This window comes from Pseudomonas monachiensis, from assembly GCF_047345015.1.
Taxonomy (GTDB): domain Bacteria; phylum Pseudomonadota; class Gammaproteobacteria; order Pseudomonadales; family Pseudomonadaceae; genus Aquipseudomonas; species Aquipseudomonas monachiensis.
Genome location: NZ_CP178857.1, coordinates 3,539,943 through 3,596,460, shown reverse-complemented (window position 1 = coordinate 3,596,460; position 56,518 = coordinate 3,539,943). Strand labels below are relative to the sequence as shown.

Genomic DNA, 56,518 nt, shown 5'->3' with positions numbered 1-56,518 from the left:
GCGTGATCCGCCGTCCAGATGATCCACCAGCTGATGCACCATCACATCGACCGAGGCCAGCGTTTCGACCAGATAAACCACCAGGGTTTCGGTCGTGGCTTCGGGGTCAACGGTAAACAGGTGGCTGGGTCTGCGCGGCGTGGCTTTGATGTCGGCAGTCGACGGGAAGTGGAAGGCGAGTGCGCGTTCGGCGGCCTCGTTGAGCGTTTTTGAATCGGGTTCGTATGGGGATGTCGGATCGGTGTCCGGCGGGTTGGGGGTGACCTTGAACATGGCTGTCTCCGCTTCATGGTTGAAGCTGCCACGTTCGTTTCCAGGCGAAGAGGTGGCAGCTGTACGCAGGCTGGAAACCCGGGGAAACGGCAACCCGGTAGACCCGAAGGTCTCCCGCGCACAGCCGCCATAACGGAGTGCACACTTAAAAGCGCGCAAGCATAGGTTATGAAGGGCGCAGTTGCGCCATTTTCATTTCGGGGTTTCCAGACCCGACCACTGATGGGCAGTGGCGCGGAAACGATAGAGACCAGGGGCAGGGCGCACAAGCCGGCGGATTCTGGCGTAACCGTAGGCAACGACGCAAGGTCTTGTAGCTCTCAGGAAATAACCTACAGCCTCTTTAAACAAGTGCTATTGCTCAGATGCAGACGCTCTGCGCGCACCCCGTGATCAAGGCATGCTGAGGGTAACCAGATAGTCTCCGGAACGGATCGGTAAGCCTGCGTCATCCATCAACACAAACCGTTGATCGTAATATCGGCTCTCCCGACCACTGTCAGCGAGCAGTTTTACGTTGACGCTGGATTGACCGACAGCGCTCACACTGGCGGTTGGTGCGATGCTGTTTGCCTCAATCCCCATCGCACGACTCTGGGCAGGGCATTGGTAAAGTCCGAATGTGCCATCCGTCCCCACGCGTGACTGACAGCCCGGCTCGACAATGCTGCCTTGAAACCTGATGGTGCCCGGCGCCGCCAGGCACGCACCACTGAGGGCGAACAAAAGACTCAATCCCGCTGCCATACGTTTGCCGTTCATGCCTGACGCTCCTTGAGTTGTAAGGTCTAGGTCGTCAATGAAGGGTAGTCGCTTGAGGCTTTTGTTGTATCGCCGTGTATCAAGGCACCACATCTTCGTACAGCCATACAAAACCAGCGCTTCACGGATACAGCCGGGATACACCACCGAGGCCAAATAGACCTGGCAAAGCGAGGTGCACAACGCACCCCGCAACCAGGTTTATCAACCCTTGTGGTACGACCAATAACGGTCCCGCCGCGCAAATGATCCGGAGTATCAACATGACTCGTATCCAGTCGAACAAAACCCGTATTGGCCTGATCGCTGTTGCACTGGTCGGCGGTATCAACTTCACGTCCTCCGCGTTTTCCGCCGAAGCCTTGCCTCAGGGCTACCAACTGGCTTCCGCGGAAAAGACCAGCGAAGGCAAGTGTGGCGAAGGCAAGTGCGGTGCCGAAGCCAGCGCGCAAAAGACCCAGGCCGAGGGCAAGTGCGGTGAGGGCAAGTGCGGCGATGCATCTTTTGCGCGTACCGACGCCGATCATGACGGCCGCGTGTCGCTCAAGGAACTGCTGGCGGTGGCGCCCAAGGGCACTGAGGAATTCAAGGCGATGGACACCAACGGCGACGGCTTCCTTTCCGAAGGTGAGGTGTACAAGTTCCGCACCAACCAGTTCACCTCCAATGGCAAGAAAGTGCCGACCGAGTTGTTTACCAAGTTGAGCCAGGCTAAAGACTGATTAGCCGCAAACAAAAAACCCTTCCTGCGGTGATACGCAGGAAGGGTTTTTTGCGTGGGCAGTACTGGTTTGGTTGTCAGGCGCGAAATTGCATTCCGCTTGACCACCGATTGCATCGGATTTGACCCGCAGGCTTTGTAATCATGACCGGCAGAGAACGGCCAATAGCGGCCGTTGGCGAGTGCCTGTTTCCGCCCCAAAGCCGACGCTTGACACCGCTCCAAATCCCCCCATCCTTCCAGTCGCGACACCAGAAAGCGTTCGCCCCCTATCTGCCTTCGACGCCGAAGGCACCTTCGAATCCAGTCAAAGGCGATATGCGCCAACGCCGCCGCCGAAGAGTCCTTGATGACTTAAGGCCCCGTCAGGGGCATTTTTTGATAGTGGTAAATGTACTGAAAGCCAGCGATGATGGCGTGTCGCCAACATCACAAGAACACTGCAATGTCGGACCGTTTCCTACTGTATATCGATATCCTCGGCTTTACCGAAATGGTGGCCAAAGACCCGCGCAAGGTGGCTCGTGTCTACTCGATCCTTGACACGTTGAACGTCCACAAGCACAACAGTTTCACAACGATTGTCTTTTCCGACACCATCCTGGTCTATAACAACGACGCACCCACCAACGATTACGACCGGAAGTATCTGGTCATGTATCTGACGGAGTTCGCGGAGGACCTTCATGACCGCTTGATCGGACAAGACATCTATTTCCGGGCAACGTTGGTCGCGGGGGAGTTCTTCCACTACGAACTGGACCATGTCGACTGCTTTTACGGAAGCGCGTTGATCAAGGCTCACAAGGCTGAGAAGGACATCCCCTCGCTTGGTCTATTCATGGACAACGAGTGTGCCAAGTTCAATCAGACCTTCCACCTGACCCGGTTCAACGATGAGTTTTCCTTTGTCTATCTGAATCAGCATCTGGAATACCTCAACAAACACGCTTTCGGCGTATTTCCAACAGTGTTTAACCCTCCCGTTGGCGATGTGGCTCCGGACGTATTCGGCCAGATCAGGTTTCTCCAGCACATCCATGACCAGATGCGCTCGCACCCCCTACCCCACGTCAGAAGTAAGTTTCTGACGGCTTGGGACTTTCATAAAAAACGCTACCCGCAAATGCTGCGAGTCCTTGAGGACAATCAGTTCAAGGCTGACTCCCTTGGTGCCAGCAGCGACTGGTTGGATCTGGAAAGAGTGCACAACCAAAATGTTGCCTACTTTAAGCGAATCGGCAGTGGTACTCAGCTTTCCATGACCATTACTGGCACTGCCAAAAAAGCCGCCAAGCGATCGGCCAAGATTGTCGTATCGAAGCCTACTAGTGCAGCTAAGCCACGAGTAGCCAGATCCTCAGTGGTCAAAAGCCAGCAAAAAAAATTAGCTCCAGTGACAGTAACGTCAAAGCCAAAACCGAAATCCGTACCAAAGAAACTTTCACCATCCAAGCCCTAATGACTGCGGTGGTTTGATTTCCCGCCAGCATCCATTGGTCTGCACCGCATCTCGTGGAGGGGTCCATTGCCGGACGCTGGGAGGACGGAAGATTTATGTGCGGAAGTGAAACCATGAGCGCGCTGAACCAGATGCGTAATTTAAGCAGGCGAAAAAAGATCTTTCCCCTATTTTGCACAGGAAGAAATATGAAGTTCATTGGTAAATTTGGCGAGTACCTTGTTCTAACGCGCCTGCTTGAGAACGAAATTGAAGCATACCCTGCGATTAAAGTTAATCAAGATAGCTACGATATAACCGCGATCTCGGCGTCGGGACGAATCGTAAGAATTCAGGTCAAAGCTACCGAATTGCACAACAAGAGCACGAATAACACCATCGGATCGCTCGCGCGTGAGTTCGATTTTTTGGTTGTTGTTGTAGTCCACGGTGAACGAACAGCCAATTGCTACATCCTCACGCATGCCGAAGCCCAAACGCTTCGCGGCACATCCAAGCAACTTGGAATCAGTCGCCTGGAAAAGCAGGCTTCGGTTGTAAAAAGCGAAATGGCTCAACACATAGAGCAATGGAATCGAATCCGAGACGCTTGAATAGGCCCTATACCCAATAGCCGCTTCTGGCCGTATGCATACCCTGGTGAGGGTCTGCTTTGGGTCGTTTTCTGCCGGTCATACCCATAAAACGCGCTAGTCAACTCCATCCAAATGCTCGCTCAGCTCGAATGCAATCAGCTGACCAAATCCATCCAATCCCTCATCACGCCTTAACCCAACGCTGCCGACTCCAACTACTCAACCCATCAACAGCAAACACCAACACCAACATCGCCAAAATCACCGTACTGGCCTGAGCCTCCTGAAACAGACTAAGGCTCACATAAAGCATCTGCCCCAACCCCCCAGCCCCAACAAAACCGAGCACACTGGCCATGCGGATGTTGTTTTCCCAGCGGTACAGGATGTACGCCAACAGCTGCGGAAACAGGTTGGGCAGGGTGCCGTAGCAGAAGGCCCAGACCACATTACCGCCTTGCAAGCGGATCGCTTCGGCCGGTTGCGGCGGGGTGTTTTCCAGTGCTTCGGCGAACAATCGGCCCAGCACCCCGGTGGTGTGCATGGCCAGTGCCAGGGTGCCGGCGTTGGGGCCGAGTCCGGCGGCGAGCACCATCAGCGCGGCCCAAACCAGTTCGGGAATGGCGCGCAGGGCGTTCAGCACCAGGCGCGACGCACTCTGCAACGGCCAGCCGAAACGCCCGGCCGCCGGCAGAGCCAGTACCAGGCCAAATACCGCTGCGAGCAGGGTGCCAAGGGCCGACATGGCCATGGTTTCCACGGCGCCACGGCCGATGGCTTGCAGATGGCCGGCGCTCAGGTCGGGGCTGAGAAAACGCAGCACGTAGGCGCCCATCTGCTTCAGGTTACCGCTGCCACCCAGTTCGCCGAGGTCGATGCCCAGATAGCGGAATGAAGCGACGACCGCTGCGCCAATGCACAGGATCAGCAGCAGGTTGATCAGGCGATTCATGCGAACCTCCAGCGCAGCAGGCGGCTGATCTGATCGGCGAACAGCACCAGGACGAAAAAGGTCAGCAACATGCTCGCCACTTCACCGCCGGCGAACATGCGCAACGACAGGTCGATCTGCTGGCCCAGCCCGCCGGCACCGACGAAGCCCATCACCACCGACGCGCGGATCGCGCACTCCCAGCGATATACGGTGTATGACAGCAACTCCGCCGCGACATTGGGCAGGATGCCGTAGCAGAACGCCGCCAACCGGCCGCTGCCGGCTTGCAGCAGCGAGTGGGCGGGACGCTGGTCGACGGACTCGAAGATTTCCGCGTAGACCTTGCCCAGCATGCCGCTGTAGGTGATGGCGATGGCCAGCACCCCGGCGGTCGGGCCAAGGCCGACGGCGCGCACGAACAGCAGGGCCCAGACGATTTCCGGCACGCTGCGCAGGAAGATCAGCAGCCCGCGCACCGGCCAGCGCAACAGTCGGCCCAAGGCGCTCGGGCGACCGCTGCGAGAGGCGGCGGACAACGACAGCGCCCGGCTGGCCAACAAGCTGGCGGGCACGGCCAACATCAAGGCCAGGGCCATGCCGGCGGTGGCGATGGCCAGGGTTTGCAGCGTGGCTTGCCACAGTAGCTGGAGGAACTCTTCGTCATGGGCCGGTGGCCAGAAGGCTGAGACAAACCGGCCCATCTCACTCTGGCTGTCGGCCTGGAGCAGCACACCCAGATCCAGTTCGCTGAAATGAATACCGGGCCACAGCAGGGCAAGCGCCAACAGACTGAGCAGCAGGCGGGGCAGGGTGGCCGGGTCTCGTGTATCGCGCGTCAGCATCGGGGAATCTGCAGGCTCAAGGGCGCCACCGGAACGGGCGGCGATAGCAATTGTTCGTTGGCGTAGAGCTTGTCGAGCAAATCGTGGTCGACGTCGCTGGCGGGAAGGTCGAACAGGACCTGGCCTTCGCGCAAACCGATGATGCGTGAAAAGTGCGCCAGGGCCAGGTCCACCGCATGCAGGCTGGCGACCAGGGTCACCTTGTGTTCCCGGGCGTGGCGGCAGAGGATCGACAAGGTGTGCCCGGCCAGCACCGGGTCCATCGCCGACACCGGCTCATCGGCCAGCAGCACTTCGGGCGCCTGGTACAGCACCCGGGCAATGCCCACGCGCTGCAGTTGGCCGCCGGACAATTGCTGGCACTGGGCGAACAGCTTGTCACCCAGGTCCAGCTTGGCCAGTGCCGCCCGCGCTCCGGGAACATCCACCGGATGCAGCAGGCTCAGCAGGCTTTTGGCAAAACCCCACTGGCCCAGCTTTCCGGCCAGCACCGCCGTGACCACCCGTTGCCGCGGTGGCAGGGGTGGCGCCTGGTGCACCAGGCCGATGCGCGCCCGCAGCTGCTGACGCCGATGGGCGCCAAGCTGCCAGGCGTGCTCGCCGAGTACCTCGACCGCGCCGTTGTCCGGGCGCAGGGCGGTGGCCAGCACGTTGAGCAGGCTCGACTTGCCAGCGCCGGACGGACCGATGATCGCGACCTGCTCACCGGCAGCGATGTGCAGGTCGACCTCATGCAGCGCACGTACGCCGTTGCCGTGAGTCAGGCTGACCCGGTTCAGGTGCAAGGTCATTTCAGCAGGTCGGCAGCGCGCGCGGCTTCCTCGATGCCCTTGTAGTTCTCAGGCTTGGTCTCAATGAAACGGCTGGCGGCTTGCAGGTCCAGAATGGCCTTGTCTTCAGGTTTTGCCGGGTCGAGCGCGAGGAAGGCCACCTTGATCTTCTCGGCGAGGGCCGGGTCGAGGGTGCCGCGCACGGTCCAGTTGTAGTCGAAGTAGGCCGGCGTGGTGGCGAAGACCTTGACCTTGTCGGTGTCGACCTTGCCGGCCTTGACCAGTTTTTCCCAGACGCTGGCATTGAGCACGCCGGCGTCCACTTTGCCAGCCTGAACCCAGGCGACGGTGGCGTCGTGGGCGCCGGAGTAACCGACACGGCTGAAGTAAGTTTCAGGCTTGATGCCGTCCTGCAGCATGAAATAGCGCGGCATCAAACTGCCCGACGTCGACGAGACCGAACCGAAGGCGAACGACTTGCCCTTGAGGTCGGCCAGCGACTTGACGGCCGGGTCGGCGGTGATGAATTTGCTGGTGAACTGGGCGTCCTGCTCACGCTGTACCAATGGAATGGCATTGCCGGTTTTCAGCCGCGCCTGCACGAAGGTGAAGCCGCCCAGCCAGGCCATGTCGATACGGTCTGTGGCCAGGGCCTCGACCACCGCCGGGTAGTCGGACACCGGTACGAACTCGACCTTCATGCCCAGTTGCTTCTCCAGGTACTCGCCCAGGGGCTTGAACTTGCGCTGCAATTCGGTGGGGGCTTCGTCGGGGATGGCGCTGACCTTGAGGGTGTCGGCGGCCTGTGCCAGCAGGGTGGAAAAGGACAGGGTCAGGCCGACGGCCAATGCCAGGGTACGTTTGAGCATGGAAGTTCTCCGGTTCAATAGCGGAAAAATGTCGATGCGCCCCGCACAAGCTGATTGCTGCACGACGCTTCGTGAGGGTAGACGAAAACGCCGCGATTATAGGGACTCTTGCGTGCCAGACCAGCAAAACCTGTAGGAGCGAGCTTGCTCGCGAATGTACGCAAACGATTATGTGTGCTGCTGGAAAAATACGGTTTCTTTCACGCGTATCGCCGGAAGACCACAGCAGAAAGCCATTGATCCTCCATTTCCTACACGTCTCTCAGAAACATCCCATTTACGTTTATTTCCCCTGCGTTAACGCTGTGCGCCGCGCTTTGCCCTGCCCTGACAGGTTCGGATTAGAGCAACTTAATCAGTAGCGGCGCGCTTCTCCGTTGGGACGCCAGTAGAAAGGGAGATCAAGACATGGCTTTGGGGTATTACATCGGGCCAGGCGACAAAACCACCTGTGGTGGCGAGGTTCTGGAGGGGGACCACAGCTTCAGCTTGTTCGGCCTCATCCATGCTCGCGAAGGTGATTTGGTCAGTTGTGGAAAAGATAAAAAGAGCTACCGGATCCTGGGTGGGGTTTCTCATGTCATCACTGATGGCAGGCGCGTGGCCGGTACACTCGACAGCCTCAGTGGCTGTCCCTGTGAGGCCCGACTGCTTCCCTCGAACTTCGAGGGCAGTTATGTGAACGAACCTTCCGCGCCGCCGGCTGCCAGGAAAACCGCTCAGCCGGCCACACCAACTTCCCCCCGTCCTCCGGCCGCGCCTCGCCCATCCGGGTTTACTTCAGCAGCGAAGACTGCCACGCCTTCCTTTGGCGAACGACCGGGAGTGGTCTGCGAGAACCTCTGGCGCGGCTACCAGCAACGGGTCGAAAACGTCGTGGCGCCGGGCGGCAAGCTGATTACCGACCCGAAAGCGCGCAACAAGGCGATCAACGCCGCCTACGCCCAGCTGTGGCGCCACGACCCGCGTTTCCAGTGGGCCGGCCTTGCGGCCTTTGCCTCCAAGCAGGTGGGCTGCGGCCTGCTGCACGCGGCGGAGTCGATCGACAAGATGCAGACTGAAGAAGAGACGATGCAGCAGTTGAGGGACAGCGCCAGGCAAGGGCTGGTGGGTTTGCTCAGCCCCAGCGAGCGGGAAAAGCGCGCGACAATACGGGAATTTGAACAGCGCCAGCGCGACTACGAACAGGCCAACCGCGACAACCCGGTGTGGGGCTTCACCCATTGGGGAGTCGACAGTGCGTTGCCCCTCGCGCAACGGATGTACCGGTTCGTGCACGAGATGCTGGCGATGGGCAATACCACGCTGTTCCTGGATGTGTATCCGTTGCATGTGTTTTATGCGGAGCGGGGGTTGCAGGCGCTGAAGGCTTGTCTGGATTCACGGAAGAACATCTATGGCACTGGTGAGCATCCGGTGCTGTGGCCGATCGGGCAGGAAGCGCTGAAGTTCGGGACTGACCACAAGGAAGTCCTCCTGGCCTTCGAGGCGATTGATACTGGCAATATCGCGGAAAGTGTCGCGCTTCTTGCCGAACACGAACAGGTCAATATCCTGCAACCGGCGATGTACAACGACACTGGACTGAAATGGTTGCTGCGCGGTAACCATTTCTCCTACGTCACCAACCTTCCTTCCGGGGCTGCTCAGGCCATAGAACTGACCCTGGCCAGTCAGTGCCGTCCCGTCGAGGACGGGCGCACCGTTGGTTTTAGCAACTTTCCCTTCGCCGACCTGGCTGACGTCGAGCGGCGCATGGCCTTCGTGCTTAAAGCCGCGGCGCAGTTTGACGAACTGCTGCAAAGCGACCAGCGCGACCAGATTGAGCAGTCGATTCGGGAGATCGCCGTGGGTGGGGGTGTGCGATGAGCCTGCTGCATCGTGTGGGCTGGTGCCGCTGCTTATTGATGCTGGCAGTCGCGGCCCTCCTGACTGCAGCGGCGATTCAAGCCCTGTCGGATGAACCAGAAATCGCCTTAGTGATTGGTGAGCCATACGAGACCATGCGCCAGCGCTCCAGCGCGAGCATTGGCCCCGCCATACCGGGCCACTCATGGTTCAACGTTCCCAAGTCTGATGCCCGCCTGCGTTTCGTAGATCCTCAATACGGATTTGTAACCCCTTTGGCCCGCTTCTTTACCGTGAGTTTTACTGACGAGAAGGTGAGGAGCGTCCGCATGTCTCCACAAATCGAGCCACTACTGCTCGACGACACCCTCAAGGTCGTACTGGATTTGCAAGACCAGCTGCGCAACACAGGCTGGACAGCCATTCGGCTCAAGGACTACCCATCGTTCGCCGACACGCCGCAATGGCGAGCCCAATTGCGCGATGTGAACAAGGGCGGCACCTCCTATTGGCATGCGCAAGACAAGTATCAAGTGATGCTGGTGGTTCATCGTTTCAAGGACAAAAAGCGTCCCACGGAAGAGCGCTACCTCATCACGCTGGCACTGGCTACACCATGGACGAATCCTTGACCCTGTAGGCGATCTTGCTCCGGGCGGCGTTCCGACGATGGCGGAGCGTCAGTCTGCATCATTGCCGACTGATCCACCGCCATCGCGAGCAAGCTCGCTCCCACAGGTTTTGTGTGTCCCACAATTCAGGTGAATTACATCCTTGCCAACGCCTGTGCCAGATCCGCCCGCAAATCCTCCACATCCTCGACCCCCACCGACAACCGCACCAACCCATCACCAATCCCCAGTTCTGCGCGGGTATCGGGTGGGATGGTGGCGTGGGTCATGATCGCCGGGTGTTCGATCAGGCTTTCCACGCCGCCCAGGCTTTCGGCCAGGGCGAAGATCTGCACGCTTTCAAGGAAGCGTTTGGCGCCGGCCAGGTCGCTGTTGAGGTCGAGGGAGATCATCCCGCCGAAACCGCGCATTTGCCGTTGGGCCAGTTCGTGCTGCGGGTGCGACGGCAGGCCGGGGTAGTAGACCCGTGAGACTTGCGGTTGGCGCTCCAGCCACTGCGCCAGGTCCAGTGCGTTGCTGCAATGCCGTTCCATGCGCAGGGCCAGGGTCTTCACGCCGCGCAGGGTGAGGAAGGCATCGAACGGGCCGGCGATGGCGCCGACGGCGTTTTGCAGGAAGCCCAGGCGCTCGGCCAGTTCGGCGTTCTGCCCGACCACGGCGATGCCGCCGATCACGTCGGAGTGGCCGTTGAGGTACTTGGTGGTCGAGTGCAGCACGATGTCGAAACCCAGCTCCAGCGGGCGCTGGATCCACGGGCTGGCGAAGGTGTTGTCGGCCACGCAGATGATGCCGCGGGCGCGGCAGGTGCGGGCGATGGCGGCGAGGTCGGTGAGGCGCAGCAGCGGATTGCTCGGTGTCTCGACCATGACCATGCGGGTGTCGTCTTGCAGGGAGGCCTCGAACGCCGCCAGGTCGGTCAGGTCGACGAAGCTGAAGCGGTGCCCGGCGCTGCGCTGGCGCACCTTGTCGAACAGGCGGAAGGTGCCGCCGTACAGGTCGTTGCCCGAGACGATGTGCGAGCCGGCGTCGAGCAGTTCGAGCACCGTGGAAATGGTCGCCAGCCCCGAGGCGAAGGCAAAGCCCCGGGTGCCGCCTTCAAGGTCGGCCACGCAGCGCTCCAGCGCCCAGCGCGTCGGGTTGTGCGAACGCCCGTAGTCCAGGCCTTTGTGCACCCCGGGGCTCTGTTGCAGGTAGGTGGAGTTGGCGTAGATCGGCGGCATCAACGCCCCGGTGGATGGGTCTGGCGCTTGCCCGGCGTGGATCACCCGGGTGGCGAAGCCCTGTGGCGGGGTGTTTTTGTCCTGTTGACTCATGGCAGGGATCTCCGCAAATGGTTGAGCATGTCGGTTCGGGTAATCAGGCCGTGGAAGCCCGAGGCATCCTGGATGATCGCCACCAGCCCACGGCCCAGCTCGGCTTCCAGCTCGGCCAGGGTGGCATCGGGGGACAGGGTTTGCAGTTTGTCGGTCATGGCGCTGGAGACGGCCTTGCGAAAGTGCGCAACGTCTTCGTGCACGCCCAGCAGGATGTCGGATTCATCGATGACGCCGACCAGTTGTTTGCCGTTCACCAGCACTGGTAGCTGCGAGACATCCGCCAGGCGCATGCGTTGAAAAGCCGTCAGTAGCGTGTCATCCGGGCCGACGCTGATCACCCGGCCATCCTCGAAGCGCCGCGCGATCAGGTCGCGCAGGTCGCCGTAGTGCTTGCGTTGCAGCAGGCCCTGATCGTTCATCCACTGGTCGTTGTAGACCTTCGACAGGTAACGCGTCCCGGTGTCGCAGACGAAGCTCACCACCCGTTTCGGCTGGGTCTGTTCGCGGCAGTAACGCAACGCCGCCGCCAGCAAGGTGCCGGTCGACGAGCCACCGAGAATACCTTCGGCACGCAGCAGTTGGCGGGCATGGTCGAAGCTTTCTTCGTCGCTGATCGAATAGGCATGGCGCACGCTCGACAGATCGGCAATTGACGGAATGAAGTCTTCGCCAATGCCTTCCACCGCCCAGGAACCGGGGGGGGGGAGGGTGCCACCGCGGCTGTATTCGGCCATCACCGAGCCCACCGGGTCGGCCAGGACCATTTCCAGGTCCGGCTGCACCCGTTTGAAGAAGCGGGTCAGGCCGGTGAGGGTGCCGGCCGAACCGACGCCGACGACGATGGCGTCCACATCATGCTGGGTTTGCGCCCAGATCTCCGGCGCGGTGCTGCATTCGTGGGCCAGCGGGTTGGCCGGGTTGTTGAACTGGTCGGCGAAGAACGCATCGGGAATTTCCGCCGCCAGCCGCGCAGCGACGTCCTGGTAGTACTCGGGATGGCCCTTGCCGACGTCGGAGCGGGTGATGTGCACCTCGGCGCCCATGGCCTTGAGGTGCAAGACCTTCTCGGTGGACATCTTGTCCGGCACCACCAGCACCACGCGGTAGCCCTTGGCGCGACCGACCAGGGCCAGGCCCAGGCCGGTGTTGCCGGCGGTGGCTTCGACGATGGTGCCGCCGGGCTTGAGGCGACCATCGCGTTCGGCGGTATCGATCATGGCCAGACCGATGCGGTCCTTGATCGAGCCGCCGGGGTTCTGGGATTCGAGTTTGAGAAACAGGGTGCAGGGGCCGGTATCGAAACGGCTGACGCGCACCAGAGGTGTATTGCCGATCAGTTCGAGCACGGCAGGACGGGAATTGTCGGGCATGTCATCACTCCTTGCGTAAATCCGCACTGGATGGACAGCAATCCGCGCCGGGTCTTCGCGCCGGTCGCGGGCAATGCATCGCTTGGACCATAGGCCGGGATCGGGTCGACCGCAACCTTGCACGGCCAGTCGGTCACCTCGACGCTTTTTCCTCGCCAGCGACCACAAAAAACATAATTTCGCTATTTCCCGGCTCCGAACAGAATGCGGCCAACACCCTGACACCGATAGCCGAAGCAGAAGAACAACAGTGATCAGAATCGAGGCGGCAGCCATGACCGACCTGAATCAAACCACCTTTCAGAAGTGCACAGCCATGACAGTTGATAAAACCGCAATTGATACGCTTGTTGTTGGCGCCGGCCAGGCCGGTGTGGCCATGAGCGAACACCTGAGCAAGCTCGGTGTGCCTCACCTCGTAGTGGAGCGCAATCGTATCGCCGAAGCCTGGCGCACCGGTCGCTGGGATTCGCTGGTAGCCAACGGCCCTGCCTGGCACGACCGTTTCCCGGGGCTGGAATTCGACGGTCTGGACCCGGATGCCTTCGCCGGTAAAGAGCAAGTGGCTGCGTACTTCGAAGCCTATGCCAAGAAGTTCAACGCGCCGATCCGCACCGGCGTGGATGTGAAAAAAGTCGAACGTAACATCGACCGTCCCGGTTTCACCGTTGAAACTTCCGACGGCGTGATCGAAGCCCGGCATGTGGTGGTCGCCACCGGTCCGTTCCAGCGTCCGGCAATCCCGCCGATTGCCCCCGAAATCGCCGGCATCACCCAGATTCACTCCGCCCAGTACTACAACCCGCAGCAACTGGCCGAAGGCGCGGTGCTGGTGGTGGGCGCCGGTTCCTCGGGGGTGCAGATCGCCGATGAACTGCAACGTTCCGGCAAGCAGGTCTACCTGTCGGTGGGCGCCCACGATCGTCCGCCCCGTGCCTATCGCAACCGTGATTTCTGCTGGTGGCTGGGGGTGTTGGGCGAGTGGGATGCCGAAGCCATGCAGCCCGGTAAAGAGCACGTGACCATCGCCGTGAGCGGTGCCCGTGGCGGCCACACCGTGGACTTCCGCCGCCTGGCTCACCAGGGCATGACCCTGGTCGGCCTGACCCAGGCGTTCAACGGCGCTGTGGTGAGTTTCGAGAATAACCTCGCCGACAACATCCAGCGTGGCGATGAAAACTACCTGGCGCTGCTCGACAAGGCCGACGCCTACATCGAACGCAACGGCCTGGACCTGCCGCTGGAACCCGAAGCCCGGGCCATGCTGGCGGACCCGGATTGCGTGACGAATCCAATCCTGGAGCTGGACCTGCTCAAGGCCGGCGTCACCACCATCATCTGGGCCACCGGCTACTCCACCGACTACAGCTGGCTGAAGGTCGATGCCTTCAAGGAAAACGGCAAGCCTCGGCACCAGCGCGGCGTGTCGGCCGAGCCCGGGGTGTATTTCGTCGGGTTGCCTTGGCAGTCCCGTCGCGGCTCCGCGTTTATCTGGGGCGTCTGGCACGACGCCAAGCACATCGCCGATCACATCGTTAAACAGCACACCTATCTCAACTACCGGGATGCGACCCAGCGTCAAGCCGAAGCCGCCCGTGCACCTCTTCAGAAAGCCAGCCTCATGGGAGTTCGTTAATGCCTACTCATACCCGCATCCGCATGTTCAACACCAAAGACACCTACCCGAACCAGACGCTGGACAACGATTTGTGCCAGGCCGTGCGTGCCGGCAACACCGTGTATGTGCGTGGTCAGGTCGGCACCGATTTCAACGGTCAATTGGTAGGCCTCGGCGATCCGCGTGCCCAGGCCGAGCAGGCCATGCGCAACGTCAAGCAACTGCTCGAAGAGGCGGGCAGCGACCTGAGCCACATCGTCAAGACCACCACCTACCTGATCGACCCGCGCTACCGCGAGCCGGTGTACCAGGAGGTCGGCAAGTGGCTCAAGGGCGTGTTCCCGATTTCCACTGGCCTGGTGGTCAGTGCCCTCGGCCAGCCGCAGTGGCTGATGGAAATCGACGTGATCGCTGTCATCCCTGAATAAGGAGTTCGTCATGACTTTTTCCATCGTGGGTCGCTGCGCCGAGACCGGCCAGCTGGGCATTGCCATCAGCTCTTCGAGCATTGCCGTCGGCGCGCGCTGCCCGTGGCTGCGTGCCGGTGTCGGTGCGGTGTCGAGCCAGAACATCACGCTGCCGGCCCTCGGTCCGCAGATCCTCGATGAACTGGCAGGCGGCTCGGCGCCGCCCCAGGCGCTGGACCACTCATTGACCCGCAACGGCTACAGCCAGTATCGGCAGGTGGCGGTGGTCGATGCCCATGGGCGCACGGCGGTGTTCAGCGGCAACCATGCCCTGGGCATCAATAATGCGGTGGCCGGTGACCAATGCGTGGCGGCCGGTAACCTGCTGGCCAACAGTGGGGTGATCGAGGCCATGGTCGCGGCGTTCGAAAACAGCGAAGGCTGCCTCGCCACCCGGCTGATGAACGCGTTGCAGGCCGGGCAGGATGCCGGTGGCGAAGCCGGCGCGGTGCACTCGGCGGCGCTGTCGGTGGTCGGTGACCTGACCTGGCCGATGGTCGACCTGCGGGTGGATTGGGCGGATGAAAACCCGATCGGCGAGCTGGGCAAGCTGTGGGCGGCCTACGAGCCGCAACTTCAGGATTATCTGACCCGTGCCCTCAATCCGACCCTGGCCCCCGCCTATGGAGTGCCCGGCGATGAGTGAGTTGCGCAGCCGCGCCATGCTCGCGCGATTGATCGGGTTCGCCACGGTCAGCCGCGATTCGAACCTGGAGCTGATCGAGTTCGTGCGTGACTATCTGCACGAACTGGGCGTGGATTGCGAACTGATCTACAACGCCGAGCGGACCAAGGCCAATCTGTTGGCCACGGTCGGCCCGCGTGTGGCCGGCGGCATCGTGCTGTCCGGGCACACCGACGTGGTGCCGGTGGACGGCCAGGCCTGGACGGTCGAACCATTCAGCCTGAGCGAGGCGAATGGCAAGCTTTACGGCCGTGGCACCGCGGACATGAAGGGCTATCTGGCTTCGGTGCTGGCGGCAGTGCCGATGTTTCTCTCCAGCCCTTTGAAGCGCCCGGTGCATTTGGCGTTTTCCTATGACGAAGAGGTCGGCTGCCTTGGTGTGCGCGGTTTGCTGGAAGTGCTGCCCCAGCGCATCCCGGCTCCGGCCTTGTGCCTGATTGGCGAGCCGACCGAACTCAAGCCGGTGCTCGGCCACAAAGGCAAACTCGCGATGCGTTGCCACGTGCGCGGTGCCGCTTGCCATTCGGCCTACGCGCCTTACGGGGTCAATGCCATCGAGCAGGCCGCGCGCCTGATCGGTCGGCTGGGCGACATCGGTGCCACCCTGGCCCGGCCAACTTTGCACGACAAGCGCTTCGATCCGGCGTTCTCGACCGTGCAGGTCGGAGTGATCCAGGGCGGTACGGCGCTGAACATCGTGCCAGCGGACTGCCGTTTCGATTTCGAGATCCGCGCCTTGCCCGACTTCGCCCCGCAAGTGGTCGTCGACGAACTGCAGGACTACGCCGAGCAGACGCTGCTGCCGGCCATGCAGGCCGTGGACACCGATACCGCTATCCGCTTTGAAAAAATTTCCGCCTACCCCGGCCTTGCGACACCCGTCGACAGCGCGGCGGCCCGGCTGATTGCCCAACTGTGCGGCAGCGACGCGTTCAGCACCGTGGCCTTTGGCACCGAAGGCGGGCTGTTCGATCAGGCCGGCATTCCTTCGGTGGTCTGCGGTCCCGGCAGCATGGACCAGGGGCACAAGCCCGATGAATTTGTCAGCGTTGTCCAGATGGCGGCCTGTGACCGCTTGATGGATCGCCTGGCGGCTTACTTGAGTGAATCCGAACACCCATAACAACAACGGGCCGACAAGCCCCGAGGAAGCGATCCATGTCCAGATCCTTGCGTTGCAGTGTTCCGTTTGCCCTGGCGTTGCTCAGTGCCAGTGTGTGGGCGGCCCCCCAGGACCTCACCGTGATTTCCTTCGGCGGTGCTACCAAACAGGCCCAGGATAAGGCCTATTTCCAGCCCTTCAACGCCAGTGGCGCGGGCAACATCATCGCCGGTGAGTACAACGGCGAGCTGTCGAAGATCAAGGCCATGGTCTCCGCCGGTCACACCAGTTGGGACGTGGTAGAAGTCGAAAGCCCCGAGCTGCTGCGCGGCTGCGAGGAGGGCCTGTTCGAGAAGCTCGATCAAGGACGCTTCGGTGACTCGGCGAACTTTGTGCCCGGTGCGCTGACCGAGTGCGGGGTGGCCACTTACGTCTGGTCGATGGTCATGGCCTACGACCAGAGCAAGCAGGCCAAGGCGCCGCAGTCCTGGGCAGACTTCTGGAACATCGCCGACTTCCCGGGCAAGCGTGGCCTGCGCAAGAGCGCCAAGTACACCCTGGAAATCGCCTTGCTGGCCGACGGGGTCAAGGCGGACGATGTGTACAAGGTCTTGAACACCCCGCAAGGCGTGACGCGGGCCTTTGCCAAGCTCGACCAGATCAAGCCGAACATCCAGTGGTGGGAGGCGGGCGCCCAGCCAGCGCAATGGCTGGTGGCCGGGGACGTGGTGATGAGCGCGGCCTACAACGGCCGGATCGCCTCGGCGCAGAAGGAAGGCATGAAGCTGAGCATCGTCTGGCCGCAGAGCCTGTACGACCCGGAATACTGGGCGGTGGTCAAAGGCACGCCGAACAAGGCATTGGCGGAAAATTTCATTGCATTTGCCAGCCAGCCGCAGACGCAAAAAGTCTTCTCCGAAACCATCCCCTACGGGCCGGTGCATCGCCAGACCCTGCCATTGCTGCCCAAGGCCGTGCAGGAGCAACTGCCGACCGCCGAGGCCAACCTGGCCGGTGCGCGGGCCGTGGACGCGGAGTTCTGGGTCGACCATGGCGAAGAGCTTGAACAGCGCTTCAATGCCTGGGCTGCGCGCTGACACAGGCACCGCATAACCCCTGTAGGAGCGAGCTTGCTCGCGATGAGGCCATCAGCTTCAACATCTTCGTTGACTGATGCACCGCCATCGCGAGCAAGCTCGCTCCCACAAAAAAGCCTGGTGCAAAACCTCGGGTTCAAACTTTGCCGCCTTCGCGCAGTGGTGATGGCAGTCAGTTAAAACACAGGACCCTGTGGGAGCGAGCTTGCTCGCGATGAGGCCATCAGATCCAACATCTTCGTTGACTGATGCACCGCCATCGCGAGCAAGCTCGCTCCCACAAAAAAGCCTGGTGCAATACCTCGGGTGCAAGCTTTGCCGCCCTCGCGCAGTGGTGATGGTGATCAGTTAAAACGCAGAGCCCCTGTGGGAGCGAGCTTGCTCGCGATGAGGCCATCAAATCCAACATCGTCGTTGGTTGATACACCGCCATCGTCGGAACGCCGCCCGGAGCAGGCTCGCTCCCACAAAAAAGCCGGGTGCAATACCTCGGGCACACCGGGTTGAAATGATTGTGTAAATCGGGATGGTCGTTTGCCGGGCGTATCGCTATGCTCAGCGAGTTTGCCAAACGCCAATGATAACAATCACAGTGAAACCATGAGCCAATCAGACACGCGAGCGACTGTTCTAGCGCTGTATCCGGAAGACTCCCGCGAGGCCGCGGCATTGCTCAAGCAGGCAGTGCCGCTGATGGTTCGTCACAACATTCCGCCCAACCCGGTGCATTACGCGCTCTGGTACACCTACAGCAAGGGCCAGGAGCCGGAGCTCAACCGGCAACTGGACCGGGTGGTCAACGACTTTGACTATTTTCCGCCGGAGTCCGCCACCAAGCTGTTTCGCGAGTACATCATCCGCGATGAACTGGCGGATGCCCGCTCCGGGCAGCAGGATGCGATCAACCTGGTCGACGACATGGAGCGCGATGTTTCGCGCAGCGTGCAAGGCAACCAGAACTTCCAGGCCAGCCTTGGCCAATACCTGCAGATGCTCGAAGAACCCGCCGACGAGCGCTTGCCGAGCATCCTGATCCAGCTGCAACAAAGCACTCGGCTGATGCAGGGGCAGCAGGAGCATTTCCTCGCCCAGTTGCAGTCGGCGCAGCATGAAATCAAAAGCCTGCGGGACAAACTCGAACGCGCCCAACTGGCGGCGACCCTCGATGGCCTGACCGAATTGCTCAACCGCTCCACCTTCAACCGCCAGCTTGAACAGGCCATGGGCAACGTGGCGAGGGGTGTGGCGCTGGTGATGCTGGATATCGATCACTTCAAGCAGTTCAACGACCAGTACGGCCATCCCTTGGGTGACCGCGTGCTGCAGCATGTCGCCCGGGTGTTGCGCGATTCGCTGCCCGAAGAAGCGTTCGCGGCGCGTTATGGCGGCGAGGAGTTCTGCGTGGTGCTCAAGGATTGCCCGGATATGGCGGCCGCGGGCGCTTTTGCCGAGCGCCTGCGCCTGAAAATCCAGTCGCTGCGGGTCAAGGCCCGGGGCACCGACACGGTGCTGGACACCATCACCGCATCGTTTGGCGTGGCCCATGCGCAAACTGGCGACACACCGGAAAGCCTGCTGACCCGCGCCGACGATGCGCTGTACCAGGCCAAGCGCAACGGGCGCAATCAGGTACGTCAGCAGCCTGACGTAGCGGTCGGGGCCGTTTAGCCGAGGATGAAGTAGACCTTGCGCACCGTCGTGAGGTTTTCCCAGGTGCCGTTGAATCCGCTGGCGACCACGAAGGAATCACCGGGGCCGAACGTGCGCGCGACGCCCTCGGCATCGGTCAGGCGCACGCTGCCTTCAAGGATGTGACACAGCTCGTCGTAATCGCACTGACAGCGCTCGCGGTGCGGTCCCGCCTCCCAGATGCCGGCCACGGCGTTTTTTCCGGGCTGCACAAAGTGCCGCCAACTCTTGCTGCGGTAAGGCGCGTCAACCACGGCCGGGTCGTTGATTTCAGTTTCACGGGGAGCAAGGTCGCTGGCGAAGTCGATGACGTGCCGGGGCAGGGCTGTGGACATGGTGGTCTCCGGATCAGGAATCGAAACCGATGCCAAAGGCATCGAAGGTCTTGAGCAGCAGGTCGCGGTGACCGTCGCGGTCTTCGCGCGCCAGTGAACGCTGGGCCAGTTTCACACCTACATAACGCAAGGGTTCGGGCGGAAAGCGGAACGGCGCCTTGGACGTCATCAGCAGTTCGGTACGTTCGGTGCGCTCGCCGGCCAGCAGGTCGAGCATGTTCAGCGCGGCGAAGCGGCTGGCGGACACCCCTTGCCCGGTGAAGCCCAAGGCATAGGCGACGCGGCCCTGGTGCTCGCATCCGGTGAACATCGTGGTGCGTGCGGAGGTGTCGATGATGCCGCCCCAGGCATGGCTGAAACGCATATCGCCCAGGGCCGGGAAGGTCTGTTGGAATTGTTCGGCCAGGCGCTGGAAGCTTTGCGGGCGCTGGGTCAGGGCCTCGTCGCGGCGCCCGCCGAAATGGTAGATGGCATCAAAGCCGGCCCAGAGAATGCGGTTGTCGGCGGTCTTGCGCAGGTAGTGGAACTGGTTGCCGGCGTCGGCGATGCCGTAGCGGCCGGTCCAGCCGATGGCTTGCAGCTGTGCATCGCTCAGGGGTTCGCTGACCAGGCTGTAGTCGTAGACCGGGATCACGCTCGATGCCAGATGACCGAGCAGTGGCGGGGCGATGTTGGTGGCGAGGGCGATTTTTCCGGCGGTCACTTCGCCGCTTTCTGTACGCAGGCGCAGGTTGTCTTTGTCCGCTCTCAGTTGCAGGACCGGGCTGTTTTCGAACAGTTGAATGCCTTGCTCAAGGCAAATGCGGCGCAATTCAGCGGCCATTTTCGCCGGGTTGAGCAGGGCGTAATTGGGCTCGAACAGGCCGGCCGCATACGCCGGTGAATCAAGCTGGTGTGCCAGATCGCTGCCTTCCAGCCACTGGCAGTCGATGTTGAACCGCGCATAGTTGCGCTGCATCGAGCGCAGCCCATCGACCTGCCACGGCTGGCTGGCGACGTTGAGCTTGCCCTGGCGTTCGAACTCGACGTGCATGCCGAAGCGTTGCAGGTCGGCGGCCAGTTCGTCGAGGTTCTGCCGGCCGAGGCGGATCAGTTGCTCTGCTTCATTCGGCCAGCGCTTGAGTGCGTTGGAGACGCCATGGGAAATGCTCGGCGCGCAGAAACCACCATTGCGCCCACTGGCCTCACCGCCACAGCGTCGTGCCTCGATGATCGCGATGCTCAGCCCGGGGTTGCGCTGGCGCGCCAATAGCGCGGTCCACAATCCGGTAAAGCCACCACCGACCACCACCAGATCGAACTGCATGGACCCGCTGACGGCGGGCGCGGCGGGCGGTGGGGTAACGGTGTCCTGCCAAAAGGGGTGAGGCAGGGCACGGTCAAGCGCATCGAGACGCGATGGGACATTCATGCTGAAACTCCGGCGGTGTGTCGGGCAGCGACGATTGCGTTCGGTTGCCCGACGGTTTTTGTTGTTTTGGCTAGAGGTCTGGCAGCGCAAGAATCGCGCGGGCGGCAATGTCGGTGCCGCGGGTCGCTTGCATGCGCTCGCTGAACGATTTGAGGCGTTGTTTCATCGCTTGGTCGGCCAGCAGCTGTTCGAGGGCGGCGGGCAGGGCGGCCAGGGGATCGGCAAAGCGCGGCAGGTAGCGGCCGACGCCGACTTCCTCGGCGCGGGCGGCGTTGTCGTGGCCGTCCCAGCAATAGGGAATGATCAGCGACGGCAAGCCGAAATACAGCGCTTCACAGAAGCTGTTGTTGCCGCCGTGGTGGATGAACAACTGACATTCCTTGAGCACCGCCGGCTGGGCAAACCAGCTGTCGAGGTACACGTTGTCCGGCACGGTGGTGTACATGTCGCGGTAGGCGCCGACGTTGACCAGGAAGCGGTACGGCAAGGTTTCGATAGTGCTGATCAGGCGCTTCATCATTCCGGTGTCGGCGGCGCCAAGGCTACCGAAGCTGAGGTAGATCAGCGGCGCGTCGTTGTGCCGTGGAAAGTCCGGGACGATGTACGGCGCTTCGCGGCGTACGCAACCGTCGAGGTACACGTAGCGCTGCGGGTCCAGTGCTTGCTGGCGCTCATAGCGCACTGGCGTCGGTGACAGCAGCAGGTTCAGCCATGGCGAGTCAGTGAGGAACTGCCCCGCTGGGCACGGCGCGGTGCCGTTGCCGAGGAGAAATTGCGAAAAGCGTTCATGGGCCGGTGCGACAGCCTTCAGGTACTGCTCGGTGTAGCGTTCGCAGGCCTGGGGGTCGCTGGCCAGGCACCCGGACAGGTACGGTGGAACGTTGGCATCCGGCAGTTCGGTTTCGGCGCAGGACACCACTCGCACCCAGGGGCAACCGGCGTTGGCGATGGCCGGGAACATCACCACGTTGTCGAGCACGATCACGTCGGGCTTGAGGCGGCCGAGCAACTGCTGCAAGGGTTTTTCCGCTTCGATCGCGGTGTCGATGATGGCTTCCCAGGCCGGCGCCACGTAGCTGTCGATCTGTGCCAGCGGGGTCTGGTCGAAGTAGGGAATGCTGCGCTCGATGAAGCGCTCCCAGTAGTGCTGGTGTTCCGCCGCCGACAACGGGCTCGCTTGCGGAATCGGGTATTCGTCGAAACCGTATTCGGCGAACAGCCCCTGGAAATGTTCATGGCAGATGAACACCGGCCTGGCGCCCAGTTCACGCAGCGACTGAGCGATACCAATGCAGTTCAAGGCCGCGCCGAAACTGGCTTCGGGAAACAGGGCGATCAGTTTTTGTTTTTGCATGGCGAGGGACTGTCCATGGCGGGTCAGACCCGCCGCTCCTGAAGGTGTTTTTGATGCTGTCTTATTTTCAAAAAAAAATCATCATGTTTTTTGCAAGCCGGTTAGCGACGCCCGAACAGATGACTTTGCGGGATGCCACGGTTGGCGGTTTGCGGGCGTTGCGCGGCGCTCAGGCGCAGGTGCAGGCGCAGCAGGTCGGCGGCGATCTCCATCTGCCCGCGTTCGATCTGCGCGATGATCTGCAGGTGTTCGCGCAGGGCCTCTTGCAGGCGGTGCACGCTCACCGAGGGCAGCAGGTTCGGCAGGCGCCGCAGGCCCTGATGCTGGAGCAGGGCGTCGCTGATGAAGCGGTTGCCGCAGCTCTGGGCCAGCAGTTCGTGGAAGCTGATGTCCAGTTCGCGAAACTGTTGGATATCGAAATCTTCCACGGGGCGGGCCAGCAGGCTTTGGGTGGCGCTGCGCAACAGCGCCAGGCGTTGCGGGTCGGCGTTGAAGCTGGGACTGAGCAACGCTTCAGGTTCGAGAATCAGGCGGAATTTCAGGCTTTCTTCGAGGGCTGCCAGGCTGTTCAGTGACGGGCGAAACAGCCAGGACTGACCGGGGCCGCGCTCGATGGCCTGGTTTTCGCTCAATTGCTGCAGGGCCTTTTGCGCCGCCGGCCGGCCGATGTCGTAGCGGCGCATCAGTTCGCTGATGCTGATGCTGTCGCCCAGGCGCCCGGCCATGCGGTCGCGCAGCACCGAGGCGGCCAGTTCTTCTTCTTCGGCCTGGGGCAGGGCGGCATTGAAGGTCTGGCCGGCCGGGGGGGCCAGCAGGGTGTAACCCTTGCCCGCTTCATGGCTCAGCAGGTTTTCTTCGAGCAGCACTTTCAGCGCGCCGCGAATCAGCGTGCGCGAGACCTGGAAGGTCCGGGCCAGGGCCTGTTCGGCCACCGGGTCACCGGCCACCAGGCCGCTTTCCTGGGTGTGCTCGAGGATGCGCCGGGCCAGTTCCAGGTGATTGGTGCGCGGTTTTTTTTCGGCTGTCGTGCTCAAGCGTGTTTTCTCGTTGTGATCCGCTGTCGGACTCAGGTGCTCATCTTATGTCATGCGCCGGCGAAGCGTCAGGCCGTAAAAAAAGCGTTGACATCTTTTGATACTGGTCCTAATTTCTAAAAAAAAACACCAGCAATCGTTTCTCGTTTTGCCGTACTGCCTTCGAACACAACAATAAACAATCGTCGGGTGAGTATTTATGAGCAAGCTGAATGATCTTCTGTGCGTGGGATTGGCCGTTTCCCTGGCGATCGCTTCACAGGCTGCAAGTGCGAAAGATATGGTGATTTCCATCTGGGACGGCTACATGGCCCCGGATGCGCTGGAGAAGTTCAAGGCTGCCAGCGGTGTGGACGTCGACAAGGCGCTGCACGCCACCAACGAAGAAATCATGGGCAAGCTGATGGCCTCCGGTGGTGAAGGGTACGACGTGGTGTTCGTCTCCTCGCCTTTCGCCGAAGTCCTGCACAAACAGGGGCTGCTGGCGGACATCGATCCGGTCAAGGTCCCCAACCTGAAAAACCTCTACCCCGAAGCCACGCACCTGGAGTATGACCAGGGCAACCGGTTCTCCGTGCCTTACACCTGGGGCACTACCGGCATCTGCTACCGCTCCGACAAGGTGACGCCGGCGCCACAGAGCTGGAACGAGCTGCTCAATCCGAGCGATGCGCTCAAGGGCAAAGTGACGATGCTCGCCACCGACCGCTGGATGCTCGGCGCCGGTTTCCTCGCCAAGGGCTGGTCGGTCAACGACAGCGACCCCGCGCAAATCGCCGCGGTTCGCGATCAACTGATCGCCACCAAGAAACGCATTCTCTCCTTCGACGACACCACCTTCTACTCCAAGCTGGCCTCCGGCGAATCGCTGATGGCCCACGCCTGGGACGGCTGGTGCAACTACGGCACCCAGGCCAACGCGGCGATCAAGTTCGTGGTGCCCAAGGAAGGTTCCGACCTGTGGGTGGACACCATGGTCGTGTTGAAAAGCTCGAAGCACCAGGACGAAGCCTTCAAGTTCATCAACTTCATGCTGGCCAGGGAAAACCACGCCTGGGTCGCTGAAAACATCCTCTACAAAGTTCCCAACCAGGCGGCCATGGCCGGGTTGTCCGCTGACTTGCTCAAGCAATACCCCAACCTGACCATCGCCCCCGCCGAGCTGCTGAAAATGGAGCAATTGCGCGATCTGGGCGGCACCACGCAAAAGGCCTACACCCGCGCCGTCACCGAAATCATGGCGGCGCAGAACTAACGCCACGTCGATCCGAGGCATGCCCGGCATGCCTCGCCACACTCGCAAGCCGCCTCTGTCCTGAGGCGGGAGGATAGGGTTAATGAGTGCTTTGCATGCTGACAGGCGCCTGTCGGCCTGGCTTCTTGCGCCCGGCTTCGGCTGGCTGCTGATGTTCCTGGTGATTCCGTGCCTGTTGGTGCTGGTCTACAGCTTCGTTGAACGTGGCGCCTATGGCGGCATCGACTGGTTGTTCACCTGGGAAAACTACCAGCGCGCGTTCGATCCGCTGTACCTGGGCATCCTGCTCAAATCGGCGAAGATCGCCGGGCTGGCCACAGTGTTCGCGGTGTTGATCGGCTACCCGGCGGCCTATGCGATTGCCCGTGCGCCACGGCGGCGTCAGGCGGTGTATCTGTTTCTGGTGATGCTGCCGTTCTGGAGCAATTACCTGATCCGCACCTACGCCTGGATCGTCCTGCTCAACCGCGAAGGCCTGATCAATCGCCTGCTGCAAATGCTCGGCTACAGCGGCGAACCCATCAGCCTGCTGTACACCGAATCGTCCGTGGTGCTGGGGCTGGTCTACAACTACATCCCCTTTGTGATCCTGGCGATTTTCTCGTCGCTGTCGCGGATCAATAACGAATTGTGGGATGCCTCGAAAGACCTCGGCGCCTCGGGCTGGATGACCTTTCGCCGGATCATCCTGCCGCTGAGCGTGCCGGGTATCGCGGCGGGCGCGGTGTTTGTGTTCGTGCTGAGCATCGGCAACTTCATCACTGCCGACCTGCTGGGCGGCAAGCAGGTGCAGATGGTCGGCAACCTGATTTATTCGCAATTCCTCACGGCGCGGGACTGGCCGTTCGGTGCGGCGCTGAGCTTCTTCCTGATCGCGATCATGTTGATCCTGTTGTTCATCCAGGCCCTGGTGGCCCGTCGTGCAGAAGGGGCGCGCTCATGAGTCAGTCTCGTTCTGTCAGCGCCACCGTGCTGGGTTCGCACCTGGGGCTGGTGTACGCCTTCTTATATATACCGATCCTGGTGCTGATCCTGCTGTCGTTCAACAAGTCCGGATTGCCTACCGCCTGGGGCGGCGTATCGCTGAAATGGTACGCGGCACTGGCGCACAACACGGCGATTCTGTCAGCGGCGCTCAACACCCTGATCGTTGCCTTGTCGGCGACCTTGATTGCCTGTGTGCTCGGCACGTTCCTGGCGCTGGGTATCGAGTTGCGCCGCAAGGGCAACGACAAAGGCCAGGTGGTCGACACCTTGCTGATGGCGCCGATGATCATCCCCGACATCGTGCTGGCGATTGCGCTGTTGAGTTTCTTCAACCTGCTCAAGGTCGGCCTGGGGCTGCACTCGATCATCATCAGCCACGCGGTGTTCAACATTGCCTTCGTCTGCGCGGTGGTGCGCACGCGGCTCAAGCACTTTGACTATTCGATCCTCGAAGCCTCGATCGACCTGGGCGCGAGCTGGTTCACCACCTTGCGTCGGGTACTGCTGCCGGTGATTTTCCCCGGTGTGCTGGCCGGTGGGTTGCTCTCGTTCACCCTGTCGGTGGACGAATTCATCATCGCCTTTTTCAACTCCGGCTCCGGCCAGGCCTCGACCACGTTGCCCATGCAGATCTACGCCATGATCCGCTTTGGCGTCACCCCGGAAATCAATGCTCTGGCGACGCTGGTGATGCTGGTCAGCATCACCGCGCTGCTGGCTTCGCAGCGTCTCAACAAGGCTCCTCGCACCCATGAATAATTCTTCCGCGGTACTGATCCTGGATAAGGTCAGCAAGTCCTATGGCAACGGCCTGGCGGTCAACGAGGTGTCGCTGAGCATCCGCGAGAACGAGTTCTTCGCGCTGCTCGGTCCGTCGGGCTGCGGCAAGACCACGCTGCTGCGCATGCTCGCCGGTTTCGAGACCCCCAGCGGTGGTTGCATCTACCTGGACGGCAACGACATCTCGCCGCTGCCGGCTAACAAGCGCCCGCTGAACCTGATGTTCCAGTCCTACGCGCTGTTCCCCAACATGACCGTGCGCAAGAACATCGCCTACGGCCTGGAAATGGAGCGCCTGCCGGAATCCGAAATCCGCCGCCGGGTCGATGAAGTGCTGAGCACCGCGCAACTGGGTGAGCTGGCCGAGCGCAAGCCCGATCAGCTTTCCGGCGGCCAGCGTCAGCGGGTGGCATTGGCCCGGGCGCTGGTCAAGCGTCCGCGGGTATTGTTGCTCGACGAGCCCTTGGGCGCCCTCGACAAAAAGCTGCGGGAAAAGATGCAGCTGGAACTCAAGCGCCTGCAGCACGAGAGCGGCATCACCTTCATCATCGTCACCCACGACCAGGAAGAAGCCCTGGTGATGTCCGACCGCATGGCAGTCCTGGATGGCGGCAAGGTCTGCCAGTGCGGCAGCCCGACCGAGCTCTACGAAAACCCCAACAGCCGTTTTGTCGCCAACTTCATCGGCGTCAGCAATCTGCTCGAAGGCGTGCGCTCGGGCCCGCACTCGGTGCGGGTCAACGGCCACGAGTTGAGCGTCGAAACCGATGCGCCTTCGGTGAGCGGCCAATCCGTCGCCGTGGTGGTGCGCCCCGAACGCCTGCAAGTGCTGACGGAGCAGGGCGGCGATTGCGCCAATCAGGTCAGCGGCAAGATCGTCGAAGTCGCCTACCACGGCCTCGACACCAACCTGCACGTGCAGACCCCCCTCAGCGACAAGCCGCTGATCGTGCGCGTGCCGTCCTCACAGTTTGAATTCGCCCATTTTGCAATCGACACGACCATCCGGCTGGGCTGGCAGGCCCGGCATGCCCGCGTATTGACGCGCTGAACAATAAAAAGACCAGGCAGGAGCAGCACTCGATGAAACAGAAAGTGATCGCATTCTTCCCCGAAGCCGCCTACGGCCCGGCCCTGAACTCAGTGGGTATCGCCCAGGCCTGTGAAGCCCTGGGGCACAAAGCGGTGTTCCTCACCGACCCGGGCATGAGCGGTGTCTACGCCGGTTATGGTTTTGAAGAGCACATGGTCAACATGTCGGCACCGATGCCGGCCGAAGAGATGGCCCGCTACTGGGTGGATTTCATCAACGGCCACATCCCGAACTTCCGCAAGTCGCCGCTCGACCAGATCGACAACTACGTCAAGGAATGCTGGGCCGCCATCGTCGAAACCGCCAAGTGGGCGCAAAAGGACCTGCCGGCGGTGCTGGACAAGGTCAAGCCCGACCTGATCTGCGTCGACAACGTGATCCTGTTTCCGGCGATCAAGCAATACGGCAAGCCCTGGGTGCGGATCATTTCCTGCTCGGAAAACGAGATCGAAGACCCGGATATCCCGCCGCACCTGTCGGGCATGAGCATCGACGACAAGGCTGGCCACGCGCTATTCCGCCAGCGTTTCGAAGAAGTGGTCGGGCCGATCCACGACGACTTCAACCAGTTCCTCCAGGCCCATGGCGAGCAGCCGTATCCGCTGGGTACCTTCTTTGAAGCCTCGCCGTTCATGAACCTGCTGCTGTACCCGGATGCGGTGAAGTTCGACCGGCGCCACCCATTGCCGGCCGAGCGCTTCCATTACCTGCAGGGTTGCGTGCGCCACGACACGCCCTACGAGATTCCGCAGTTTCGCGCCCACAACGACAAGCCGCTGCTGTACGCCAGTTTCGGCAGCCTCGGTTCCGGCGATGTCGAGCTGCTCAAGCGTCTGATCGAGGCGGTGGGCAAGCTGCCTTACCGGGCGCTGTTCAACGTCGGCGAGCACCTCGACGAGTACCCGGACCTGCCGGACAACGTGCAGATTTCTAACTGGTTCCCGCAGCCATCGGTGATTGCCCAGGTCGACGCGGTGATCCACCACGGCGGCAACAACAGCTTCACCGAGTGCCTGTTCTTCGGCAAACCGGCGATCGTCATGTCCTACGTCTGGGACGGCCACGACAACGCCATGCGCGCCGAAGAAAGCGGCCACGGCTTCAAGCTCGACCGCTACGAATGGAGCGAAGAACAGCTGGCGGAAAAACTCCACGCGTGCCTCAACGACGAGGCGATGCGCCAACGCCTGCAGCGCACCAGCGCGCAGATGCAATCGCGCAAGGGGCCGCAAGACGCGGCTGCAATTCTCGACAAGGTGCTCAACGATGCCTGATTCATCCACCACGGCGGGTATCACGCCGTACCTCGAAGCCGTCAGCAGCCGCACCGACCTGGTGGACTGGGGCGTGCAGAGCGACGCCGTCGAAGGCGTCTCGCATTCCAGCGGCCGCTTGCTGTTCAAGGGCCCGGACAACAGCCCGGAAAGCGGATTGTGGGTGTGCACCCCCGGGCGCTGGCGGTTGTCGATTCCCCGGGATGAGCTGTGCCATTTCATCGCGGGGCACGCCACTTACCGTAACGACAACGGCGAAGTGATAGAGGTCCGTCCCAACACCCTGGTGCTGTTCCCGGCCGGCTGGACGGGCGAATGCAACGTCCGCGAAACCCTGCGCAACGTGTACATGCTGGCTTGAACCTGATGCTGAACGGTTAAAAGGCGAAACCTGTGGGAGCGAGCTTGCTCGCGATGGCGGCGGGTCAGTCAACGTTGATATTGAATGTTATTGCGCCATCGCGAGCAAGCTCGCTCCCACAAGGATCGCGGTGTCTGATCGGCATTGGGCCAACGGACTTTTTTGGAGAAAAACAATGACTACCCCGTTTCTGTACGACCCGCTGAGCATCACCGACGTCAAGGATTGGGGCGTGATCCCGACCATGCTCGAAGGCGAATCCCGTGTTTCCGGCGTGGTGCTGCACAAAGGCCCCGAAGGCCAGTCCGAATGCGGTATCTGGATCTGCACCCCGGGCAAGTGGTTCTGCCATGTGACCAGCGACGAGTTCTGCCACTTTCTCGAAGGCCGCTGCACGTACGTCCACGAGTCCGGCGAGGTGATCGAGATCAGGCCGGACACCGCCGCCTTCTTCGGCAAGGACTGGAAGGGTGTGTGCACCGTCCACGAGACCATCAAAAAGGTCTACATGATCCGGTGACTGCCATGACAGATGCACTGGCGTCATTGCCAACCCGTGAAGATCTGCGCGCCGCCTTTCTGGCCCGCGCCGGTCACGCCGGGACCTTGCTGGTCGCTTTGCCGGCGGATGCTTCGACCCGGCGTTATTTCCGCCTGGAGGGCGCCGGCCTGTTGCTGATGGATTCGCCCCCCGACAGTGAGCCCATCGGCCCGTTCGTGCGCATCGCCCGGCAGTTGCAGGGGCTGGGCCTGTCCGCGCCGGCCTTGCTGGAAGTGGACGAAGCGGCGGGGCTGGCGTTGATCGAGGATTTCGGTCGCGACACCTACACCCGGCTGCTGCTGGCCGGGCATTCGGAGTCGCAGCTGTATCACCTGGCGGTCGATACGCTGGTGGCCTTGCATCGCGCTGCGCCAGCCACGGAACTGGCGCCTTACGACGGGCAGCGACTGGCGGACGAGTACGCATTGTTTATCGACTGGTACGTGCCGCTGCTGATCGGCAAGGACGCGGCGCAAGACCTGCGCGATGAGTATCTGGCGTTGTTCGCCGACACTTGTCGCGATGTCGCAAAACGCCGTGAAGCCTTGGTGCTGCGCGACTTTCACGTCGACAACCTGATGCTGTTGCAAGGCCGCGAAGGTGTCGCCGCCTGCGGCTTGCTGGATTTCCAGGACGCCCTGGTCGGGGCGGCGGCCTATGACCTGATGTCGCTGCTCGAAGACGCCCGGCGCGATGTGCCCGAGGCACTGCGCGAGGCACTGATCAGCCATTACCTGTTGCAGCGCCCGGAGCTGGATGCGCCGGGTTTTCTTGAAGATTACCGGTGCCTGGCCGCCCAGCGTCACGCCAAGGTGCTGGGGATTTTCGTGCGCCTGGCCGGCCGTGACGGCAAGCACGGTTACCTGGCGCATTTGCCGCGCACCCTGGGTTTGTTTGTCCGCGCCCTGGACGCCGAGGCCTTTGCGCCCCTTCGCCAATGGCTCGACCGGCACGTGCCCGACTGGCGTGAAGAGCTGCCCGCCGCGACCCTGGCGACGTTGCGTGAAACCCCTTATCGATTGGTTCAAGGATCATCCCATGGCCACGTTCAACACTGACACCGCATTGCGTTTCATCAATTCTGAATTCCTGCCGCTGACCGATGGCCGTGTGCGCGAAGTGCTCGACCCGGCGACCCTGCAACCGGTCGGGCAAGTCGGCGTGTGTGGCGAAACCGATGTGCAGACCGCCACCGATGCCGCCACCGCCGCGCAACGCCAATGGCGCCTGATCGATGCGAAAAGTCGCGCCGCGCGCTTGCATCAGCTGGCCAATGCCATTGAGCAGAACCTGGCCTGCAACCGTGAAGTCGCCCGCCTGATGACCCTGGAGATGGGCAAGCCGTTTCCCGAAGCCATGGGCGAACTGGCCAACTGCGCGCCGATCTTTCGCTACTACGCGGAGATGGCCCGGGACGATGCCGGCAAGGTCGCCGGCACCACGCAGATCGGCTCCTTCCAGCATGTGCGTTACGAGCCGTACGGCGTCAGCGTGCACATCATGCCGTTCAACTTTCCGATCCTGCTGATGTGCTGGACGGTCGCCGCGTCGCTGGCGGCGGGCAATGCCTGCATCATCAAGCCGGCGGAAGCCACGACCCTGTGCACCCTCAAGTTCATGGAGCATTTCACCGCGTTGCTGCCGGGGCTGGTGTCTTGCGTGCCGGGCGATGCAGTCACCGCGCAATTGCTGGTGCAGTCGGATCAGACCCACGCGGTGGCCTTCACCGGCAGCGTGGCCGCAGGCAAGGCGGTGGCCGTGGCCTGCGCCGAACGGATGAAACCTTGCGTGATCGAGGCCGGTGGCAGCGATCCGTTGATCATCTCCAGGTATGCGCCACTGGACGTGGCGGCGGCGGGGGCGGTGACGGCGGCGTTCCACTTGAGCGGGCAGATCTGCACGTCGGCCGAGCGCTTCTACGTCGTCGATGAAATCCATGACGAGTTTGTCGCGAAGTTCGCCGAGCGCACCCGCGCCCTGCGTATCGGTCATGGCCTGGAACGCTCGGAGATCGGGCCGATGGTCAGCGAGGCGGCACGCAACAAGGTCATGCGCCTGGTCGATGACGCCGTGGCCAAGGGCGCGACAGTGGTGTGCGGCGGGCGGATTCCACCCGGGCACAGCGTCGGCTGGTTCTATGAGCCCACCATCCTCACCGGCGTGACCGGTGATATGGCGATTCTGCAGGAAGAGTGCTTCGGCCCGGTGGCGGCGATCTGCCGGGTCAGCGATTTCGACGAGGCGGTGCGCTTGGCCAACGATTCGCCGTTCGGCCTTGGCGCCTCGCTGTTTTCCACCGACCTGGCCGAAGCTATGGAAGCCGCCGAGCGTCTGGAGGCGGGGATGGTCTGGGTCAACAATCCGCTGATCGACAACGATGCGCTGCCGTTCGGTGGCTGGAAGATGTCCGGCCTTGGGCGCGAGCTCGGGCGCCAGGGGCTGGAAGCGTTCCGCCGCTCGAAAATGGTCATCATCGACCACCAGCCGAAAATCCAGGACTGGTGGTATCCCTACGCCGACGACGTGTTCTATCGCGATCCGGCCTGAAGCCGTGATGCACACAGGAGGATCGTGATGAGCGACAACATTGGCTGGCCGACCCTGGCGGTGATTCTCGCGGCCGGGCAGGGCACGCGCATGCGTTCGCCGCTACCCAAGGTCTTGCACCCGGTGGGCAACCGGCCGCTGCTCGGCCATGTGCTGGCGGCGGTGGCGACGGCGGGCATCGAGCAACGGGCGGTGGTGGTGGGCGCCGGCGGCGGGCAGGTGGCCGAGTACCTGCAACAGGTGGCACCGACGGCGCAGGTGTTTACCCAGCACGAACAACTGGGCACGGCCCATGCGTTGCTGGCGGCCCGGCCTGCACTGCAGGCTCACGAGCAGGGTTGTGTGTTGGTGCTGTTTGGCGATTCGCCGTTGATCACCCCGCAGACCCTGAACCGTTTGCGTCGGGCGCTGATAGACGGCGCAGCGGTGGCGGTGGCGGGTTTCCATGCCCGGCAACCGGGACCCTATGGGCGATTGCTGGTGAAGGACGGTCGTCTGCGGGCCATCCGCGAAGCCAAAGACGCCAGCCCGCAGGAGCTGGACATCAACTTCTGCAACGGCGGCGTCATGGGCCTGCGTGCCGACACCTGCCTGTGGTTGCTGGAGCGTATCGGCAACCGCAACGCCCAGGGTGAGTACTACCTCACCGACGCGGTGGCGGTGGCCAACGAAGCGGGGCATACGGTGACGGCCGTGGAAGTGGATGAAGTCGATGTGCTCGGGGTCAATGACCGCGAGCAATTGCAGGTCGCCGAACAGCTGTACCAGCAACGTCGGCAGCGCAGGATCAAGGAGTGTCCCATGGGTGACTATCAACGGTTGTACATCGGCGGCGAGTGGGTCTTACCCGTCCAGCGCGGTGTTTTTGAAACCCTCGATCCGAGTGACGAGTCGGTTCTGGCGCGGGTTGCCTCGGCGACCGCCGAGGACGTCGATCTGGCTGTGGCGGCGGCGCGCAGGGCGTTTGACGAGGGTGACTGGCCACGTTGGTCCGGGGCACGACGGGCGCAAGTGCTGAGGAACATCGCCGAGGGCATCCGCGCTCGCCAGGACGAACTGGCGGCCATCGAAGTGCGCGATAACGGTAAGCCGCTGCCGGAAGCCTTGTGGGACATTGCCGATACCGCCGGGTGCTTCGATTTCTATGCCGGACTTGCCGAGCAGTCGGACCAAACCAATGAGCAATCGATCGATTTGCCGGATGCGCGCTTCACCTCGTCGGTGATCAAGGAACCGGTGGGCGTGGTCGCGGCGATCATCCCGTGGAATTTCCCGATGCTGATGGCCGCGTGGAAAGTCGCCCCGGCACTCGCGGCGGGCTGCACCCTGGTGCTCAAACCTTCCGAACTGACGCCGCTGACCGCCCTCGAACTGGCCGGCATCGCCGACCAGGCCGGGTTGCCGGCCGGGGTGCTGAATGTGGTCACAGGCTGGGGACGCGAAGCGGGAGCGCCGTTGGCCGAACACCCGCAGGTCGACAAGATCGCCTTCACCGGCAGCGTGCCGACCGGACGCAAGGTCATGCAGGCCGCTGCCAGCGAGATCAAAAACATCAGCCTGGAACTGGGCGGCAAATCGCCTTTCGTGATCTTCGCCGACAGTGATCTTGAGGCGGCGGTGGAGTGGATTCTGTTCGGGATCTTCTGGAACCAGGGCCAGGTCTGTTCAGCCACTTCGCGGGTGCTGGTGGAACGCGGGTTGTACCCGGCGTTGCTGGAGCGCTTGATTGCCGCCACCGAGCAGATTCAGATTGGCCAGGGCTTCGAGGAAGGGGTGAAGCTCGGACCACTGGTCAGCCAGGGGCAACTGGACAAGGTGCTGGCGGCCATTGCAGCCGGTCAGCAAGAGGGGGCGCGGCTGGTGTCGGGCGGTGTGCGGCCGGGTCATCTGGAAAAGGGGTATTACCTGACGCCGGCGATTTTCGCCGATGTCCCGCAGGACAGCGCCGTGTGGCGCGAGGAGATTTTCGGCCCGGTGGTGTGCCTGCGGGCCTTCGACACCGAAGCCGAAGCGATCCGCCTGGCCAATGACTCGCCGTTCGGGTTGGCGGCGGCCGTCATGTCCCGGGATATCCCGCGTTGCGAACGGGTCGCTCGCGGTTTTCGCGCAGGCATCGTGTGGGTCAATTGCTCGCAACCGACCTTCGTCGAGGCACCCTGGGGCGGCTACAAGCAAAGCGGCATTGGTCGCGAACTGGGTGAGTGGGGCTACAACAGCTACCTGGAAACCAAGCAGATCACCCGCTACAACGGCGAACCCTGGGGGTGGTATCTGAAGTGACGTGAGCGCCGCAGTGGCCTGCCTGCGGACAGGGGCAGGTCATTTTTCCCGAATTGTACGGCTGTGGAACTGGAAGCCATTCTGGCAATCGAAGCCTATACGGGCGAGACGGACGTCGTAATGGTTACGCGCTGGCATTGAACGCCTTGTATGGCTGTAAAGCCGGGAGGGTTGCATGGAAAGGGACGCGATGTTCAGGTTCCTTGCGGGCTACCTGTTGATGTGTGCCCTGCTGGCATGGGGGGTGGTCCAGGCGTCTCACTGGATTGCTTCTCGCCTGCTGCTGTATTGGATTATTTAGCGCCGACCCTCGCTGCCTCGCTCCTTCCTGTCGATTCTTCCAGCACCCCAATGGTGCGACCCACTGTCTGGCCTTCTTCCTCCGATCCTTAGCCTGCGAAATCAGTCCGGTTTGCTGAACCGGCCACTGACCCAATCCAGGGATTGAGCCAGTGGCCGATGCTGCCCGGGTTAGTGGAACGGGAAGATGTAGTTCATCCAGGCGGCCATGCGCAGAAGGATTTTGCGCATCATCGCGATGTGATGGAAATGCTGGCTGTACAACGCCGCCTGGCCGTAGGCACCGCCCGGCATCTGGCCGGCGTACTGGGCATAGTCGGGGTCGGTGATCTCAATGATCACCGGGACCCGGCCGGCCGGTGGTGAACCGGTGAAGCCGATCAGCGTGCCCGACGGCTGGATCTGGCCTTCGGCGATCACCGAAACGACGGTCTTGACCTTGCCTTCGAACACCTTGCCCGGAATGCCGTCGAAAGCGACCTCGGCCTCATCGCCCTCGGTCAGGCGCAACAGGCTGTTCTGGCGCATCCACGCGGAGAAGTAATGCCCTTCCGCGGGAATGAAGACCATCGAAGGGCGCAGCGGCAACTTGGTCGCCATCATGCCCGGACGCAGCGAAACATGGGTGACGAAGCCTTTGCTCGGCGCACGGACCGTGGTGTTGTCGAGTTCGTACTGCGCGCTGTCCAGTTGTGCCTTCAGGTCATCGCTGCGCGCGACCACCATGTCCAGTTCCCGTTGGGTACTGAAATTACGCTTGATCAGCTCGGTGATCCGCGCGCGATCGGCCTGGGCGGCAATCAGTTGCGCCTTGAGGGATTTCAGTCGGTACTCGAACGGCGCCGGGTCGATGCGAAACAGCACATCGCCTTTTTCCAGGGGCTGGTTGGTCTTCACCGGTACATCGATCACCTGGCCGCTGACCACGGGAATCACCGGAACCGACACGAAATAGGAACGCGCCACCTCGGAGTAGGGGTGGTTGTAGTTCATCGTGAAAATCAGCGCGCCGATAATCACGACTCCGCCCAGCACCGCCGTGGGTACTGTCCATTTGTTCAGGGGGATGCGGAAGATCTTGAAGATGGCTACGCACAGAGCGGCATACGTCAGAATGAGTAAGAGATCCATGGCTCAAATGCCCTCGCCGAGATTGTCCGTTGGCACCCGGTTCTGGGTCGTGCCCGTCGCTGCCTCCAGGCGCTCGATCCGGCCTTGCAGCTCGGCGACCTGTTGCTCGAGGTGAACCACATGACTTTTGGGTGAATGTCCGTCACTGAAACCCCAGCCCCGGTCCTCTCGATAGGCCATGGCCCAGATCCACAGGAACGGCCACAGCGCGTGCAGGGTGAAGAGGCTGACCCAGCCGGTGGCGTGGATTGCATCCTGGTGAGGGTGGTTGCGGTGGACAGCAATTTCATAGGGGATGTCGTGGAGCAGGATGATCCCGTAAAACAGCACAAGCCCGACAAAGACCAGCAGGCCCAGGGCGAAGTAATCAAGCATGAACCACTCCTCTTGAAGCAGATAACGTGTGCGCATGAGTGTAGCCGTTCAATCTACACTTGACGGGGATGCGGCTATCCAGCCGGAACAGCCGGTGCCTGGCCGACGCGTCGACCGATATCGTGCAAGCACACTCCGACGAGGTGAGTTCATGCCAGACAATGGTCAATTCGAAAGGGCGCCTGTACTGGACCCTGTCGAGCGCATTACCGAGGTAATCTTCGGCCTGCTGATGGCCATGACGTTCACCGGCACCATCAGCGTGGCCACGGCGGACCAGGCAGCCGAACGCACGATGATGATTGCCGCGCTCGGCTGCAATCTCGCCTGGGGACTGGCCGATGCGGTCATGTACCTGTTGCGCGCACTGGTCGAGCGCACGCGCAGGATCAAGCTGTACATGGCCTTGCGCAATGGCGCGGACGCCGCGGCCGGCCAGGCGCTCGTTGCGCAGGTATTGCCGTTGCAGTTCGCGACGGCGGCCGGCAGCGAGGGCCTGGAGTTGTTGCGCCGGCGGCTGCTCGAGCAGCCCTCCTTGCCGATCAGGGCGGGCCTGGGCTGGAACGACTTCAGGGGCGCCCTCGGGGTTTTCCTGTTGGTCGTGGGCTCGACGTTTCCGCTGGTGGTGCCGTTCATACTGCTGGATCAGACGGCACTCGCCATTCGCCTGTCCAACCTGATCGGGCTCGTGGTGCTGTTCATCGCCGGCTGGATGCTCGCCAGATACGCTGGCGCCACGCAATGGCAGGGTGGGGTGATCATGGCCGCTACGGGGGGTGTGCTGATCCTTGCGATCATTGCGCTGGGCGGCTGACAGCCGGTCATAAATCAACACACTAAAGACTCATTCTCATTTACAATTGCCCTTCCATTTACGTTGGGCAGCCTGGTATGGATGTTCTTGCCACAATCCATCTTTATTTATCCCTGTGGGTGATCGAACCGGTCACCCGGCAGTTCCTGGGCATTTTCGACTTCAACGGCAGACTCGGTCTAGCCTTTCTCTGCATGTCTTACGGCGTCGCCTACTGCCTGTTCCGCTACCGAGAATCCCGGGGCCTGACCGACGCTCGCTCATTCGGGCAGTTCATCGGCGGCCGCCGGGTGTACCTGCATCGCTCGGCAATGCTGGACTACCGCTACTACTTCGTACTCGCCATCCTCAAGGTTGCCCTGGTGCTGCCCATCGTCGGTCTGGTGGATCCGTACGTCTTGCGTTCAGCGGACTACATCGCGTTCTTCACCCAACTATGGGGCGCGCGTACGCAAGTGGAGGAGCACCTGGCGTTGACCCTGCTCTATGGGCTGGGCGTATTTCTGGTCAAGGATTTCAGCCATTACTGGGGCCATCGCGCTTTCCATTCGCGGTACCTGTGGGCCTTCCACAAAGTCCATCATTCGGCGCCCGTGCTGGTGCCGGCGACGGCCAGCCGCGTGCACTTTCTGGAAGAAGTGGTCGAAAAGCTCACGGACATCATCTGCGTCGGCGCGTTTGCCGGTGTCTTCTGGTACGTCTGTGGCGGGGAGATCAGCCGCTATACCTTGTTTGGCGTGACCTACATCGTATTCATCTTCAATGCCCTGGCGGCCAACCTGCGTCACAGCCATGTCTGGTTTTCCTTCGGGCCGGTGCTGGAGCGGGTACTGAGCAGCCCGGCGCAACACCAGATTCATCACAGCGATGCACCGCGACACTTCAACAAGAACTTCGGCATCAACCTGTCACTGTGGGACTGGATGTTCGGCACGCTGTACGTCACCCGGTCCACACCCGAGGCCATCCATTTCGGTACCGGCGAACAGGATCACGAGCGTTACCTGACGCTGCAGGGCTTGATCGTCACGCCTTTCGTGGATATCGCGCGCAAACTGCTTCCTGGGAAACCCTTGAAAGCACAGCCTGAAAGCGGGTCTGATCCGTATTTTTCAGCGCAATCTGCCTCTGTAACGAATACAGCCGTCAGCCCACAATAAATCTCCGGTACGGCGGCACATGCCGCCCTGTACCGCCAATTCATTGTGTGGGAGGCCCCATGGCCAAGATGACGATTTTTCTCGGCGGTTTTCTGCTGTTGACCATCCTGATTGGCATGCTGGCGACGATTCCGCCGGCGTGATCAGGTGCGGCGTTGACCTTGGGAAGGTTCATGGTGTCCAGCGCTTGCAATGCTCAGTCGGCAGCGACTTTCTCACGCACTGAATTTACCCAGAAGTTTATCGAGAGAGACGAAGTCAACGACCTTACCTGGTGAAACCAGCCTTCAGGTAAAAAGAGCAAATCGCCGGGTTTCAGATGCACTGCAAGAAAGCTCACCTGTTTTGCAGCCGGAAACTCCTCAAAATTCGGATGTGACGGATCGAAGTCGCAGCCTTCCAGACCACCGTGAGGTGAAGTCGACCAACTACCCAATGCAATGCGGTGGTGAGGCGCAGCCAGCAACGTTGTCTTTTCTCCCCAGACTTGTGCAAAGAGGTTGTCTGAGTCATCTCGATGAAGGGGGGTCAATGTACCCTTCGGACCCAGCCAGAGACGTGGTTGAATGTACAAAGACCTTTTGAAGTAGTCCGGGAACCTGATGAGTGGAAGTAGTTGTTTCGGAACCAGATTATTGCCCATGTAGGCTGGCGGCCCGGCGACAATGTGGCAGGGAGCTTCGTCCATGGTGGCAATAAAATCCAACATCGCGGTAGTCCGAAAATCACGCTCAGATGAGAAGGCTTTGTGGGCATAATCGCCGTGGCGGGTGATGCCCTGCAAGTTGGCAAACTGCTCAAGGGCGGTATCTCTGGGCATGCTGAACAATGGCCAATCGTTAAGGGCCTGGGTGAACACCAGCGGGATGCCTCTGGCCCGGTATCGAACGTTGAACTCGTTCATTGAAACCTGGTTTTTTGGCCGACGATCAATACTGCCATTCAGGTTCACGCTCGCCGAAAGCTGTTCACTAAAGCGTGGTAGGGCTGGATAACGTCGATTCATCTCGACCTCCATTTTGGCAGCAGCAGGATGCAGGCTGTCGCTGACAAGTGAAGGGAGTAGCGTGGCCAGGCCGATGTTTCCGGTTATTTTCAATTGACCTTGAGCGAAGAGTTCTTCGATGTTGGCAAGGCCTTGTACGATAGTGAGAAAAACAGACTCCTTGAGTTCAATTGTCACATCTGCCGCAGGATGCACTCCCAGCTGTGGGAGGTTGGAAGTTGGCACACTTACCCAATAACGTTTCTGATCCGAAAAAACGAACTGAAACGTGCCTGCGACACCAACAGAATTGGCACTGGCGAACAACGCAGATAGTGCGGATTGAACGTGCATAGTTTAGCTCCTTGCTTTTTAGTGTGCGGATGAGGTTTGTATTAGTCTGTAAAGGCAGTTCGATGCTCGGCAGCACATTCATTAATTTTAGACGACCGTGCCAGCGCACCATCAAATGAGATCAGTCGATCGGTTGTAGCCTTCCAATCCGCAAGGCGATGATAGGCATTGATGAACCAACTCAAGTTTTCACAAAGATTTCCAAAGGCCGAATTGATCTGCATGACGTCACCGAACATGATGCTGCCTGCAAAGAAACGAGGTACAGCCAACAAGCTACTAAAGATAAGGGAGAGTTGACTGTAACTTTCGGTGAACAACGATAGTCGCATTTTTACTCGAATCGTACGGCGCATATTGGCCAGACTTACATCAAGCTTTTCGCTGATACTTTCTTTCTCGCAGTTACGACCAGTGCCGGTTGAGTGCATCTTGGAACCGTCGCGGAAGCGGATAAGAAAGTACCGAAGATCGGCCTCTGATCGTTGTTGATTGTTACTCAGGGAGACCAACTTAAAGCCGATTTTCTGGCTGATGTACGTACCCAGCAATGCATAAAGGATGGCAGCCCAGAACATATAAGCAGGGACGGTAATTCCCCAGAGCGACGCGTCGCCCGAGATGCCAATCAGTACCACACTGAAGGATACTACGCTGGACAAGGTATAAATTAGGCCGCAGGCCAGGTCTATGGTTTCAAAAGTGAACTTGTTGATGTCCTCGGCGATGCGTTGATCCGGGTTGTCGACACACTGTTCAATCTGGTCGGGCCTGGTCGACTTGACTATCCAGGCGGAGAGGTAGTGGTTAGTCAGCCACTTTCGCCATTTGAGCGCAAACACATCCACCAGGTAGGTAATCAGCACTGACCGCACCACCGAGAACGAGATGATAGCGAGGAATACCACCACTAGGCTGTAAAATTTATGGGCGTCAAGTTCTTGAATGGCATTGTAGAAATGTTTGTACCACTCGTTGATGGCCAAGGCGGTCACGACGGCAAGCAGCGAGAGAATTAGCAAGGCAATAAGTACGCCCCAGGCAAAAATTTTTTCCTCACTTTTCCAATACAATGAAAGCATCGTATATGTGTTTTTTAGGAACGAGTTTTTGCTGAGGATAATATCGTCTTTTTTTGTAGGGTTGCAAACCATCTGAGCACCTTGGTCATATGTGATATTTGTATATTGCTTGTTGTGGTGTGCTGTTGCTTGTTGTTTTGTAGCGCTCGATTAGAGCGCCCAGAAGCCCAGGCGTCCGAGGCTTGCTGCAAGTTTGAGGCGGGATAGTTGCCAACTGTTCAACGTATTAATGTGTTGTTGTTCTGCCGTTGCATAGGCGGTTAATGCGTTCAGAAGCTCGATCATGTTACCGACTCCTGAACGATAACGCCCTTGCACAACTTGCAGCGCCTGACTTGACTGCTCCACCCATTCAGCAGTTTTTTCCAACGAGCGCGTTTCGATGTTTAATGTTTGGTAATTGACCCATAGTTCCATCGATATACGCTGTTCAACATCCGAAAGTTCTGCTTTGCTGGTCTCAAATTTTGCTTGAGCTCCCCGTACCTGATAGGTGCGCTCGAAACCTTCGAACAAGGGAATGTTCAATTGCAATCCAACGCTATTTTCACGTAGGTGGCTATCGCCATTGAGCGCGATTGATTGGTTTGTCTGTACATCGGAGATGTTAGCGATAAACGACAGGGTAGGGCGGCCAGAGGCTTTGCGTTCGTCGATAGCAGCCTTTGCTGCATCCAGTTTGGCCTTTGCGGCAATAAGTGAGGGATGACCCTGGCGTGCCTGTTCAAGCAGTTCATCGACGGTTTTGACGAAATGGGTATCCGGACGTCGACTCAGGCTCCCCGCCAACTCCAGTGGTGTTTGCGGAGGTAACCCCATACGCATCGCGATCAGGCCTTTTGCGCTGCGCAAGGCGCCATTGCCGCGAACTTCGTTCAGCCTCGCCTGGGAGTAGGCTGTTTGCGCCTGCAGGCGGTCGGAGAGCGCTGCGGCGCCCGCTTCATACTTGGCGCTTGCAGCTTTCAGGTTTTCGGCTGCCAATATTGCCACTTGGGTGGCGGCAACCTGGCTACGTTGTGCGGCGAGGGTGTCATAGTACAACTGGGCTGCCAGGACGAAAGCCTCTTGCAACTGGCTATCCTGATTGGCGTTTGCTGCAACTAGAAGATGACGTGCATTACGCAGTGCCGATTCGCGGCGACCGAAGTCAAACAGTACCCAACTCAAGGTCAGGCGATTATCGAGTTGACGCTGATGACCATGCCTGGAGTACTCCCCACGTTGTTCATACGCGGTGTCGTTACGTCCACTGGTGACGCTAGAGCTGCCGTTGAGCCTTGGGAGATATGCCGATTGTTTAACACCGACCAAGGCAGCCTGGGCCTTGGCGCTGGCCCAGGCCTGTCGCGTCTGTGGATCGTGACAAAGCACCCGCTCTATCATTTCCTCCAGTGTCAGCAGCGCTGGTACAGGACCGACTTCACACGACCAGGTCGAGTTGTTGATGTCCTTGTTCGCAGTGCGAGAGACATCACGCTCGGTCGCAAATACATCCATTGCCATGGCCGATTGGAACCAGGCGCAAAGACTGGCCAGAAGGGAGTAGATGAAAGCTGCTTTCATCACAGTGTGACAGCGCCAGTGGTCTGGAACATGGTGGACGGGGTTGGCTGGTCCAGGACAATCCGGCCAGCTTCCAGTATCACCACGCGATCTGCCGAGGCGATCGTCTCCGAACGATGGGCGACAATGATGCGCGTCACCTCAAGTGCACGAACAGCGTCATTTACCTGCTGCTCGCATTTCACATCCAGATGACTGGTTGCCTCGTCAAGAATCAGAATGTCTGGTTTCTTGTAGAGCACCCTGGCTAGCAGCACACGCTGCTTCTGCCCGCCAGACAGAACCGTTCCCATGTCACCAACCAGGGTGTTGTAGCCCATTGGCATGGACATAATGTCAGCATGAATTGATGCCTTGCGCGCACATTCCATGGCCCAGTCCAGATCAGGGCTCGGCTCGAAGAATGCGATGTTGTCTGCCAGTGAACCGGCAAACAGACAATCATCCTGCATCACCGTGCCGATCTTGCTGCGAAAGTTCTCCGCTCCGAGGTGGTGAAGTTCATTGCCGGCGATTCGTATCTGGCCATGAGTAGGCTTGCAAATACCCAGCAGCAGTTTGATCAGCGTACTCTTTCCGCTGCCCGAAGCACCGGTGATTGCCACAGACTCCCCCTGCGCAATGTGCAAGTTGATGTCATCCAGCACGAATGGTTCCTGATCGGAATAGCGGTACTTCACCCCTGTGAAATCAATATCTACATGGCACGAAGGCCAAGTTGCGGAATTCTGCGTGCCGCGGTTGTCTTCTGGTGGATGCAGGACGATGTCAGCCAGGCGTTCGCCCTGCAAACGGAGCATGTGCAGTTCAAATAAATGATCGATCAGATTGGCCACGCGGCTTACGAATTGGGATTTGTAAGCAATAAACGCCATCAGCACACCGACACTGAATTGGTTGTTCATCACCATGGCCGCACCGAGTCCAAGCGCCAGTAGATTCTCCAGTCCGAATATCAAGCCGTTGAACTGGGTGTAGACCAGTTGCAGCTTCTGGGTTCGTAACCCTGCGTTGATCTGTTCTACGAGCAATCCGAGCCAAGTGGAGCGTCGCTCGCTCTGGCGTTGGAACAACTTTATTGTGCGCATGCCGCGCACGGTCTCAAGAAAGTGGCTTTCCTGCCGGGCAGCATGAATGATTTGTTCCTCGTTTGCCCGACACAAAGGGCGATACCAAGCCCAGCGAACCAATGTGTACGAAGTCATCGCAATTACCGCAATGACTGCGAGCAACGGGCTGTAGGTAATCATGAGGGCGAGTGTCGCGATGGTCATCAGACCATCCAGAAGCGCAGAAAAGAAGGCGGCTGTCAGTGTCCCCTGTATCTCGCCGATAGCACCGAACCGCGAGACGATATCGCCTAGGTGGCGCTTTTCAAAGTACTGGATCGGCAGCCGGAGCAGGTGACTGTAAACGTTCGCCCGCCATTGCACGCTCAGCAGGGTGCTCATGTGCATCATCACCCAAGCCCGTGTAGCACTCACCAGTTGCTGCATCAAAAGTAATAGCCCAAAGCCGATGATCAACGTCGTCAGCAAATCACGGTCTTGAGTGACCAGTACATTGTCGAGCGTCCACTGCAGCAAGAACGGACTGACAAGCGAGAACACTTCCAGGGCCAGGGCTAGTAGTAGAACCTGCGAAAGGGCGCGATAAAGACCGCTCACCCGTCCCAGCATGCTCATCAATTTGATCTGTGGCTTGGCTTCCTGCTTTTCAAAGTCACTGTCAGGCCACACCTCAAGGGCGACACCGGTAAACGACTTGCTAGCCTCGGCCAGGCTCAACTGGCGGATACCATGGGCCGGGTCATGCAAGGTAAGGCACTGGCCGTCTGCGACCTTAAGAACAACGAAATGGTTGAAGTTCCAATGCAGTACACAAGGCAACGTGAGCTTGCTGAGGTCGTCCAGTTCAACCCGCATCGCCCGAGTGCCGAACTTCAGTTGATCGGCTGTCTGTGTCAGTTGTTTGAGCGTCACCCCCTTGAGTGACACGCTGAACTGGCGACGCAGTTCCATCAGCGTCGTGTGATGACCATGGTAGCCCGCAATCATCGCCAAACAGGCCAGACCGCATTCTGTCGCTTCTGTTTGTAGAATCAGGGGCAGCCGTCGGCCTATGCTTAGCGTGATCGCATCTAGATAGTTCATGTATTCGTTCCTAGAGTTTGCCCGTCAGGCTGTAGAGCGGCTCAAGTACCCACTCATAGAGGTGGCGGGTCTCCTGCAGGATGTCTGCCTCAACCAACATGCCGGCTTGTAGCGGCCTCGGCTTGCCGTAGGCCAGTACTGACTGCGCCTCGATATCAACGCGAATGCGGTAGAACTGTTCGCCGTCCAGGCCCAGCCTCGGCACAGTTCCGGTTACGCTCGCCAGTTCGGTCGCTGAGAGGGTAGTTTTGGAGATAGATGTCACATTGCCGCGGTGTTGGCCGAATTTTTGATACGGATAAGTGTGGTAACGGACCATTACAGGGTCGTCTACATGGATGAACCCGATGGCTTTGCTTGGTGCATAAAGCTCTACTTGCAGGCGGGAATCTGCTGGCACTATGCTCATTAATGGTTGTGAGCTATCCACGGTTTGTCCCGGCTCAACAAGAATGGAAGTTGCCATGCCGTCTTGGGGGGCCGACAAGATCAGCGTGCGCTTGGCTTCGCTCTCGATAAACGCCTGCTGGATGCTGGACAATGACCGCCGGATACTGGCCAGCTGATTTTCGTGCAGTGCCGAGAGTCCTGAAAATTCATGCCGACGCTCGACCAACTGCTGTGTCAATGCTGTAGCTTCGCGAGTCAACCTCTGAAGGGTTTGGCGTTGGCCCAAAAGTTCAGCCTGGCGTTGCTGAAGCTGATCCATGGATATGTAACCTTTATCCATCAGTCCTTGATATCGACCGGCCGCATTGGTTGCCAGATCTACAAGCTTTTTCTGGCTGGCCCTTTGCTGTGCCAGTGTCAGCAGTTCCTGTCGCAAACTTTGCAGTTTGCTTTGCAGGCTTTGACGTTCCTCGACTTGAAGTTGTGTTTGTTTCTTCAACTCTTCGTTTAAGGAACGACGTTGTTGCGCGAGTTGATCGCTTACTTCTGCCTGTACTGGCCCGAAATCTCCTGCGAAGCGCTCACTGGATAGGCGAAACAATCGAGCGCCTTGCTTGACTAACTGCCCTTCATCGACAAAACGTTCGAGCACCAAGCCATATTGTGGCGAGTGTATTTTCAGCTGTCCGGAGATGGGCACTAGCTGACCTGCCACAGTGCTGCGTTTGGTATAGCTGCCGTAGAGAAAAAAAGTCACGACCATAGCGGCAAACAATGTGGCTATCAACGTAAGTACCGTGAAGGAAACGGGTCTGACAAGCACGATTTCACCGAGCCAGTTAGCTTGTTGTGAGGCCAGCGCTTCGAGTCGAAACAGTGGGGTCTTTAGTGTCACACATTCATCCTTAATTTTTGTTAGGAGTTAAGCTGGACAAGCCGCTCCCTATCGGCTTGATCAACCTATATTTGAATAACCAATCGTTTCGCAAATAGTTACAAAATCACGGTGAATTTTAATTTTTCTTTTCTTTTCTTTTCGGTCGTAACTGTTTAGCTTAAAAATGACTGTAGGGGCGCTGTGTCTATTCTTGAGTCTTGTAATTGCAAGAGGCGATCTGTAAGAGTTCGCTCGGAGTAACAAATGAAAATAGCAAAAAGAGAACGTGGTGTGATGCGCTTGTTGATAAAAGGTCTGACTAGTAAGCAAATCGGCCAGCAACTGGGCTGCAGCAATTACATCGCCAGGGATCCTATTTCTTCAACGTTTAAAAAACTTAATGTAACTAGTCGTGTTGAGTTGACGGTAATAGTCATCGAAATGGAAAAGCAAAAATAGTTTTGACTCTCAGGAATCACTCCTTTTACGTTTGAGTGTTATTGAGTTCGTAGTCAGCACTGCAGGTGCAGGGTGGTATTTCGGTTGCTGCTATGACTACGGTAGGTTTATTCGATGTTTGCATCGGTCGCATCTTGATGGGTAGTTTTAGAAGGCTATCTGTGGCTCAGGCCTAAGGTAGATCTGTCAACTATAAGGTTCCGTAGTTGTTACTATCGATTCAAGCCGAAAGCAAGAGGTATTCACCATTGCAATAGAGTGAAATTCAATCGGCAGAAGAAGTGGTGTGATAAAGCGCTGTTGGCGCATTTTTAAATTCCGACTTGGTAAGTATATCTGCTCACCATTATTATTTTAGTGTGGGTAACAACATACCTATGATGAAGGGTTATGGAGTTATCTCGAAAACACGATATTGACAAAGTGCTAGTGATTCGTTTGCTATCTTGTTGTACATCAGAATCAAACTCTCATGGTTGATGAATGTCGAGGAAAACCATCAATTTTGGAATTAAGTAAATTACTATAAAAATGATAACCGGTACGACGAAGGCGTGTAAATCTCCGCTTTGAATATTTCGGTTGAGTTTTGTATTTATAAGCAATGCGCATCCCTTTGCAGTGAGACTCAGGAGTAATGCAAGTCCGAGCGAAAGAATTATTAGCGTGATATCATATGTGTCCAAAACACTTTATCCTAAATAAAGTTGAGTATCTATCTTGATATGCAACCTGTTAATAGGTATTGCATATTAAATCAACGTTCAGTAGAGTCATGAATTATTTAACTAGGGCTAGCTGGCGTCTGAGGGGAAGTGACTCCTGAAGGCTACCTAGAAAGCATCTAGTTTCCAAGCGTTAGCGACATCTCGTTCAGTCTTGTAAATTCCCTTCTCTTGCTATGGCCGCCCAATTCACTGTGTTAGCTGTCTTGTTGTGCATTAGGGGTTAGTTGTCAAAGCTGATATCCTAGACAAATCGTCAATTTTGGAGCGAAGTAAATTGTAATGCAAATTATAAATGTATTGATGAATAGGTGGAAGTATTCGCTTCGAATGTTGGCGCCGAATTTTGCATTCATAAGTAATGCGCAACCCTTTGCTGCGAGCCCCATGAATAAAGCCATTGCGAGAGAAATAATTATTAGCATGATATCACCTGTGTCCAGAATACGTCCGAAGTGGTATTGAACTTTAGTTTCAATAGTACAATACCTACTAATAAGTATTGTACTAGAGCCAAGCCGTTACGCTGTGCGTGATACCTTACATTCTAGGCACCTAGTCGGTCCGCGTTTCCTGTTATGACGCCGCCGCCGAAGCCACCAATCAAAGCTCTGCCTATGCCTACCGGTCCAGAAATTGCCCCGGCCAATGCCCCCGCCCCTACAGAACCTAGGAATCCTTTTGTTTCGAACGTGCCCCCGCCAAGGCGACTGCCAATATATCCCGCAGCACCCGCCAAACCTCCTATTGCGGCACCTGGAGGGCCGACAGCGCCGCCAACAATTTCGGCTTCTTCCAACGTAATTTCACGCATTTTGATTTCTCCAACAGTTAGTGGGATCGAACGGTTACGCTCGCGCATTTTCACAGAGATGCTCAATGCTTGAGTTTTTTTAAGTTGAGTTTTTGATATAAGTAATCTAGAGAGAATAGCGTCCTATTTTTTTTACTGAATAATCGTCATCTCTGCGAACCCAAAATACTTTATCAATGTAGGACTCGCGAAAAATAGATTTAATTTCTTTTATAGACTCCATGACTCCGCCACAGGGGAGACAAAAATCAATAATCCATGTTCGTCCGCCTTCATTCCACTCGGAGGCATGAAGCAAAAAGCTCGGATCCGTCAAAAGACGTTCCTCGGTATCCGGCGCCAGGTGTGCCCAGATTACAAACCCTATGGGTGCTGATGTTCGATCGAATAGAAATATTATTTGCTGATGGTCGATCGCAGGTGTTAGCCAAAAATTCAGAGTGCGCATGTGAAAGTTAGAAGAGCGCCGGCATCTGAACATGATCATGCTTGCATAACCCAGTGCTGCTGCTTTGTTTTTGAGGTGAGTGTCTCGGCATATGGTAAATAGTTCAAATCTCTTTTTCATTCAGGCTGCTCCAGATTCCATGGTAGAAACACAGTGCTCTTCTGACTTCAATCTCTTGTTTACCAAGTTCAATAAGTGCAGTTGTCGACAGGATGCGATTAACTGTGTCCAGAAGTGTAAATAACCCGGATTTAGGATCAAACCAGATGGAGAGTGCCTGGCTTAACCAAAATGGGATGCGTGATGCATGTTCGTTAGCAAGGTTAAGCCTCGCAGCTAATACAGCCTCGCTCATCAGTTTTTGATATACCGACGCTCTATTTGTTTGTACATCGCCACTGATGCGTCCAATGTTTTCCTCAAGATTGTGCAATGCGTGATGGCTGCGGTTCAGTCGGGTAACATTGATTGCCAAACAGCAAGTGAAATTATGCAAATCAATGTGTTGTTCGTTGGCAGCTTGGGCAGCGAGATCGAAAAACTGGCTGTAGCTTGAAAGCAATTGACCGGTCCTTGCTACGCCGATGTTTGGCCATGCCAAGTTGATGGACGACGCCGGTGAAGTCTTGTTGGAGAGCAGAGTGGAATATAGGCGCGCCGTCCAGCGTTCAAAACCATCCCAGTCCTCTCCAAGCGTGAGGGCGCTGACTGTAAAATCATCAAACTCCAATATTTTTTCCAAGCAACTGGAAAAGGCAGCAAACTCGGCAGTGTGTGCCAGCTGCCGCACTAGCCAGAGCGGAAATCCCGTCTGTGTGGCCCGATACAGTCTCAACTGAGTGTTGTATGTCCGTATGAAGTGTGCAGTTGTCGTTTCAGAGAGGTGCAAGGATTGCTCAAAACTAATGACAGCATATTTTCTCAAGTAGTAACACAGGCTCTGTAAGCTTTGGATTGAAGGCAAGTATTCTGTATTGAAACGGTCAACGTCCGTTCGATCACCATTGATAAAATTAGTGAAGAGGCGAGTTTCGCTCAGGTCCAGCCAAGCCCCATCAAGTGAAAGGTTCGATGCACTCACATTGTAATGGATAATGTGTTTGGCCCGTGCTGCGGCGAATTGTTCTGCATATCGACCTGCCAGTTCAAGCAGGCCGAACTGCAAGCGTTCAACCAGACTGCTAGATGCTGGGGCACTAGCGCCTGGCAGGAACTCAACCAGTTTTCCAATGACTGCTTTCACTCGCTGTGCATCTTCGCCCAACGTGTTGAGTTGTTTTTGCCTGAAGTAGGTGGCCCTTATGAAATGGGCAGGACGCACGACGGGTTGACGGACCAGTAACCCGCGAGGCGTCATCACCCCACCAAAATCGAACTTGGACCCAGTGTCCAGAATCGCAATCGTTCGGATGGCTCCGAAGGGCAGCACTGCCTGAATTATTTCAGACCAGATGGACTCATAGATGGCAGTTTCCAGGCTCAGGTTGCCATCTCCATGTCTCGGATCGACCTCATTGCCAACTAATTGATTGGGGCCCAGCCCCTTTAGTTGCCAAACGCCATCGAAGCCGCATCGGCCACCACCTCCATTGCTGAGTATGCCATCGCCCCCATAGCGCTCGGCCATAAATGTTTTGACGACTGATTCGTTGCGGGGGACTGCCGGTTCAGGCCTGACAATAAAGCTATATTCGCTGAGAATGTCGTTGGGGCTTTTTCCATTGGCGAGCACTTCATTTATATAAACGACTCTGCATTTATCAAGTTTCTGTGTTTCGAAACTTATAAAAATTTCACGCAAGTCAGATAGTTGTTTTCCATTCATTGCGTAAGTGCTTCCATTTATAGTTTTGATGGAAAGTGAATGTGAGTTCGCCTATACAGACCAAACGCTATGCGAAGTAATTTGAACTAGTGCAGATTGTTTGTTAAGTCAGCTTCGTCCTATGCACTACGTAATTTTTCTTTTTTTTAAGAGAGAAAATTCCTACAGAAAGCGCTCTGATTAAACTTTCCGCGGTGGGAGGGCGCAAACACTGCGTTGCCTGTATTGAATTCGCATTGGGCAAACTCAACAAACCGCTGATCGTGCCTCAGAAAACCTTGCCGGTAGTAGTTTTTGGTTGTGACACAGATCAGCTTGCCAGCGATGGTCGTTAACGAGAACGCGTGTGAACTGGATAAACGCGGCACACTTGAGTCGATCGCCAGCAATCGAGCGTCGACCGGCTGCTCCTACATCCCGGGATTCCGTGAAGGGTCTGGGCGGGAGGGGAGTTGGTCTCAGTCTTCTCCCCCAGGCAAATCAGGAACTCTGCCGATCGATATCGCGCCGCAGCACGACGGCGGTGGTGATGTCTTCAACGTAATCGTGACTGGCGACGGCATCTCTGACCCGATTCAGGTCATCGATGGTTCGCGATTCGATCTCGATGACCAGGTCGAGTTGGCCACTGACCGAGGACACGCGTCTGACCTGCGAGTTTTGCGCAAGCAGGTCGAGCAGGCCCATTGCAGGCGTGCGCTTGAGGCAGACCAGCAGGATTGCGCGAATCACGTTGGCGTCGATTTCACCGATATCAGCGCGGTAGCCTCTGATCACGCCATTGCGTTCAAGGTTGATGACCCGTTCGCTGGTCGCGCTTCTTGAAAGCCCGATTCTCGCTGCCAGAGCCTTCAGGGCAATGCGGGCTTCCTTGGAAAGAATTTCGAGTATTTCGCGATCTTTCGTGTCCAGGTCGCGCATCAGAACTCCCTAATTTTGCTGCCGAAATTGTGCCGGTCGATTCCGGCAATATGCAGGCGCAAGCCGACCGTATACCTACTGCCGTCCCGGGCGTTGCGTGCCAAGCTATCTGAAAAAAATGGCTTGGAAAACAATTACCATGACAAATCTCTCCCATCCTGCCCCCCAGTTCTCGACCGGGGATGCCGAAAAACTCAGTGAGCAGCTTTTCAACGTTATTGGTACGGCCACGCCTCTGGATGGCGAGCGCGACCGCAACTACCGGTTGAACACCGGAACCGATGCGGGATGGATTCTGAAGGTCGTCAACTCGACCGAGCCGCGCGTTGAAAGCGAGTTTCAGACGTCCATTCTCAGTCATCTCGCCACTCACAATCCCGAGCTTACCGTGCCTTTTCTCAAGAAAAGCCTCGCCGGTGAATACCTCGCCACTGCGCTAGCGCCCTCGGGCGAAAGCCATGCGGTGCGCCTGGTGAGCTGGTTGCACGGAACGCCGTTGGCCGAGGTCAGGCGTACCTTCGAATTGATGCGCAGCCTTGGCCAGTCGTTCGGTGAGATCGACCGTGCGCTTCAGGGCTTCATTCATCCGGGCGCGGTGCGGGATCTCGACTGGGATTTGCGTCACGCCGCACGTTCGCGATCACGCCTGCATTTTGTGAAAGATCCTGGCAGAAGAGCGATTCTGGAACGCTTCATTGAAAGCTTCGAACAAAACGTCCAACCGAGGCTTTCGCGCCTGCGTGCACAAGTCATTCACAATGACGGCAATGACTGGAACATTCTCGTCGACTCGCACAATCACCAGATAGTCTCGGGCATCATCGATTTTGGCGATGCGGTCCATACGATTCTGATTGCCGAAGTAGCCATCACCTGCGCCTATTCCATTCTCGACATGGAAGATCCAATCGGCGCGGCCGCCGCCCTCACGGCCGGTTTCCATGACAAGTACCCTCTGCAGCCGGAAGAGCTTGACGTCCTCTTCAATCTCATTGCGATGCGCCTGGTCACGAGCGTCACCTTGTCGGCATCGCGATCCGACCGAACGCAAGACAATCCCTACCTTGGCATCAGCGAAGCGCCGGCCTGGCGTCTTCTGGAAAGGCTGGATCGCATGAACCCTCGACTGGCGACGGCGATCCTGCGCAAAGCCTGTGGTTTTGACGCGATCGAAGGCGCGGGTGCGGTTCGCCGCTGGGTTGCCGAAAACAGCAAGTCCTTCGCCGATATCGTGCGTCCATCTGCTGCAACCATGAACAAGGTCATTGCCCCGTTCGGAGATGCTTCCCATGTGATGACTATTGCTTCAGCCGAGCAGCGTCCAGCAGAGGCAACGAAGTGGTGGAATGATTTTTCTGCCGAACACAAGGTGCCGCTCGGTATCGGGCCATGGGGTGAGGAAAGGACCATCTACACCGACACGGCGTTTGAGTCGCGATTCATTGAAGGGCAGCGTCGGATCATTCACGTCGGTGTCGACTTGATCATGCCCGCAGGAACGCCTCTCTATACGCCTGTTGCCGGTGTGGTGCAGAGCGTCGAGATCGAGCATGAGCCGCTTGGCTATGGTGGTCTGATCATGCTCAAACACTCGCCGGAAGGTTGCCCGCCATTCCTGACATTGTGGGGGCACATGGCTCATGAGGCTCTCGCTCGCCTCAAGCCTGGTGACTGCCTGGAGGCTGGCGCGCTTGTCGGATACATGGGGGAGGACACGGAAAATGGTGGGTGGATTCCCCATGTGCATTTTCAGATGTCCACTGACACCGGATTGAAAGCGGGTGAGTTCATCGGCGTCGGTGAACGGGCTTATCTTGAGGTATGGGCCGACATTTTTCCCGATGCATCGACTCTCGCGGGGATTCCTGCGGAAACCTACAGCCAGGACGGGCGCACCAAGGCAGAGATTGTGGCCAAGCGTAAGGCGTTGTTGCTGCCAAACCTGTCGATCTCCTATTCGGACCCGATCAAGTTCGTTCGCGGTGACGGGGTCTGGTTGATCGACAACTTTGGCAGGGCGTATCTGGACTGCTTCAATAACGTGTGCCATCTCGGCCACTCCCATCCAGATGTAGTGCAGGCGATTTCGCGGCAGTCTGCACGCCTGAACACCAACACGCGCTACCTGCACGACAATATCGTCGAGTATGCAGAGCGGCTCACCGCCACTTTGCCTGAAGGCCTGGCGGTCGCTTCCTTCGGTTGTTCGGGAAGTGAAGCAAACAGCCTCATGCTGCGTATGGCGCGCAATCACACAGGGCGTAACGATGCAATTGTGCTGGATTGGGCTTACCACGGCACGACACAGGAACTGATTGACCTCAGCCCTTACAAATACAAGCGTAAAGCCGGTAAAGGGCGCGCAGATCATGTGTTCGAGGCGGTCGTCCCGGATGCCTACCGTGGTGTGGATCAGTGGGCGTTAGAGGAACTTGGCAAGCGTTACGCCGAGAGCGTGGCGGATCAGATCGAGCTCATGCGCAAGCAGGGCAGAGCGCCGGCGTTCTTCCTGGCGGAGTCCATTCCAAGTGTCGCCGGGCAACTGTTCTTCCCGGAAAACTACTTGAAAGAAGTCTATGCGATGGTCCGAGCAGAAGGCGGTCTTTGCCTGGCTGACGAAGTCCAGGTCGGCTTTGGTCGTGTTGGCAGCCACTGGTGGGCTTTTGAAACCCAGGGTGTGGTGCCCGATGCAGTATCCATGGGCAAGCCCATTGGCAACGGCCATCCGATGTCGGCGGTGGTGACCACGCGGGAAGTTGCCGACAGTTTCAACAACGGCATGGAGTACTTCAATACCTTCGCCGGCAGCCCGGTTTCATGTGCTGTAGGGCTCTCGGTACTCGATGTGATCGAGCGCGATAACTTGAAACTCAACGCACTGACCATTGGCAACTATCTGCTCGACGGCTTCCGTAAATTGCAGCAGCGCTACGAGGCAATAGGCGATGTGCGTGGGCAGGGTCTTTTTCTCGGGATAGAACTTGTCACGGACCGCAAGACCAAAGTTCCGGCCACGCAGTTGGCCAAACAAGTAGCCGATGGTGCCAGGGAACGGGGCATTTTGATCGGTACTGAAGGCCCCCATGACAATGTCCTGAAGATGCGCCCATCGATGATTTTCAGTCAGGCAAATGCTGACTTTCTGCTCGAGGTCCTGGACGAAAGTTTCAAGGCCGCACTCCGCTGACCTGGCTGGACAATATGACTGCCCGGCATAGTGTCGGCCAACTCCGGCAATGTGTCAGGCAGGCTGACACCTTGCCGGGTGCTTTCCAGAAGTGCCTATGCAAGACTTTTCATGAAGGCCGGGTGAATAACCCCAAGAAAATAATAAACAATTCTTCCAAGGTGCCATCCAATGCTAACCAAAAAGCTCAAGGGTTTGATTGTCGCTTCTACCGTGGCGGCCGCAGCGCTACTTTCCACTGCGGTTGTTCATGCTGATGATTTGAAGTCGATCCAGGATTCCAAGGAAATCCGTATCGCAATGAGCGGTCAATACTCGCCCTTCAGCTTTGCCAACGAGCAGAACCAGATTGTCGGATTCGACGCTTCCATCAGCGAGGCACTGGCTGAGCGGATGGGGGTAAAAGTGAAGATCATCACCACGCCGTTCGACGGGATCATTGCCGGTCTTCTGGCGAAAAAATATGACGCCATTATCGCTTCCATGACCATTACCCCGGAACGGCAGAAGGCAGTGGATTTCGTCGGGCCCTATTACCATGCCGGCCGCACGATCGTAGTGAAGGAAGATTCTTCGATCAAAAGCCTCGATGATCTCAAGGATGTGAGTGTCGGCGTGACCCTCGGCGATGCTCACGATAAATGGGCCAGGGCCCGCGGCAATCTGAAGGTCAGAACGTACAAGGGTCTTCCGGAAATGCTGGTCGACCTGGAGGCCGGGCGTATCGATGCGATAGTGATGGACAGTGTTCCGGTGCTGGTCGCCATCAAGGAAACCGGGCAGAAGGTGCGCATCATTACTCCACCGGATAGCGATGGCGGCATCGAAGGCATGGGCATTGCCCTGCGCAAGAACAACCCCGAGCTCAAGGCGACCCTGCAGAAGGCGCTGGAAGACATGCTCGCCGACGGCACCTACGAAAAGATCTCGATGAAGTGGATTGGCAACGATATCCGCTGATTGCTGTTCAGCATGGCTCGACGGGTCGTCGGGCCAGTCAATCCGACTTTTCCGAGCGTGCTCATGGATCTGACTCTCATACAACGCACATTCCCGTTTTTCCTGGAGGCGGCCTGGATTACGGTGCAGATTTCTGTACTTGCTCTTGTGCTTGGGTTTCTGGTCGCAATCGTGCTGGTGGCTGGCCGGTTGTCCACGGTTCTCGCCTTTCGATGCCTTGCCAGACTCTACATCAGCGTTTTTCGTGGCACTCCCTGCCTGGTTCAACTGTTCATCATCTACTTTGGCGGGCCGCAGATCGGACTTGAACTGGAGCCGTTTGCGGCAGGCGTAATCGGCCTGGGCCTGAACATCGCTGCCTACATGGCCGAATCCATTCGTGGCGCTATCGGCAACGTTGATCCTGGCCAGGAAGAAGCGGCACGTTCGATTGGTTTCGGGCGTGGCCAGACCTTATGGTTTATCACGCTGCCACAAGCTGCAAAGTTGATGATCAGGCCGCTGGGAGTGAACGCTGTCGCTCTTATCAAAGGTTCTGCGCTGGTGTCGACGATCTCTGTTGTTGAGCTTTCATATACAGCGCAACGCTTTATCAGTTCAACGTACAAGCCTTTCGAGATCTTCATGGTGTCTGCACTGCTTTACATCGTGATGGTCTACTCGGTCAGATTCATTATTGACTATCTCGATAATCGCTTCGCGGCAAGGTGAGAGCATTCCTATGCAAAGCCTGGACCTTAGTATAGTTACACCTTATTCCGAGTTGCTTGCGACCGGTCTTTGGTGGACGGTCGTGATGTTTGTAAGTTCCAGCCTGTTGAGTTTGATGGCGGGGATTGCCTTTGCACTCATTGTTCTTTATGCGCCCAGAGTCCTGGCGCTGCCCGTGCGTTTTATGACCTGGTTGCTGATGGGCACGCCACTGCTTCTGCAGTTGTATGTGATTTATTATGGTCTTGTGCAAGTGGGCATCGATATTCCCGCACTGGTGGCTGGCATCATTGGTCTTAGTTTGCACTTTGCCGTCTACAACGCCGACGTCATTCGTGCCGGCGTGGTGTCGGTAGACCCGGGGCAGGTCGAAGGTGCCCGCTCCATTGGCCTCAGCCGTGGACAGACCCAGCGTTACATCATCGTGCCGCAGGCGTTGCGCAGGACTATTGCGCCGCTGGGAAACAACCTGATTGTCCTGTTGAAGGACACCTCTCTGGTTTCCATAATCGGTATTGCCGAGTTGGTATACAGCGCGCAACTTGCCGTGAGCGAGACCTATAGCCCGTTTGAGTTTTATCTGACTGTTGCGCTTGTTTATTATGCAGCCAATCTTATTCTCGAAACCGGTCTGCATCTTCTCGAAAAAAAGGTAGAGATGTCACGATGATAAGAAAAGAATTCATGGTTGAGGTGAAGAACGCTCGCAAGGCTTACGGAGCACTCGAAGTACTCAAGGGAATCGATCTTTCCGTATCTCGCGGGCAAATCGTCGCAATTATCGGCCCAAGTGGCTCTGGCAAAAGCACGCTTCTGCGGTCAATCAATCACCTGGAAGCACTTGATGATGGCGAGATCTGGTTGGAGGGTGAGCAGATCAATCGGCCATTGAAAGGTCGAGCGTTTGAACAACACATAAACGCTGTGCGTCAGCAGATGGGCATGGTATTTCAGCACTTCAATCTGTTTCCGCACTTGAACGTATATGAAAACATCGCTC

At 58.5% G+C, this 56,518-nt stretch carries 51 protein-coding genes and 1 pseudogene (2 of these 52 only partly in view); 30 read left to right on the top strand and 22 right to left on the bottom strand.

Features of this window, described 5'->3' with window-relative positions:
• Together ACMDB8_RS15995 and ACMDB8_RS15990 are read right to left on the bottom strand one after the other, a co-directional pair.
• On the bottom strand, positions 1–273 hold the 5' portion of the coding sequence (locus ACMDB8_RS15995; RefSeq protein WP_409078707.1) for a DUF6124 family protein. Its footprint begins 87 nt before the window's first position; the window shows 273 of its 360 coding nt (coding positions 1–273); its start codon is at positions 271–273; the stop codon falls past the left edge of the window.
• 393 nt (positions 274–666) lie between these two features.
• A complete protein-coding gene (locus ACMDB8_RS15990) occupies positions 667–1,035 on the bottom strand; it encodes a type 1 fimbrial protein (protein WP_409078708.1) in 369 nt (122 codons plus the stop codon).
• Between the two features lie 263 nt (positions 1,036–1,298).
• On the opposite strand from ACMDB8_RS15990, the gene ACMDB8_RS15985 reads away from it, so the two are divergent.
• The 3 genes from ACMDB8_RS15985 (at position 1,299) to ACMDB8_RS15975 (ending at position 3,811) form a co-directional block, all read left to right on the top strand.
• Positions 1,299–1,757 (top strand): hypothetical protein, encoded by a 459-nt coding sequence (locus tag ACMDB8_RS15985; RefSeq protein WP_409078709.1) that lies wholly within the window; start codon positions 1,299–1,301, stop codon positions 1,755–1,757.
• Positions 1,758–2,201: 444 nt separating this feature from the next.
• A complete protein-coding gene (locus ACMDB8_RS15980) occupies positions 2,202–3,218 on the top strand; it encodes a hypothetical protein (RefSeq protein WP_286817877.1) in 1,017 nt (338 codons plus the stop codon).
• Between the two features lie 113 nt (positions 3,219–3,331).
• On the top strand, positions 3,332–3,811 hold the full coding sequence (locus ACMDB8_RS15975; RefSeq protein WP_286817879.1) for a hypothetical protein: 480 nt from the start codon (positions 3,332–3,334) through the stop codon (positions 3,809–3,811).
• 166 nt (positions 3,812–3,977) lie between these two features.
• Here the strand turns inward: ACMDB8_RS15975 and phnE are convergent, their stop codons facing one another.
• Genes phnE through ACMDB8_RS15955 form a run of 4 tightly spaced genes read right to left on the bottom strand, consistent with a single transcriptional unit; the run spans position 3,978 to position 7,208 of the window.
• Positions 3,978–4,745: a phosphonate ABC transporter, permease protein PhnE gene (gene phnE, locus ACMDB8_RS15970; RefSeq protein ID WP_409078710.1), complete on the bottom strand. Its 768-nt coding sequence runs from the start codon at positions 4,743–4,745 to the stop codon at positions 3,978–3,980.
• Positions 4,742–5,569 (bottom strand): PhnE/PtxC family ABC transporter permease, encoded by an 828-nt coding sequence (locus ACMDB8_RS15965; RefSeq protein ID WP_056727382.1) that lies wholly within the window; start codon positions 5,567–5,569, stop codon positions 4,742–4,744. The genes phnE and ACMDB8_RS15965 overlap by 4 nt, the downstream gene beginning before the upstream one ends.
• Positions 5,563–6,360, bottom strand: coding sequence for a phosphonate ABC transporter ATP-binding protein (locus ACMDB8_RS15960; RefSeq protein ID WP_056727380.1), 798 nt, complete (start codon positions 6,358–6,360; stop codon positions 5,563–5,565). Before ACMDB8_RS15960 ends, ACMDB8_RS15965 begins: the two co-directional genes overlap by 7 nt.
• Positions 6,357–7,208, bottom strand: coding sequence for a putative selenate ABC transporter substrate-binding protein (locus tag ACMDB8_RS15955; RefSeq protein WP_056727378.1), 852 nt, complete (start codon positions 7,206–7,208; stop codon positions 6,357–6,359). The genes ACMDB8_RS15960 and ACMDB8_RS15955 overlap by 4 nt, the downstream gene beginning before the upstream one ends.
• Before the next feature lie 408 nt (positions 7,209–7,616).
• Here ACMDB8_RS15955 and ACMDB8_RS15950 point away from each other — a divergent pair, with 408 nt between their 5' ends.
• Together ACMDB8_RS15950 and ACMDB8_RS15945 are read left to right on the top strand one after the other, a co-directional pair.
• Positions 7,617–9,077 carry a PAAR domain-containing protein gene (locus ACMDB8_RS15950; protein WP_223541804.1) on the top strand — a complete coding sequence of 487 codons (1,461 nt, stop codon included), beginning with the start codon at positions 7,617–7,619 and terminating at the stop codon, positions 9,075–9,077.
• Complete coding sequence (locus tag ACMDB8_RS15945; protein ID WP_056727376.1) at positions 9,074–9,688, top strand: hypothetical protein; 615 nt, start codon at positions 9,074–9,076, stop codon at positions 9,686–9,688. Before ACMDB8_RS15950 ends, ACMDB8_RS15945 begins: the two co-directional genes overlap by 4 nt.
• Positions 9,689–9,822: 134 nt before the next feature.
• Here ACMDB8_RS15945 and ACMDB8_RS15940 read toward each other — a convergent pair whose 3' ends face one another.
• Positions 9,823–11,001, bottom strand: coding sequence for a trans-sulfuration enzyme family protein (locus tag ACMDB8_RS15940; protein WP_056727374.1), 1,179 nt, complete (start codon positions 10,999–11,001; stop codon positions 9,823–9,825).
• A complete protein-coding gene (locus tag ACMDB8_RS15935; RefSeq protein WP_409078711.1) occupies positions 10,998–12,374 on the bottom strand; it encodes a pyridoxal-phosphate dependent enzyme in 1,377 nt (458 codons plus the stop codon). Before ACMDB8_RS15935 ends, ACMDB8_RS15940 begins: the two co-directional genes overlap by 4 nt.
• A gap of 274 nt (positions 12,375–12,648) precedes the next feature.
• On the opposite strand from ACMDB8_RS15935, the gene ACMDB8_RS15930 reads away from it, so the two are divergent.
• From ACMDB8_RS15930 to ACMDB8_RS15905, 6 genes are all read left to right on the top strand, one after another.
• A complete protein-coding gene (locus tag ACMDB8_RS15930; RefSeq protein WP_223541802.1) occupies positions 12,649–14,010 on the top strand; it encodes a flavin-containing monooxygenase in 1,362 nt (453 codons plus the stop codon).
• On the top strand, positions 14,010–14,420 hold the full coding sequence (locus ACMDB8_RS15925; RefSeq protein ID WP_003201555.1) for a RidA family protein: 411 nt from the start codon (positions 14,010–14,012) through the stop codon (positions 14,418–14,420). The genes ACMDB8_RS15930 and ACMDB8_RS15925 overlap by 1 nt, the downstream gene beginning before the upstream one ends.
• Before the next feature lie 10 nt (positions 14,421–14,430).
• On the top strand, positions 14,431–15,105 hold the full coding sequence (locus ACMDB8_RS15920; RefSeq protein WP_056727371.1) for a DUF1028 domain-containing protein: 675 nt from the start codon (positions 14,431–14,433) through the stop codon (positions 15,103–15,105).
• A complete protein-coding gene (gene argE / locus ACMDB8_RS15915) occupies positions 15,098–16,267 on the top strand; it encodes an acetylornithine deacetylase (RefSeq protein ID WP_409078712.1) in 1,170 nt (389 codons plus the stop codon). Before ACMDB8_RS15920 ends, argE begins: the two co-directional genes overlap by 8 nt.
• A 35-nt stretch (positions 16,268–16,302) precedes the next feature.
• A complete protein-coding gene (locus ACMDB8_RS15910) occupies positions 16,303–17,343 on the top strand; it encodes an ABC transporter substrate-binding protein (protein ID WP_409078713.1) in 1,041 nt (346 codons plus the stop codon).
• 600 nt (positions 17,344–17,943) lie between these two features.
• Positions 17,944–19,011 (top strand): GGDEF domain-containing protein, encoded by a 1,068-nt coding sequence (locus tag ACMDB8_RS15905; protein ID WP_409078714.1) that lies wholly within the window; start codon positions 17,944–17,946, stop codon positions 19,009–19,011.
• Here ACMDB8_RS15905 and ACMDB8_RS15900 read toward each other — a convergent pair.
• From ACMDB8_RS15900 to ACMDB8_RS15885, 4 genes are all read right to left on the bottom strand, one after another.
• Positions 19,008–19,367, bottom strand: coding sequence for a cupin domain-containing protein (locus ACMDB8_RS15900; protein WP_056727362.1), 360 nt, complete (start codon positions 19,365–19,367; stop codon positions 19,008–19,010). The genes ACMDB8_RS15905 and ACMDB8_RS15900 overlap by 4 nt on opposite strands.
• A 13-nt stretch (positions 19,368–19,380) precedes the next feature.
• Positions 19,381–20,778, bottom strand: a complete 1,398-nt coding sequence (locus ACMDB8_RS15895) for an NAD(P)/FAD-dependent oxidoreductase (protein WP_409078715.1) — start codon at positions 20,776–20,778, stop codon at positions 19,381–19,383.
• Positions 20,779–20,848: 70 nt separating this feature from the next.
• Positions 20,849–22,132 (bottom strand): nucleotide disphospho-sugar-binding domain-containing protein, encoded by a 1,284-nt coding sequence (locus tag ACMDB8_RS15890; protein WP_409078716.1) that lies wholly within the window; start codon positions 22,130–22,132, stop codon positions 20,849–20,851.
• Between the two features lie 101 nt (positions 22,133–22,233).
• On the bottom strand, positions 22,234–23,166 hold the full coding sequence (locus ACMDB8_RS15885; protein ID WP_056727356.1) for a GntR family transcriptional regulator: 933 nt from the start codon (positions 23,164–23,166) through the stop codon (positions 22,234–22,236).
• A 199-nt stretch (positions 23,167–23,365) separates the two neighbouring features.
• Here ACMDB8_RS15885 and ACMDB8_RS15880 point away from each other — a divergent pair, with 199 nt between their 5' ends.
• From ACMDB8_RS15880 to ACMDB8_RS15830, 11 genes and pseudogenes are all read left to right on the top strand, one after another.
• Positions 23,366–24,421: a polyamine ABC transporter substrate-binding protein gene (locus ACMDB8_RS15880; RefSeq protein ID WP_056727355.1), complete on the top strand. Its 1,056-nt coding sequence runs from the start codon at positions 23,366–23,368 to the stop codon at positions 24,419–24,421.
• Between the two features lie 82 nt (positions 24,422–24,503).
• The gene (locus ACMDB8_RS15875; RefSeq protein ID WP_056727353.1) at positions 24,504–25,364 is read left to right on the top strand and encodes an ABC transporter permease; all 861 of its coding nucleotides are present in this window, start codon (positions 24,504–24,506) and stop codon (positions 25,362–25,364) included.
• Entirely contained in the window at positions 25,361–26,167 is an 807-nt protein-coding gene (locus ACMDB8_RS15870) for an ABC transporter permease (RefSeq protein ID WP_056727350.1), read from the top strand. Before ACMDB8_RS15875 ends, ACMDB8_RS15870 begins: the two co-directional genes overlap by 4 nt.
• The gene (locus ACMDB8_RS15865; protein ID WP_409078717.1) at positions 26,160–27,239 is read left to right on the top strand and encodes an ABC transporter ATP-binding protein; all 1,080 of its coding nucleotides are present in this window, start codon (positions 26,160–26,162) and stop codon (positions 27,237–27,239) included. Before ACMDB8_RS15870 ends, ACMDB8_RS15865 begins: the two co-directional genes overlap by 8 nt.
• A 32-nt stretch (positions 27,240–27,271) precedes the next feature.
• A complete protein-coding gene (locus ACMDB8_RS15860) occupies positions 27,272–28,555 on the top strand; it encodes a nucleotide disphospho-sugar-binding domain-containing protein (RefSeq protein WP_056727347.1) in 1,284 nt (427 codons plus the stop codon).
• Positions 28,548–28,916, top strand: coding sequence for a cupin domain-containing protein (locus ACMDB8_RS15855; protein WP_223541795.1), 369 nt, complete (start codon positions 28,548–28,550; stop codon positions 28,914–28,916). Before ACMDB8_RS15860 ends, ACMDB8_RS15855 begins: the two co-directional genes overlap by 8 nt.
• 175 nt (positions 28,917–29,091) lie before the next feature.
• Positions 29,092–29,436, top strand: a complete 345-nt coding sequence (locus ACMDB8_RS15850; RefSeq protein WP_056727343.1) for a cupin domain-containing protein — start codon at positions 29,092–29,094, stop codon at positions 29,434–29,436.
• A 5-nt stretch (positions 29,437–29,441) separates the two neighbouring features.
• Positions 29,442–30,515: an aminoglycoside phosphotransferase family protein gene (locus tag ACMDB8_RS15845; protein ID WP_409078718.1), complete on the top strand. Its 1,074-nt coding sequence runs from the start codon at positions 29,442–29,444 to the stop codon at positions 30,513–30,515.
• Entirely contained in the window at positions 30,496–32,004 is a 1,509-nt protein-coding gene (locus ACMDB8_RS15840; protein WP_223541793.1) for an aldehyde dehydrogenase family protein, read from the top strand. The genes ACMDB8_RS15845 and ACMDB8_RS15840 overlap by 20 nt, the downstream gene beginning before the upstream one ends.
• A gap of 27 nt (positions 32,005–32,031) precedes the next feature.
• Positions 32,032–32,508 (top strand): annotated as a pseudogene (locus ACMDB8_RS15835) (NTP transferase domain-containing protein); the annotation flags it as partial.
• 297 nt (positions 32,509–32,805) lie between these two features.
• Entirely contained in the window at positions 32,806–34,284 is a 1,479-nt protein-coding gene (locus tag ACMDB8_RS15830) for an aldehyde dehydrogenase family protein (RefSeq protein WP_223541816.1), read from the top strand.
• Positions 34,285–34,755: 471 nt separating this feature from the next.
• Here ACMDB8_RS15830 and ACMDB8_RS15825 read toward each other — a convergent pair whose 3' ends face one another.
• Positions 34,756–35,715: an efflux RND transporter periplasmic adaptor subunit gene (locus ACMDB8_RS15825; protein WP_056727338.1), complete on the bottom strand. Its 960-nt coding sequence runs from the start codon at positions 35,713–35,715 to the stop codon at positions 34,756–34,758.
• 3 nt (positions 35,716–35,718) lie between these two features.
• Positions 35,719–36,090 (bottom strand): DUF3302 domain-containing protein, encoded by a 372-nt coding sequence (locus ACMDB8_RS15820; RefSeq protein WP_056727334.1) that lies wholly within the window; start codon positions 36,088–36,090, stop codon positions 35,719–35,721.
• 151 nt (positions 36,091–36,241) lie between these two features.
• Here ACMDB8_RS15820 and ACMDB8_RS15815 point away from each other — a divergent pair, with 151 nt between their 5' ends.
• On the top strand, positions 36,242–36,904 hold the full coding sequence (locus ACMDB8_RS15815; protein ID WP_056727333.1) for a hypothetical protein: 663 nt from the start codon (positions 36,242–36,244) through the stop codon (positions 36,902–36,904).
• Positions 36,905–36,981: 77 nt separating this feature from the next.
• The gene (locus tag ACMDB8_RS15810; protein WP_409078719.1) at positions 36,982–38,064 is read left to right on the top strand and encodes a sterol desaturase family protein; all 1,083 of its coding nucleotides are present in this window, start codon (positions 36,982–36,984) and stop codon (positions 38,062–38,064) included.
• Between the two features lie 196 nt (positions 38,065–38,260).
• On the opposite strand, the gene ACMDB8_RS15805 is transcribed toward ACMDB8_RS15810, so the two are convergent.
• The 5 genes from ACMDB8_RS15805 to ACMDB8_RS15785 all read right to left on the bottom strand — a co-directional run bounded on the left by ACMDB8_RS15805 (position 38,261) and on the right by ACMDB8_RS15785 (position 45,468).
• Positions 38,261–39,403 (bottom strand): cupin-like domain-containing protein, encoded by a 1,143-nt coding sequence (locus ACMDB8_RS15805; RefSeq protein ID WP_409078720.1) that lies wholly within the window; start codon positions 39,401–39,403, stop codon positions 38,261–38,263.
• Between the two features lie 41 nt (positions 39,404–39,444).
• Positions 39,445–40,557, bottom strand: a complete 1,113-nt coding sequence (locus ACMDB8_RS15800) for an SbmA/BacA-like family transporter (RefSeq protein ID WP_409078721.1) — start codon at positions 40,555–40,557, stop codon at positions 39,445–39,447.
• 78 nt (positions 40,558–40,635) lie between these two features.
• The gene (locus tag ACMDB8_RS15795) at positions 40,636–42,048 is read right to left on the bottom strand and encodes a TolC family protein (RefSeq protein ID WP_409078722.1); all 1,413 of its coding nucleotides are present in this window, start codon (positions 42,046–42,048) and stop codon (positions 40,636–40,638) included.
• Positions 42,048–44,201 carry a peptidase domain-containing ABC transporter gene (locus ACMDB8_RS15790; protein WP_409078723.1) on the bottom strand — a complete coding sequence of 718 codons (2,154 nt, stop codon included), beginning with the start codon at positions 44,199–44,201 and terminating at the stop codon, positions 42,048–42,050. Before ACMDB8_RS15790 ends, ACMDB8_RS15795 begins: the two co-directional genes overlap by 1 nt.
• A gap of 10 nt (positions 44,202–44,211) precedes the next feature.
• Complete coding sequence (locus tag ACMDB8_RS15785) at positions 44,212–45,468, bottom strand: HlyD family secretion protein (RefSeq protein ID WP_409078797.1); 1,257 nt, start codon at positions 45,466–45,468, stop codon at positions 44,212–44,214.
• 264 nt (positions 45,469–45,732) lie between these two features.
• Here ACMDB8_RS15785 and ACMDB8_RS15780 point away from each other — a divergent pair, with 264 nt between their 5' ends.
• Complete coding sequence (locus ACMDB8_RS15780; protein WP_409078724.1) at positions 45,733–45,927, top strand: LuxR C-terminal-related transcriptional regulator; 195 nt, start codon at positions 45,733–45,735, stop codon at positions 45,925–45,927.
• Positions 45,928–47,572: 1,645 nt separating this feature from the next.
• On the opposite strand, the gene ACMDB8_RS15775 is transcribed toward ACMDB8_RS15780, so the two are convergent.
• The 3 genes from ACMDB8_RS15775 to ACMDB8_RS15765 all read right to left on the bottom strand — a co-directional run bounded on the left by ACMDB8_RS15775 (position 47,573) and on the right by ACMDB8_RS15765 (position 50,660).
• Positions 47,573–48,034, bottom strand: coding sequence for a toxin-activating lysine-acyltransferase (locus ACMDB8_RS15775; RefSeq protein WP_409078725.1), 462 nt, complete (start codon positions 48,032–48,034; stop codon positions 47,573–47,575).
• A complete protein-coding gene (locus ACMDB8_RS15770; protein ID WP_409078726.1) occupies positions 48,018–49,739 on the bottom strand; it encodes a hypothetical protein in 1,722 nt (573 codons plus the stop codon). The genes ACMDB8_RS15775 and ACMDB8_RS15770 overlap by 17 nt, the downstream gene beginning before the upstream one ends.
• A 480-nt stretch (positions 49,740–50,219) precedes the next feature.
• Positions 50,220–50,660 (bottom strand): Lrp/AsnC family transcriptional regulator, encoded by a 441-nt coding sequence (locus ACMDB8_RS15765; RefSeq protein WP_007975212.1) that lies wholly within the window; start codon positions 50,658–50,660, stop codon positions 50,220–50,222.
• 139 nt (positions 50,661–50,799) lie between these two features.
• Here ACMDB8_RS15765 and ACMDB8_RS15760 point away from each other — a divergent pair, with 139 nt between their 5' ends.
• The 5 genes from ACMDB8_RS15760 to ACMDB8_RS15740 form a co-directional block, all read left to right on the top strand.
• On the top strand, positions 50,800–53,847 hold the full coding sequence (locus tag ACMDB8_RS15760; RefSeq protein WP_409078727.1) for an aminotransferase class III-fold pyridoxal phosphate-dependent enzyme: 3,048 nt from the start codon (positions 50,800–50,802) through the stop codon (positions 53,845–53,847).
• A gap of 171 nt (positions 53,848–54,018) precedes the next feature.
• Positions 54,019–54,807, top strand: coding sequence for an ABC transporter substrate-binding protein (locus tag ACMDB8_RS15755; protein ID WP_409078728.1), 789 nt, complete (start codon positions 54,019–54,021; stop codon positions 54,805–54,807).
• A gap of 63 nt (positions 54,808–54,870) precedes the next feature.
• The gene (locus ACMDB8_RS15750; protein WP_409078729.1) at positions 54,871–55,518 is read left to right on the top strand and encodes an amino acid ABC transporter permease; all 648 of its coding nucleotides are present in this window, start codon (positions 54,871–54,873) and stop codon (positions 55,516–55,518) included.
• Between the two features lie 10 nt (positions 55,519–55,528).
• Positions 55,529–56,188, top strand: a complete 660-nt coding sequence (locus tag ACMDB8_RS15745; RefSeq protein WP_409078730.1) for an amino acid ABC transporter permease — start codon at positions 55,529–55,531, stop codon at positions 56,186–56,188.
• A 14-nt stretch (positions 56,189–56,202) separates the two neighbouring features.
• A protein-coding gene (locus ACMDB8_RS15740; protein WP_409078731.1) for an amino acid ABC transporter ATP-binding protein crosses the window boundary here: on the top strand, positions 56,203–56,518 show its 5' end (the start). It continues 434 nt past the right edge of the window; only the first 316 of its 750 coding nucleotides appear in the window; its start codon is at positions 56,203–56,205; its stop codon lies beyond the right edge, outside the window.

Bases quoted from the DNA above. Each gene is read 5' to 3' on its own strand.
- ACMDB8_RS15990 (WP_409078708.1), bottom strand. From the start codon at position 1,035: ATGAACGGCAAACGTATGGCAGCGGGATTGAGTCTTTTGTTCGCCCTC.
- ACMDB8_RS15985 (WP_409078709.1), top strand. From the start codon at position 1,299: ATGACTCGTATCCAGTCGAACAAAACCCGTATTGGCCTGATCGCTGTT.
- ACMDB8_RS15980 (WP_286817877.1), top strand. From the start codon at position 2,202: ATGTCGGACCGTTTCCTACTGTATATCGATATCCTCGGCTTTACCGAA.
- ACMDB8_RS15975 (WP_286817879.1), top strand. From the start codon at position 3,332: ATGAGCGCGCTGAACCAGATGCGTAATTTAAGCAGGCGAAAAAAGATC.
- phnE (WP_409078710.1), bottom strand. From the start codon at position 4,745: ATGAATCGCCTGATCAACCTGCTGCTGATCCTGTGCATTGGCGCAGCG.
- ACMDB8_RS15965 (WP_056727382.1), bottom strand. From the start codon at position 5,569: ATGCTGACGCGCGATACACGAGACCCGGCCACCCTGCCCCGCCTGCTG.
- ACMDB8_RS15960 (WP_056727380.1), bottom strand. From the start codon at position 6,360: ATGACCTTGCACCTGAACCGGGTCAGCCTGACTCACGGCAACGGCGTA.
- ACMDB8_RS15955 (WP_056727378.1), bottom strand. From the start codon at position 7,208: ATGCTCAAACGTACCCTGGCATTGGCCGTCGGCCTGACCCTGTCCTTT.
- ACMDB8_RS15950 (WP_223541804.1), top strand. From the start codon at position 7,617: ATGGCTTTGGGGTATTACATCGGGCCAGGCGACAAAACCACCTGTGGT.
- ACMDB8_RS15945 (WP_056727376.1), top strand. From the start codon at position 9,074: ATGAGCCTGCTGCATCGTGTGGGCTGGTGCCGCTGCTTATTGATGCTG.
- ACMDB8_RS15940 (WP_056727374.1), bottom strand. From the start codon at position 11,001: ATGAGTCAACAGGACAAAAACACCCCGCCACAGGGCTTCGCCACCCGG.
- ACMDB8_RS15935 (WP_409078711.1), bottom strand. From the start codon at position 12,374: ATGCCCGACAATTCCCGTCCTGCCGTGCTCGAACTGATCGGCAATACA.
- ACMDB8_RS15930 (WP_223541802.1), top strand. From the start codon at position 12,649: ATGACCGACCTGAATCAAACCACCTTTCAGAAGTGCACAGCCATGACA.
- ACMDB8_RS15925 (WP_003201555.1), top strand. From the start codon at position 14,010: ATGCCTACTCATACCCGCATCCGCATGTTCAACACCAAAGACACCTAC.
- ACMDB8_RS15920 (WP_056727371.1), top strand. From the start codon at position 14,431: ATGACTTTTTCCATCGTGGGTCGCTGCGCCGAGACCGGCCAGCTGGGC.
- argE (WP_409078712.1), top strand. From the start codon at position 15,098: ATGAGTGAGTTGCGCAGCCGCGCCATGCTCGCGCGATTGATCGGGTTC.
- ACMDB8_RS15910 (WP_409078713.1), top strand. From the start codon at position 16,303: ATGTCCAGATCCTTGCGTTGCAGTGTTCCGTTTGCCCTGGCGTTGCTC.
- ACMDB8_RS15905 (WP_409078714.1), top strand. From the start codon at position 17,944: ATGAGCCAATCAGACACGCGAGCGACTGTTCTAGCGCTGTATCCGGAA.
- ACMDB8_RS15900 (WP_056727362.1), bottom strand. From the start codon at position 19,367: ATGTCCACAGCCCTGCCCCGGCACGTCATCGACTTCGCCAGCGACCTT.
- ACMDB8_RS15895 (WP_409078715.1), bottom strand. From the start codon at position 20,778: ATGAATGTCCCATCGCGTCTCGATGCGCTTGACCGTGCCCTGCCTCAC.
- ACMDB8_RS15890 (WP_409078716.1), bottom strand. From the start codon at position 22,132: ATGCAAAAACAAAAACTGATCGCCCTGTTTCCCGAAGCCAGTTTCGGC.
- ACMDB8_RS15880 (WP_056727355.1), top strand. From the start codon at position 23,366: ATGAGCAAGCTGAATGATCTTCTGTGCGTGGGATTGGCCGTTTCCCTG.
- ACMDB8_RS15875 (WP_056727353.1), top strand. From the start codon at position 24,504: ATGAGTGCTTTGCATGCTGACAGGCGCCTGTCGGCCTGGCTTCTTGCG.
- ACMDB8_RS15870 (WP_056727350.1), top strand. From the start codon at position 25,361: ATGAGTCAGTCTCGTTCTGTCAGCGCCACCGTGCTGGGTTCGCACCTG.
- ACMDB8_RS15865 (WP_409078717.1), top strand. From the start codon at position 26,160: ATGAATAATTCTTCCGCGGTACTGATCCTGGATAAGGTCAGCAAGTCC.
- ACMDB8_RS15860 (WP_056727347.1), top strand. From the start codon at position 27,272: ATGAAACAGAAAGTGATCGCATTCTTCCCCGAAGCCGCCTACGGCCCG.
- ACMDB8_RS15855 (WP_223541795.1), top strand. From the start codon at position 28,548: ATGCCTGATTCATCCACCACGGCGGGTATCACGCCGTACCTCGAAGCC.
- ACMDB8_RS15850 (WP_056727343.1), top strand. From the start codon at position 29,092: ATGACTACCCCGTTTCTGTACGACCCGCTGAGCATCACCGACGTCAAG.
- ACMDB8_RS15845 (WP_409078718.1), top strand. From the start codon at position 29,442: ATGACAGATGCACTGGCGTCATTGCCAACCCGTGAAGATCTGCGCGCC.
- ACMDB8_RS15840 (WP_223541793.1), top strand. From the start codon at position 30,496: ATGGCCACGTTCAACACTGACACCGCATTGCGTTTCATCAATTCTGAA.
- ACMDB8_RS15830 (WP_223541816.1), top strand. From the start codon at position 32,806: ATGGGTGACTATCAACGGTTGTACATCGGCGGCGAGTGGGTCTTACCC.
- ACMDB8_RS15825 (WP_056727338.1), bottom strand. From the start codon at position 35,715: ATGGATCTCTTACTCATTCTGACGTATGCCGCTCTGTGCGTAGCCATC.
- ACMDB8_RS15820 (WP_056727334.1), bottom strand. From the start codon at position 36,090: ATGCTTGATTACTTCGCCCTGGGCCTGCTGGTCTTTGTCGGGCTTGTG.
- ACMDB8_RS15815 (WP_056727333.1), top strand. From the start codon at position 36,242: ATGCCAGACAATGGTCAATTCGAAAGGGCGCCTGTACTGGACCCTGTC.
- ACMDB8_RS15810 (WP_409078719.1), top strand. From the start codon at position 36,982: ATGGATGTTCTTGCCACAATCCATCTTTATTTATCCCTGTGGGTGATC.
- ACMDB8_RS15805 (WP_409078720.1), bottom strand. From the start codon at position 39,403: ATGCACGTTCAATCCGCACTATCTGCGTTGTTCGCCAGTGCCAATTCT.
- ACMDB8_RS15800 (WP_409078721.1), bottom strand. From the start codon at position 40,557: ATGGTTTGCAACCCTACAAAAAAAGACGATATTATCCTCAGCAAAAAC.
- ACMDB8_RS15795 (WP_409078722.1), bottom strand. From the start codon at position 42,048: ATGAAAGCAGCTTTCATCTACTCCCTTCTGGCCAGTCTTTGCGCCTGG.
- ACMDB8_RS15790 (WP_409078723.1), bottom strand. From the start codon at position 44,201: ATGAACTATCTAGATGCGATCACGCTAAGCATAGGCCGACGGCTGCCC.
- ACMDB8_RS15780 (WP_409078724.1), top strand. From the start codon at position 45,733: ATGAAAATAGCAAAAAGAGAACGTGGTGTGATGCGCTTGTTGATAAAA.
- ACMDB8_RS15775 (WP_409078725.1), bottom strand. From the start codon at position 48,034: ATGAAAAAGAGATTTGAACTATTTACCATATGCCGAGACACTCACCTC.
- ACMDB8_RS15770 (WP_409078726.1), bottom strand. From the start codon at position 49,739: ATGAATGGAAAACAACTATCTGACTTGCGTGAAATTTTTATAAGTTTC.
- ACMDB8_RS15765 (WP_007975212.1), bottom strand. From the start codon at position 50,660: ATGCGCGACCTGGACACGAAAGATCGCGAAATACTCGAAATTCTTTCC.
- ACMDB8_RS15760 (WP_409078727.1), top strand. From the start codon at position 50,800: ATGACAAATCTCTCCCATCCTGCCCCCCAGTTCTCGACCGGGGATGCC.
- ACMDB8_RS15755 (WP_409078728.1), top strand. From the start codon at position 54,019: ATGCTAACCAAAAAGCTCAAGGGTTTGATTGTCGCTTCTACCGTGGCG.
- ACMDB8_RS15750 (WP_409078729.1), top strand. From the start codon at position 54,871: ATGGATCTGACTCTCATACAACGCACATTCCCGTTTTTCCTGGAGGCG.
- ACMDB8_RS15745 (WP_409078730.1), top strand. From the start codon at position 55,529: ATGCAAAGCCTGGACCTTAGTATAGTTACACCTTATTCCGAGTTGCTT.